The organism is Paracoccus luteus, assembly GCF_004522155.1.
GTDB lineage: Bacteria > Pseudomonadota > Alphaproteobacteria > Rhodobacterales > Rhodobacteraceae > Paracoccus > Paracoccus luteus.
Window position 1 is genome coordinate 1 of record NZ_SDEA01000014.1, and the last position, 55,327, is coordinate 55,327.

Genomic DNA, 55,327 nt, shown 5'->3' on the forward strand with positions numbered 1-55,327 from the left:
TGGCGCTGCTGCCCGACCGGCCTGCCCGCATCCTGGTCTGCGGCGGCGGGCGCCACAATGCGGCGCTGATGGCGGCGCTGGCGGCGCGTTGCGGAACCGGGGTCGCGCCGGTCGAAACCCTGGGCCTGGACGGCGACATGATCGAGGCGCAGTGCTTTGCCTGGCTGGCGGCGCGGGTGGTGCGGGGACTGCCCACTTCGGCCCCCGGCACGACCGGCGCGGCGCGCCCCGTGTGCGGCGGGCGCATCAGCCCGCCCTGACGCCGCGCACAGGTCCGGGGCCGGTCAAAGGCCAAGTGGCGGGAACGAAAGCCGGAAAGGCGACGTTATGGCCACGATGCGCGGCACGATCGCCGCGCGCTGAAAACCGGAGGACTATCCATGAAAGCCCTGCTTCTCGCCGCAACCTCGTCGCTGGCGCTGACCGGCTTTGCCGTTGCCCAGACCGCGACCGGCACGACTGACACCGCCACCCCCCCGGCGACCACGATGGAACAGGCCGGCGACAATGCCGCCAACGCCGTCGGCGACGCCGCCGCCGCCACCGGCGACGTGATGGAAGGCGCCGCCGACCGTGCCGAGGGTGCAGTGGACGCCGCGGGCAACGTGGTTGACGAATCGGTGACCACGTCGCCCGCCGACGCCGCCGAAGACAGCGCCGACCGGGCCGAGGATGCGGCCGATTCCGCCGAGGATGCCGCGGACGCCGCCACCACCGCGGGCAGCACGACGATGACCACCACGGAAACCGCGCCGGCGACCTCGACCACGACCACGGCGCCGATGACGTCGACCAGCACGGACACGGCGACGACCACCACGACGACGGACGCCACCACCGCCGCCCCGGCCGACGCTGTTGTCGTCGCCCCCGACGTGAACGCCCCGGTGATGAGCGCGGACAACCCCGGCATGCTGGGTTCGTGGATCATGAACCGCCGCATCTGGACGACCAACCAGCCGTCCAGCACCGCTTGGGCCGACACGGAACTGACCGAGCGTCCGGCGGACTGGGCCGACATCGCCAAGGTGGATGACCTCGTGGTGGACGCCGACGGCAACCTGCAGGGCTATATCGCCGACATCGGCGGCTTCCTGGGGATCGGCGCCAAGCAGGTGCTGCTGGGCAAGGACGCGCTGCACTTTGTCCAGGTCGGCGACGACGCGTTCTTCGCCACCAACTTCACCAAGGAAGAGCTTGAGGCGCTGCCCGACTTCGACGCCACGACGGTGATGCGCTAAGCCTTCCGCCCTCGCGGGCGACCAGGCCGGAATGCAGGGAAAGGGCGCCGCTTTGGCGCCCTTTTCGTTGATCGGCGGAACCCTGCCACCTGTCGCGGGTTTGAAAGCGAGGCCTGAGTCACCGGCGGGCGCTCTGACAAGAAAATCACCGAAAGGGTAATCTCATGATCAAGCAACTGCTCGGAACGGCGGCCGTGCTGTCCTTTGTCGCAGGCGGTGCGCTGGCGCAGACCGCGACAGACGCGACGCCGCCCGCGACCGACCCGGCTGCGACGGCTGCGGACAGCACCGCGCCCGCTGCCCAGCCTTCGGACACCACGGCGGACGCGAACGCGACGGACGCCGCCGCAGGCACCGATGCCGCAACGACCGATGCGACCGCCACCGGAACGGCCACGGCGACCATGCCCGCAACCGATGCCACCGCCCCTGACGCCGCGCCGGCGACGGACGCGACGGCAGGCGCCGCCTCGACCGCGGTTCCGATGGCGGGCGGCGGCCAGGTCGTGGTCGAGCAGGCCGAGCCGGTCGTGAACGTGGACGTGCCCACGCCTCAGGTCACGGTGAACCAGCCGGCCCCGCAGGTCACGGTGGAACAGCCCGAACCGACCGTCACCGTCACCCAGGCCGCCCCCGAGGTGACTGTGCAGCAATGCGCGCCCACGATCACCGTGACGCAGGCTGAACCCACGGTCTCGGTGAACATCCCGCAGCCCGTCGTGTCGGTCGCGATGGCCGACCCCGAGGTGATGGTGGGCGAGACCTCGCCGGTCGTCACGGTTGAGACGCCCGAGCCGGTCGTGACCTTCGTCCAGCCCGAGCCGCGGGTCGTCGTCCAGGGCGCCGAGGCGCAGGTCAACGTGACCGAAGCCGAGCCGACCGTGAACGTGACCAAGGCCACCGAGGCCCAGGTCGAGATCACCCAGAACCAGGCCGCAGTCACGGTCGATCAGGGCGGCGAGGCGCAGGTGACCGTCGCCGAGGCCCCCGAGCCGAACGTGCAGGTCGAACAGGCCGGCGAGGCGCAGGTCCAGATCCAGCAGGGCGAGCCGACCGTGAACGTCACCGGCGCGGATGCCGCCGCGACCGGCACCGTGGCTGCGACCGGAACGGCGGTAGCCGTTGCCCCGGTCATGGCGACGGACATCGCGCTGCGCGAAGGCTATAGCGCCGTCGATCCGGTCGAGGTTACGAACCAGGGCTTGGACGGGCTGCAGGTCTTTGCGTCGAATGGCAGCGACTATGACGAGATCGGCGAGATCGACTCGTTCATCCCGGAAACCAACACCGCGATCGTTGCGGTGGGCGGCTTCCTGGGGATCGGCGAACGCCAGGTCGCCTATCCGCTGGACCAGATCTCGTTCCAGCGCACCGCCGCAGGCGACCTCGAGGCGTATGTCGGCACGCCCGCCGACCAGATCCAGAACCTGCCGCCCTATACCGCGAACTGACGGGCAGGGGCGGACGATCCGCCTATACCGCGACTGAAAGGAACCCCGCCCCGCGCGGGGTTTCTCCTTTTTCGGGCCTATCTGCCGCTTGCCTTCCGATTGGCGCTTGACCTCATCCGCGCGGCTTCGTAAATGCCCGGCACCCCAGAGGCGATCTGGGTGTGGTCGCTGCGCGGTTGTAGCTCAGTTGGTTAGAGTACCGGCCTGTCACGCCGGGGGTCGCGGGTTCGAGCCCCGTCAACCGCGCCACCACCACCGATCGCCCCGGGCCGATGCGCGGTTGTAGCTCAGTTGGTTAGAGTACCGGCCTGTCACGCCGGGGGTCGCGGGTTCGAGCCCCGTCAACCGCGCCACCACCACCGATCGCCCCGGGCCGATGCGCGGTTGTAGCTCAGTTGGTTAGAGTACCGGCCTGTCACGCCGGGGGTCGCGGGTTCGAGCCCCGTCAACCGCGCCACCACCACCGATCGCCCCGGGCCGATGCGCGGTTGTAGCTCAGTTGGTTAGAGTACCGGCCTGTCACGCCGGGGGTCGCGGGTTCGAGCCCCGTCAACCGCGCCATCATCCCTTCCGAAAAGCCCAGCCCCGCCGATGGTTTCGCCATCGTGCCGCTAGCCCTTTTCAACGCCCCTCGATTCCCTATGCTGGCCGCGATGCGAGGCAGGGGACGACAGATGGCGCGCGGAATCGACTATGGCGGGATGATGCACCGCGCGATGCAGGGGCTGATCGCCGATGTCCTGCAGGGCGTGGCCGATGGTGGCCTGCCCGGAGAGCATCATTTCTTCATCACCTTCGACACCCGCGACGAGGGGGTGCAGATGGCCGACTGGCTGCGCGAGCGTTACCCCGAGGAGATGACCATCGTCATCCAGCACTGGTTCGAGAACCTGACCGTCACCCACGAGGCGTTCACCGTCACGCTGAACTTCGGCAATGCGCCCGAACCGCTCTACATCCCGTTCGACTCGGTCCGCACCTTCGTCGATCCTTCGGTCGAGTTCGGCCTGCGGTTCGAAACGCAGGACGGCGACGAGGACGAGGACGAGGACGACGAGGATGACGCCGATGACGCGGCCCCGGACGCGCCGCAGGGCGGGGCCGAGGTCGTCAGCCTGGACAAGTGGCGCAAATAGCCGCCGGCGGCCCCCGCGGGCCTTGGGCGCGCCGCGATCCCGGACCTGCCGCATCGGCAGGTCTTTTGCGTCCGGCCACCGCATACCACGGCATACCGATTGCGAATCCGCCGGTCCGGCCCTAGAACCCCGGCGCAACGCGCACAGCGGCCAGCCTGCGAGGGAACCATGACCAAAACCACCCGCACCGAAACCGACAGCTTTGGCCCGCTTGAGGTGCCGTCCGACAAATACTGGGGCGCGCAGACCCAGCGGTCGATCCAGAACTTTCCCATCGGCTGGGAACGCCAGCCCACGGCCATCGTGCGCGCGCTGGGCGTCGTCAAGCAGGCGGCGGCGCAGGTTAACATGGCCACCGGCAGCCTGGACCACGGCATCGGCCGCGCGATGGTGCAGGCCGCGTCGGAAGTGGTCGAGGGCAAGTTCGACGACAACTTTCCGCTGGTCGTCTGGCAGACGGGGTCCGGCACCCAGTCGAACATGAACGCCAACGAGGTCATCAGTAACCGCGCCATCGAGATTCTGGGCGGCGAGATGGGCTCGAAAAAACCCGTCCACCCGAACGACCACGTCAACATGGGCCAGTCGTCCAACGACACCTTCCCGACCGCGATGCACGTCGCCATCGGCATGGTCGCCCGCGACGTGCTGCTGCCGGGGCTGGAAAAGCTGGCCGCTGCGCTGGAGGCCAAGTGCTGTGAGTTCAAGGACATCATCAAGATCGGCCGGACGCACACGCAGGACGCGACACCCCTGACCCTTGGGCAGGAGTTTTCCGGCTACGCCCATCAGGTCCGCATGGGGATCGGGCGGGTCAAGCTGTGCCTGCCGCAGATCTATGAGCTGGCGCAGGGCGGCACCGCCGTCGGCACCGGGCTGAACACGAAAAAGGGCTGGGACACGGCCATCGCCGCCGAGATCGCGAAGATCACCGGCCTGCCCTTCGTGACCGCGCCGAACAAGTTCGAGGCGCTGGCCGCGCATGACGCGATAGTGTTCTTTTCCGGCGCGCTGAAAACCGTGGCCGTGTCGCTGTTCAAGATCGCCAACGATTTGCGGCTGCTGGGGTCCGGCCCCCGTTCGGGCCTGGGGGAACTGATCCTGCCGGAAAACGAGCCGGGGTCGTCGATCATGCCGGGCAAGGTGAACCCGACGCAGGCCGAGGCGCTGACGATGGTCTGCGCCCATGTCATGGGCAACGACGCCGCCGTGGGCTTTGCCGGCAGCCAGGGGCATTTCGAGCTGAACGTCTATAACCCGATGATGTCCTATAACGTGCTGCAATCCATGCAGCTGCTGGGCGACGCGGCGGGCAGCTTTACCGACAACATGGTCGTCGGCACGCAAGCCAACATCCCGCGCATCGACAAGCTGATGAAGGAATCGCTGATGCTGGTGACGGCCCTGGCGCCGACCATCGGCTATGACGCCGCCACCAAGGTCGCCAAGACCGCCCACAAGAACGGCACCACCCTGCGCGAGGAAGCCGTCGCGCTGGGCTATGTGGACGAGGAAACCTTTGACCGGGTCGTGCGCCCGGAACTGATGATCGGACCCGAGGACTGAAGATGCGCATCGTTCCCCAGCTGATGTTCGAGGGCCGCGTGGACGAGGCGCTGGATCTGTGGCGCCGCGCCTTTCCGGCGATGACCGTCATTCCCGGCACCCCGGTCGAGGTCGAGATCGCGGGCCAGCCCCTGCGCCTGCTGGACAGCGCCATCCCGCATGGCTTCGGGCTGACGCCCTCGTTCTCGCTGACCGTGACCTGCGCGGACGAAAGCGAGCTGCGCGCGCTGGCCGATGTCCTGGGCAAGGGTGGCGAGGTGCTGATGCCGCTGGGGGCCTATGACTTTGCGCCCTGCTTTGTGTGGCTGGTCGATGCGGTCGGCGTCAGCTGGCAGCTGATCGTCAGGCCCTGAACGGCGTGGGCCGCGTGGTCAACCTGCGGCAGGCGCGCAAGGCCGCCGCCCGCGCGGCCGACCGCAAGGCGGGCGACGAGAATGCCGCCCGCTTTGGCCGGACCCGGGCGGAAAAGTCGGCGGACGCCGATGCGGCGGACCGCGCCGCGCGCCATCTGGACGCGCACCGCCGTGACGGTGAAGGCGCCGATGAATGACCGGCTGGACCTGCCGCCGCTGACCCCGCCGGTCAAGCGGTCGATCACCATCGACGGCCATGCGACCAGCGTCAGCCTGGAAGATGCGTTCTGGCGCGGACTGTCGGCGCTGGCGCGCCGGCAGGGCACGACGCCCGCGCGACTGATCGCGCAGATCGATCACGGCCGCCCCGCCGCTGTGGGGCTGGCGACCGCGATCCGGCTGGTCGTGCTGGCGCAGGCGCAACTTGCGCGCGGACCTGACGGCGAATAGAACCCGCCGCAATCGGCGGCGCGGCCGCCCAGTGCAGGCAAGACGGGGTTCATCATGGCAGGCCATTCCAAATGGGCCAACATCCAGCATCGCAAGGGCAAGCAGGACAAGCTGCGCGCCAAGCTGTTTTCCAAGCTGTCCAAGGAAATCACCGTCGCCGCCAAGATGGGCGACCCGGACCCCGACAAGAACCCGCGCCTGCGCCTTGCGGTGAAAGAGGCGCGGGCCAGTTCTGTCCCCAAGGACGTGATCGACCGCGCGATCAAGAAATCGCAGGGCGGCGACGCCGACAGCTATGAGGAAATCCGCTATGAGGGCTATGGCCCCGGCGGCGTGGCCATCATGGTCGAGGCGATGACCGACAACCGCAACCGCACCGCGTCGAACGTGCGGTCCTATTTCACCAAGAACGGCGGCGACCTGGGGCAGACCGGATCGGTCGCCTTCATGTTCGACCGGGTGGGCGAGATCGTCTATCCCGCCGGCGCGGGCGACGCCGACACGGTGATGATGGCCGCGCTTGAGGCCGGGGCCGACGACGTCGAATCGGACGACGAGGGGCACTGGATCTATTGCGCCGACAGCGCGCTGGGCGACGTGGCGGCGGCGCTGGAATCGGCATTGGGCGAATACCAGTCCGCCAAGCTGATCTGGAAGCCGCAGGCCCCCGCCGAGGTCGGCGACATGGAGGCCGCGCAAAAGCTGATGAAGCTGATCGACACGCTTGAGGACGACGACGACGTCCAGACCGTGACCGGCAACTTTGACCTCAGCGAGGATGTGGCGGCGCAACTGTGACGCCATCGTTCCTGACGGGCCTTGTGACGGGCCTGTCGCTGATCGTCGCCATCGGGGCGCAGAACGCGTTCGTGCTGAAACAGGGGCTGCTGCGGCAGCATGTGTTCGCCGTCTGCGCGTTCTGCGCCGTGTCCGATGCGGCGCTGATCGCGGCGGGTGTCGCGGGGGCGGGGGCCATCGCCGAACGCGCGCCGTGGTTTCTGGCCGCGATGCGCTGGGGCGGGGCGGCGTTCCTGACATGGTACGGGCTGCGCGCGCTGGTGTCGGCCTGGCGCGGCGGGCAGGGGCTGCACGCGGCGGGGGCGGCCGTGCCGTCGCTGGCCGCGACGCTGGCCACCATCGCGGCGCTGACCTGGCTGAACCCGCATGTCTATCTGGACACGGTCGTCCTGCTGGGCGCGGTGTCGGCCAGCCAGCCCGACCGCCTGAGTTTCGCCTTGGGCGCGATGAGCGGGTCGTTCCTGTTCTTTTTCTCGCTGGGATACGGCGCGCGGCTGCTGGTGCCGGTGTTCGCGCGGCCCGCCGCGTGGCGGGTGCTGGACGTGCTGATCGGGGCGGTGATGCTGGCGATCGCCGCCGGGCTGGTGCTGGGCGGCTAGGCGGCCGCCAGTTCGTCGATGACGCGGCGCCAGACCTCGGCCGGTTGCGCGCCCGGCACGACATGGCGGTTGCCGATGATGAAGGTGGGCACGGCGCGCACGCCGCGTTCGCGGGAATGCGCCTCGGCCGCGGCCACCGTCTGGCGGTCGGCGTCGCTGTCCAGCAGCCGCGCGACCACCGCGCGGTCCATGCCGGCCGCGGCGGCGATGTCGGCCAGCACGGCGGCGTCGCCGATGTCGCGCCCCTCTCGCCAGTGCGCGGCCAGCAGCAGACCCATCACGCGGGTCTGCGCCGCCTCGATCCCGGCCCAGTGCAGCAGACGGTGGGCGTCGGCGGTCGAAGGCTCGCGCGCGATGGCGGGCAGGTTCAGCGCCAGCCCCAGCCGTTCCGCCGCCTGCATCAGCGGACGATGCGCGGCGACGATCCCCGCCTCGTCCCGGAACTTGCCGCGCAGGTATTCGCCGCGGTCCATGCCCTGCGGGGGCAGGTCCGGGTTCAGCCGGAACGGACGCCACACGATGGCGAAGGGGTGGTTGGGGCGGCTTTCCAGCGCGTGATCCAGTTCGGCCTTGCCGATCAGGCACCACGGGCAGACCGGGTCCGCAAAGATGTCGAGCGATATGGCCACGCGGTCCGTCCTGTTCGCCTTGCGGGCAAGGCCCGGGATGGACAACGGCCCACGTTGCCGCAGGCCGTGGGAATCGTTGATGATCAGCGGATCAAAGCAGCTGAAGATCCGACGCCGAGGCGCGGCCGTCACGGCCCGACTGCAGTTCGTATTGAATCTTCTGGTTGTCGTTCAGGCCGGTCAGCCCCGCACGTTCGACGGCGGAGATATGGACGAACACGTCCTTGCCGCCATCATCGGGCGCGATGAACCCATAGCCTTTGGTGGAATTGAACCATTTGACGGTGCCGGTCGCCATGACCTTACTCTCCTTCAAGTCCTCGGACCGCGAGATTGCCGTCCGAGCCGTGCAGCCCTTTCGCAGTCCGGCTGCCCCGTGAAGGGAGGCGGTAGAAAGACATGCTCACGCAAACGAGAGGATGCCCGAATCGGAACCGAACGCAAGACCAGTTTCAGCCAAAAGGATGACGTTGCGTCAACCTTTCGGCGGAAAATGACCGATGCGCCGCGGCGGGGTGCGTTTCAGCGCAGGTCGGGCGGTGTCGCCTCGGCCGCCAGCGCCGTCACCGCATCCGCCAGCGACGCCGATTCCGTACCCTGCTTGTCCAGCCGACGGATCGAGACGCTGCGGCCCTCGACCTCTTTCATGCCGATGGCCATGATGACCGGCACCTTGCCCAGCGAATGTTCGCGCACCTTGTAGTTGATCTTCTCGTTGCGCAGGTCTGCCTCGGCGCGGATGCCGGCGGCGGTCAGCGCGGCGACCACCTCGGCCACATAAGAGTCGGCGTCCGACACGATCGAGGCCACCACCACCTGCCGTGGCGCCAGCCACAGCGGCAGCTTGCCGGCAAAGTTCTCGATCAGCATGCCGATGAACCGCTCGAAGCTGCCCAGCACGGCGCGGTGCAGCATGACGGGGCGGTGCTTCTGCCCGTCGTCACCGACATATTCCGCATCCAGCCGTTCCGGCAGGTTCGGGTCCACCTGCAACGTGCCGCATTGCCAGTCGCGGCCGATGGCGTCGGTCAGCACGAATTCCAGCTTGGGACCATAAAACGCGCCTTCGCCCTCAAAGATCTCATAGCTGTGGCCGGCGGCGGTCACGGCGTTGGCAAGCGCCGCCTCGGCGTGATCCCAGCTTTCGTCCGTTCCGATGCGCTTTTCGGGGCGCGTGGACAGCTTGATGCGCCATTTGTCAAACCCGAGGTCGGCGTAGACGCCCGACAGGAACTCGATGAACCGGCGGGATTCGGCCTCGATCTGCGCCTCGGTGCAGAAGATATGCGCATCGTCCTGGGTAAAGCCGCGCACGCGCATGATACCGTGCAGCGCGCCGGACGGCTCATAACGGTTGCACGACCCGAACTCGGCCATCCGCAGCGGCAGGTCGCGATAGGATTTCAGGCCGACGTTGAACACCTGCACATGGCACGGGCAGTTCATCGGTTTCAGCGCGTTGACGGTCTTTTCGCGGGCGTGTTCCTCGTCCACCTCGACGATGAACATGTTTTCCTGATAGTTTTCCCAGTGGCCCGACTGCTCCCACAGCTTGCGCGAGACGACCTGCGGGGTGTTCACCTCGACATAGCCACTGCTCCGCTGCTGGCGGCGCATATAGTCCTGCAGCGTGGTGTAGATGGTCCAGCCGTTCGGGTGCCAGAAGACCTGGCCCGGCGCCTCTTCCTGCATGTGGAACAGGTCCATCTCGCGGCCCAGCTTGCGGTGGTCGCGCTTTGCGGCCTCCTCCAGCATGGTCATGTGGGCCTTCAGCTCGTCGCGGTTGCGGAAGGCGACGCCATAGATGCGCTGCAGCATCGGCCGCGTGTTGTCCCCCAGCCAATAGGCGCCCGCGACATGCGTCAGCCGGAAGGCATCGGCCGGCAGTTGTCCCGTCGATTGCAGATGCGGGCCGCGGCACAGATCCTGCCAGTCGCCGTGCCAATACATGCGCAGGGGCTGGCCTTCCGGGATGCGGTTCACCAGCTCGACCTTGAACGGCTCGCCCGCGGCCTCGTAGTGCGCAATCGCGCGGTCGCGGTCCCAGACCTCGGTCCGCACGGGCTCGCGGGCGGCGATGACCTGCTTCATCTTCGCCTCGATTGCGCCGAGGTCTTCGGGGGTGAAGGGTTCCGCGCGGTCGAAGTCATAGAACCAGCCATAGTCGCGGACCGGGCCGATGGTGACCTTCACGTCCGGCCAGATTTCCTGAACCGCGCGGGCCATGACATGGGCAAGGTCGTGGCGGATCAGTTCCAGCGCGGGCGCGGCGTCCTTCATCGTGTTGATGGCGATGCGGCCCGAGGTCTGGATGGGCCAGGCGAGATCGATGTGGTCGCCGTCCAGCGTCGCGCTGATCGCGTTCTTGGCAAGACTGGGCGCGATCGAGGCCGCAACCTCGGCCGCCGTGGTTCCCGCGGGATAATCGCGCGCGTTGCCATCGGGAAAAATCAGGGAAATCTGCTCGGCCATGTCTGGCTCCTCGTCGGTCTGGCGCCCACGGAACGCCCGGTTGCGGGTATGTGCCGGCGGTTTGGCGCGGCGCGGCGGGCGTGTCAATGCGGCCGGGGCGCGTGGCGGGCCGCCGATGCGGGGGTTTCACACCCCCCATCGTCGTATACGACGATCCCGTGGGATATTTGGGCCACGATGAAACACAACGGAGGGATGCGATGATCCATGTCACCCGCGCCGGGCGCAGGCTGGGATATGACCTGCTGCAGGGGAAGGGACCGGGCGTCGTGTTCCTGCACGGGTTCCGTTCGGACCGGCAGGGGACCAAGGCGCTGGATCTGCAGGATTGGTGCAGCGCCACCGGGCGCGCGATGCTGCGGTTCGACCTGGCCGGACACGGAGAGTCGGGTGGCGCGGTCGAGGACTTCGGCATCGCGGACTGGCTGGACGACGCGCGGGACGCCATCGACGCGCTGGCGCCGGGGCCGCAGATCCTCGTCGGCTCGTCGTTGGGCGGGTGGCTCGCGCTGCTGCTGGCGCGGGACCGGCCGGACCGCTGGGCGCGGCTGGTCACGATTGCCGCCGCGCCCGATTTCACCACGCGGATGCAGCAGGCGTTCACTGACGATGACCATGCGGCGCTTGCGCGGCGGGGATTCGTGACCCGGCCCAGCGACTATGGCGAGGACTACGTGTTCTCGCGCGTGCTGTTCGAGCAGGGGGCGCAAAGCCGGGTGTTCGCGGGGCCGCTGCACCTGCCGATGCCGGTGCGCTTTCTGCAGGGCACGGCGGATGCGGACGTGCCCATGTCCGACGCGGTCGCGCTGATCGGGCATGCGACCGGGCCGGACATCCGCCTGACGCTGGTCAAGGACGCCGATCACCGCTTTTCGGGGCCGGGGGAACTGGCGATGATCCGGGCCGCGGTGGCCGATGTCGGCGGGGCGGCGTGATCAGGTGAACCTGACCTGGAAATGGTCGCCCATGTCGGGCTCGGCCCCGGTCAGGCGGGCCTTGGCGACCTGATAAAGAAAGGCAAGGCCGCTGTCGGTGGCCCAGACCTCGGCCTCGGTCAGGGTCAGTTTCAAAAGGCGGATGTCGTCATCGCGCTTGCCATCCTCGAACCAGCTGGCGGCGACGGTGTTCCACAACTCGTCCAGCTTGGCCGCGTCGTTCGACAGCGACAGCTGCCCCTCGATGCGGGCATAAAGCTTGCCCGAGCCGTCGCCGACGGCGTGGACCGCCTGCTGCGGGCCGTCACGCAACGCCTTTTCGATGTGCACGCCCTCGGCCGTGATGAACCACAGCGCGCCCTGGTCGGGGTCGGCATAATGCGACATCGGGACCAGCCGCCAGTCGGGCGCGCAGCCCAGCATGCCGGCGTTGATGCCGTCCAGCCGCTGCCAGAACGTCGCGCGGTCGTCGGCGGTGGGGGTGGTTCCGGCCATCTCGTCTCTCCCGGCCGCGGGATGCGGCGTGCGGGGGATGAACCCGGCAACCGTGGCCGGGTTCCGGGCGGCGCGCCGGTCAGACCGCGATCTTGGCGTCGTCCTCGGGGCCGAGGGGGCTGGTGTCGCCCACCACCTGACCGCCGCGCTTGCGCTTGGTGCGCGCCGCGAGGTCGCTGCCGGAGTGTTCGTCCATGAAGTCCAGCACAAGCGGGCGGATGTTCAGGCGCCAGCTTTTCCCGGCGAAGATGCCGTAATGGCCCGCGCCGGGCTCCAGATGCTGCGCCTTTTTCGAATCCGGCACGCCGGTGCACAGCGCCAGCGCCGCGACGCACTGGCCGGGGGCCGAGATGTCGTCGTTCGCGCCCTCGACCGTCATCACCGCCACGTCGCGGATCTTGCCCAGATCGACCGGCTGTCCGTTCACGGTGAATCTGTTCTGCGCGATCTCGAGGTTCTGGAAGATGCGCGCGACCGTGGACAGATAGAACTCGGCCGTCATGTCCATGACCGCCAGGTATTCGTCATAGAACTTGTTGTGCTTGTCGCCCTCGGACGCCTCGCCGCGGGCCTCGGCGACGATCTTGTCCATGAACGCCTTGACGTGGGTTTCGGAGTTCATCGCGATGAAGGACGACAGCTGCGCCAGCCCCGGATAGACCATCCGCCCTGCGCCCCGGTATTTGAACCCGACCTGCTGGATGGCCAGATGTTCCAGCTGGCCCATCGTGACGCGGTTGCCGAAATCCGTGACCTCGGTCGCGGCGGCGTCGGGGTCGATGGGCCCGCCGATCAGCGTCAGGCTGCGCGGCTGGGCCGAGGGATCCTGTTCGGCCAGCATCGCGGTCGCGGCCAGCGCCAGCGGCGCGGGCTGGCAGACCGCGACGACATGCAGGTCCGGCCCCAGATAGCGCATGAAATCGACGAGATAGGCGGTGTAATCCTCGACGTCGAACTTGCCCTTGCTGACGGGGATGTCGCGGGCGTTGTGCCAGTCCGTCACCCAGACGTCGCAATCCTGCAGCAGCGACGTCACGGTGGACCGCAGCAGCGTCGCGTAATGCCCCGACATCGGCGCCACCAGCAGCACGCGCCGCGCCATCGGTTCGCGCCGGGCCACGCGGAAATGGACCAGATCCCCGAACGGCCGCCTGACCGCGGGTTCGACATAGACAAGGTGGTCCTGACCTTCGGCGCCGGGGACTGGGGGGATTTCCCAGTCGGGCTTGATGACCATGCGGGCAAAGCTGCGTTCGGTGACGCGGCCCCACGCGCTCATCAGCTTGAACATCGGATGGGGGAACAGCGCGAACACCGGATAGGACGCGATGGCGCGGGCGCTGGCGCCCATCCATTCGTTCGTGTTCCGTACGGTTTCCATCGCGTCATAGGACACGATGCCGCGCAGACCCTTGTATGCCATTGATGATACCCCGTGAGTGCCGCGACTGCACATCCGCTTTACGATGCTGACAGGGCGCGCATAATGGAATGCGAGCCTAGGGAGGATTTTCGGCGATGGCAAGAAAACCTGACGAGAACGGTGCGTCGACCGACGATCCCCTGGCCTCGGGGGCCGAGATTTCCGCCCCTTCCGAACTACGCCGCAGCGCAGAAAAAACCAGCGACGCCGCGGGCTTGGAGGGGCAGGGCGCCGACCGGAGCGGGGCCGGGCGCCCGGACCGGGCGAAAGCGGGATCGGACGGGCCGGGCGACCCGGACGATGCGGTGAGCGAATCACCTGCCGCGGGCGAAGGTGCCGACGGCGCGGCGCGCCGCGCGTCGGGCGCAGGTCCGGCCGCGGACACGGCGCAAGGCGGTGCGTCGGACGCAGAGCCAGCGGCGGCAGACGACACGGCGCCGGACGCGGGCGACGGCGGCGACGACGCGGACGACCCGAACGACGGGGCGGTTGCGTCTGCGGACCCCGCCGGCCAGCGCGCGCACGCCGCCGCCGTCCGCGCGTCGGCCGCGCGGGGAACAGCGGCGCGGGCCCGGACCAAGGACCGGACCGACGATCCGCGCACCGGAACCCGCAAGCCGCCAAAGCCGCCTGCCGGCAAGGCAGCCGCCGACGCCGCCAAGGCATCCGACGCGCCCGCATCGGACGAGTCGCTGGCCGAGGACGCGCCCCCCCGCGCGACCCCCGCCGCGGATCGCCCCGCGTCGGCGATCGACCGCCATCCCGAAGCCCGGACCGAGGCTGTCGCCGCCGAAACCCCGCGCTATCCGGCCCCGCGCGCGGATGACGCGACAGCGGACGGCGACCCCCAGCCGCTGGACGAGGCGAACCCGCTGACCGCCCCGTTGCTGCCTGCCAAGCTGGCCGAGAACATCGAGCGGATCGAGGTGCTGGGTCAGCGGCTGGTGCGGGCGCTGGCGCAGCGCACGCCCACCTCGCCGGCGGTCGAGGCGCCGGGGCCGGAACTTTACGCCTCGGCGGTGCAGGGCTGGATGAAGCTTGCGTCCGAACAGCCCGCCCGCATCATCGAGAACCAGGTCCGTTTCTGGGGCGACACGCTGCGCCATGTGGCGCAAGCCCAGCAGGCCTTCGCGCTGAACGGTTTTGCCGCGCCGCCCGACGACGCGCCCGATGATCGCCGCTTTTCCAATCCGCTGTGGCGGACCAATCCGTTCTACAGCTTTGTGCGGCGGCAATATCTGATCAACGCCGAGGCGCTGCGTAACGCCATCGCCGACTTGGAGATCGAGGCCGCCGTCGACCGCCGCCGCATCGACTGGTTCACGCGTCAGATCATCGACATGCTGTCGCCCACGAACTTTCTGGCGACGAACCCCGACGCGCTGGAAAAGGCCATCCAGACCGAGGGCGAGAGCCTTGTGAAGGGCCTGGAAAACCTTGTCGCCGACGTCGAGGCGGGCGGCGGGCAGCTGGTCGTGTCGCTGGCCGACCGCAACGCGTTCCGCGTCGGCGAGAACATCGGCACCACCCCCGGCGAGGTCGTCCACCGCACCCGTTTGTTCGAGCTGATCCAGTACACGCCCACGACCGAGCAGGTCCACAAGACCCCGCTGGTGATGTTCCCGCCGTGGATCAACAAGTTCTATATCCTCGACCTCAAGCCGCAGAACAGCCTGCTGCGCTGGCTTGTCGAACAGGGGCACACGCTGTTCGTGGTGTCGTGGAAGAACCCGGACGAGAACTATGCCAACACCGGCATGGACGACTATGTGTCGGCCTATCTCGAGATCACCGACAAGATCTTGGAACTGACCGGCGAGCCGAAGCTGGACGCGATCGGCTATTGCATCGCGGGGACCACGCTGGCCCTGACGCTGTCGGTGCTGAAGCAGCGCGGCGACGACCGGATCAACTCGGCCACGTTCTTCACGGCGCTGACCGATTTCTCGGACCAGGGAGAGTTCACCACCTTCCTGCAGGACGATTTCGTCGGCGGGATCGAGGAGGAGGTGGCGCGCAGGGGCTATCTGTCGGCCAAGCTGATGCAGCGGACCTTCAGCTTTCTGCGGGCCAACGACCTGGTCTGGGGACCGGCGATCCGCAGCTATATGCTGGGCGAGTCGCCGCCCGCGTTCGACCTGCTGTTCTGGAACGGCGACGGCACGAACCTGCCCGCGCGGATGGTGACGGAATATCTGCGCGGCCTGTGCCAGCGCAACGGGCTGGCGACCGGGGGCTATCCGGTGCTGGACGCCACCGCGCATCTGCGCGACGTCACCGTGCCGCTGTGCGCGATCGCCTGCGAAGCCGACCATATCGCGCCGTGGAAACACAGCTGGGCCGGCATCGCCCAGATGGGATCGCCCGACCGGACCTTTATCCTGACCCAGTCCGGCCATATCGCCGGCATCATCAACCCGCCCGGAAAGGTGAAATACGGCCACTATGTCTCGGACGCGGGGTTCGGCGGCACGCCCAACGACTGGCGCGAAAAGGCCCAGCATCACGAGGGCAGCTGGTGGCCGCGGTGGGGCGAATGGCTGGCCGAACGGGCAGGGCCGATGGTTCCGGCCCGCACCCCGGCGAACTCGCTGGGCGCCGCGCCGGGCACCTATGTCCATGAAACGGTCTGAGGTCCGGCAAAGCGCCGGTCCGGAATGCTGCACTGCAGCATGACCCTCTTGCAATGCTGCGTTGCAGCAACTATAACTGTGTCATGATGATTGACCGGGGCAGCGCGCCGCTGCTTCCGCAGAGGAGACGACCGATGGCCAAGACCCCCGACTTTACCAAGACCTTCCAAGACATGATGCAGAAGATGCCCGTCGACACCTCGTCGATGACCGATGCGTTCAAGTCGCAGACCGCCTTGGGCGAGCGCATGACCCGCGTCGCCCTGGACGCCGCCGAGCGTTCGACCGAGATCTCGGCCGCCTGGGCCAAGGACACGCTGGCCCGCATGGGCGAGCTGACCACCAAGAAAGAGCAGCCGGCCGACTATGCCAAGGCGATGAGCGACTTTGCGTCCGCCGCCGCCGAACTGGCCGCCGAGCACATGGCTGCCTATGCCGAAGTCGCCAAGAAGGTGCAGATGGACACCGTCGACCTGCTGATGAACGCGGGCAAGGAAGCCGGCGCCGACATGCAGCGCATGGCCGAAAAGACCACGCGCGACGTGCAGGAAGCCACCCGCCAGGCCACCGACGCCACCCGTCAGGCCACCGACGCGGCCAAGAACATGATCAACAAGGGCTGATCGGCCCTTGTGATCGTCGCGGGGCTGGACGACAGCCCCGAGGTTCCGCCCCGCGGCCCCACGGCCGCGGGGTTTTCGTTTGCCTTTCGCCATGCTGCGCCGCATCATGCTGCGTATGCAACACACCCGGTCAGCCATGCCCGCCGATGCGCCCGCCAAGCCCCTGCTGGTCAAGCGTTATGCCAGCCGCAGGCTGTATAACACCGAAAGCAGCGACTATGTCACGCTGGAGGAGATCGCCCGCGTGATCCGCGAAGGGCGCGAGGTCCGCATCGTCGATCTGAAATCCGGCGACGACCTGACCCGGCAATATCTGCTGCAGATCATCGCGGAACACGAAAGCCGGGGCGAAAGCGTCCTGCCCGTGGACGTGCTGACCGACCTGGTGCGCAGCTATACCGCGCAGGCCCAGTCGGTCGTGCCGCAGTTCCTTGCCGCCAGCTTCGAGATGCTGCGCGACGGTCAGTCCAAGATGCTGGAACAGTTTTCGGCGTTGCAGCATCCGATCGCCTCGATGCCCGGCTTTGCCGAGATGCAGCGCCAGCAGCAGAAGTTCCTGCGCGCGATGATGGCCGGCTGGGGCGCACACGGCGCAAGCGGCCCCCAGCGCGAGGAGGACGTGCCCGCCGCGCCGTCCTCCGACGCGCTCCCGGCCGCCCCCCGGCCGGGGTCCGCCGCCCAGCCCGACACGGCGAAACCCGCCGCCGGGGACGCATCGATGGACGACATCCGCCGGCAACTGGCCGAACTGCAGGCGCGCATCGCCCGCCTGTAAATCCGCCGCCGCCCGCCCTTGCGCCCTGCGCGCGCGCAAGCTAAATCCCCCGGGCACGGACGGTTGGCCGAGTGGTCGAAGGCGCACGCCTGGAAAGTGTGTAGGCGGGGAACCGTCTCGAGGGTTCGAATCCCTCACCGTCCGCCACATTCAGATACTGAATCCGTCCAGGGGCCCCGATTGGGGCCTTTTTTCTTTTTGTTTCAAAGGGCGTTGGCCGGGCCATCCGCCCTTCGGAGACTGGACGCTTGACGCAGAACGGGTCTCCGAATGGCCTGCGTCTCTCTTTGAACGCCCCTCAACGGCCGCGGGACGGTGCGAAACATCCTCGTATTTCCAATGGGTTGTCAGGTTCATGGGGTCGCCCCGTTCGCGAGATAATCCGGTGACGGAGACCAACACGAAGGCGCAGGGCGGTCAGAAGGACGGCTCAGTGGCGGCCTATCCCCAAGTCCGGCGGAAGCGTCCGAAGCGAGCCAAGACCCTGCCAGAAGTCTCTGATGACAAACAGACTTCGCGCCCATAGCCTGGCGCAATGTCGAACGGGCCTTGGACGGATGCAGAGAACGACCTGATCGTCGCGGATTACTTCGCGATGCTGGCCGACGACATCTCCGCGCGCCGCTACAGCAAGGCCGAGCATCGCCGGGCGCTCCTGCCGCTACTGAACAACCGGTCCGAGGGGTCCGTCGAGTTCAAGCACCAGAACATCAGCGCGGTTCTGAAGGGGCTCGGCGAAGACTGGGTCCCCGGCTACAAGCCTGCGTTCAATTTCCAGATGACCTTGGTGGATGCCGTGGCGCGATGGCTGGCGCTGAACCCGGCCTGGCTCGGGCGCCAACCTGGGCTGCAACCCGGTGCTGGCCTGCGCGAGGCAGCGCAGATCTGGATCGGACCGCCGCCGACGCTGTCGAACCAGCCGCCGCCGCAGGAACTGGACCAGATGCTGCACATCGCCCGCAAGTTCGACGTGGCGGGCCGAGACGAGCGCAACCGGGCCCTCGGCCGCGCGGGAGAGGAACGTGTGCTGGCGCATGAACGGGCGTCTCTTCGCTCGGCAGGACGGGACGATCTGGCGCGCAAGGTACGCTGGGTGTCGGAGGAGGATGGCGATGGCGTGGGCTACGACATCGCGAGTTTCGCCCCGGACGGTCTCGCCCGGCTGATCGAGGTCAAGACGACGAACGGATGGGAGCGCACGCCCTTCCACATCACCCGCAACGAACTGGCCGTGGCCGAGGAGCGCAGGTCGGAATGGCGTCTGTTCCGGCTCTGGAACTTCTCACGCGAGCCGAAGGCGTTCGAGTTGCATCCGCCGCTGGACGCGCATGTCTCCCTGACCGCGACGACGTTTCAGGCGAGCTTTCACTGAGGATCAGTCGAACACCTGCCCCGGCTGTTCGTGCCATGGCAGTGCCGCGACATCGGACAGTTTCAAAAGGGTCACGGCGGGCACCTCGCGCTTGTAGACCAGTCGCTTGAGGACCCCCGGCGCGAGATAGGCAAGCCGCAGCTGTCGGCTGACATGGCGTTCGGCCAGCCCCACGGCTTTCGCCAGATCGGTGACCGTATTGAACTCACCAGCCTCCATGCGCCGCCGCCAGCCCCAAGCCCGGCCTATGGCGCGCAGGATATGCGGATCCTGCGTCCGGTCTTCACTGGGCATATAGGTGGCGGGCGGCATGATCTTCGGCCGCCCGTTCTGCTTGCGGAGCTTGAGCGGCACGAAGATCTGGATGGACTCGTCGGGTTTCATCATTCCGCCGCCACCTTCTTTCGTGGCGCCATCATGTCGCGCATGACGCCCGAGACGCCGTCGGTCCGGACATCGATCACCAGCCCCTCAGACGTCACGGTGACCCGGCGCACCAGCAACTGCACGATCCGGGTCTGCTCTGCAGGGAACAGCTGGCCCCAGACGTCATCGAACGTCTGCAGCGCGGAGATCACGTCGGCCTCGGCGAAGGCGTGACCCTCGCGCGCCAAGTGGGCAATGACCTGTGCCGTGATCGACGGCGCGCGCATCACCCGCCGCAACTCGGTCACCACAGCCGCTTCCACGAGGTCGGCAGGAAGGCGGCGCGGGATGCCCGCGTCGCTGGGTTCGCGATTCTTGATGACGTCCATCGAGACGTAGTACCGGTATCGCCGCGCGCCCTTCTTCGTGCTGCTCGGGGTCATGGCGGCGCCCGTGGCCGTAAAGATCAGACCCTTGAGCAATGCAGGCGCCTGTGCGCGGGTGTTGTTGGCGCGCTTTCGCGGGTTCTGCCGCAAGATGGCATGGACCTGATCCCACAGCTGCTCGTCGATGATGGCCTGATGTTCGCCGGGATAGGCCTTGCCCTTGTGGACGGCGTCGCCGCGATAGACGCGGTTCATCAGCACTCTGTAGAGATATCCCTTGTCGACCAACGTGCCCTGCTTGTTGCGGAGCCCTTTGCGGCGCAGTTCACGGGCCAGCACGGTCGCTGATCCGACCTCGACGAACCTCTCGAAGATGCCCCGCACGGTGGCAGCCTCGTCTTCATTCACCACGAGCTTGCGGTCCTTCACATCGTACCCGAGCGGGACATATCCGCCCATCCACATGCCCTTCATGCGGGAGGCGCGAACCTTGTCGCGGATGCGCTCTGCCGTGACCTCGCGCTCGAACTGCGCGAAGCTGAGCAGGATGTTCAGCGTCAGCCGCCCCATGGACGTGGTGGTGTTGAAGGACTGCGTCACCGAGACAAACGTCACGCCGTTGCGGTCGAAGACCTCGACCAGCTTCGAGAAGTCCATCAGCGACCGCGACAGGCGGTCGATCTTGTAGACGACCACCACATCGATCAGGCCGTCCTCGATGTCGGCCAAAAGCTGCTTGAGGCCGGGCCGTTCCAGCGTCCCGCCCGAGATCCCGCCGTCGTCATACTGATCGCGGACCAGCACCCAGCCCTCGGAGCGCTGGCTGGCGATATACGCCTCGCAGGCCTCTCGCTGTGCGTGCAGGCTGTTGAACTCCTGCTCCAGCCCTTCCTCGGAGGACTTGCGCGTGTAGATGGCGCAGCGCTGGCGGCGGACGGGATTTGCGCGCTGATCCATCAATCATTCCCCCGCTTGCGTTCGCGCAACCCGAAGAAGCGGTAGCCATTCCAGCGCGTCCCGGTGATTGCCCGCGCGATCGCGGACAAGGATTTGTAGGGGCGCCCCTGCCACTCGAACCCGTCCCGCAAGACCGTGATCGTGTGCTCGACCCCGTTCCATTCGCGGATCAGCCTCGTGCCGACCACGGGATTGCGAGGATCGGCGATCTGGCTCTTGCGTGTCAGGGTGCCGCCGACCTCATCGGCCAGCAGGTCCAGCATGCGTCGGGTTTCGCGATCAGGACCGCCATACGTCAGCTCTTGGATGCGGTAGGCCAACCGGCTCTCGAGGAACGCTCGGCTGTTGTTCGGCGCTGCCGAGGCAAAGATCGTCTGCCACTCTGACTTCAGCTGGGTGACGGACATGGACTTCAGCGCTGCTAGGCGCGCGGGGATGGGATCGGGCTTCGTCATGCATTTCTCCGGTGAGTTGGAGTTGCATGACGGCATTGGTCGTCGGGATAGTGTAGGCAACGTTCTCCAGTATTGTCAGATACTTCACGCCTATCCTGCCCGAGCAGCCGAACCAGCCCGAGCGCCAGCAGGCCACACAGTTCGGCGCGGCGTTCGGCGGCGGTCATCTGGTCGGGAGGTAGCGGATTGGGGCGGTTCATGTCTCGGTGGCCGTGTTTGATGGTGTGCTACCGATCAAAAGCCACCCAGCCGTCCGAGGTGGGACATCTCAGCGGAACGGGATGCGGAAATGCGAACAGGGAGAGAACATCAGGGCTTGCCGATCACGGATTTGTCCATGATTATCGCAGGTTGAATCAATCGAGAGCAGTAGTTCATTGAGGTGAGTTCATGGCGCGCAAAGCATCCCCGATCGGTCCGCATGTTCTGGCGCTGATCGAGGATGCGCGCGTCGACCTCGCCCGAGCTGCCCTTGCCGTGCGCGAGGGAGACAATGAGCCGGAATTCAAGCTGCCCGAGGACGTTCCCGACCTCGCCGACGAAGAAGCGGTCGAGGCGTTTCGGCAAGCACTTGTCGAGACGCTGTCAGATTTCGACCGCGATGAGCTGCGACCTGCGGAGCAACGATCACGAAGGATCCGGGCCCTCGCCGAGAAAAAGGGCGTCACCTCGCTCACCACCATTGTCGAGCAACAACTCGATGAGACACGGTCGCAGGAGTTTCACCGGCAGCCAGATGAGCTCTGCAGAAGCATCTGGGCATATCTCCATGAACGCGAAACCTTCGAGGATGCGGAGAGCTTTCACTTCGCCCGACAGTTCCGCGACCACGGCAAGCTCTACGACGCCTTCGAGGTCGAACTGGAGAACCAGGTAGCCCTCGACGCGGCGGCCATCGACGAAAAGGCGCTGGCGTCCAAGATCAAGGGCATGCTCGAGCTGAAGCCCGAGATATCCTGCACGGTCAAGGCGCTCGATCTGCCTGCCACCGATACGCACCCTGCGTCCATCATGCTGATCGTCCGGCACGGTGGCCCGCTTTCGAGCGTCTACGATCACCGGCAAGACGGAAGGCGGGGAACCATCTACTACCGACCGCCGAACGAGGCGACGTTGATCTACACGCCTTCAATGCGGCAGATCGAGGTCTGCGCGGACAGCCCCGTGGTGCGCCAGACGGTCAGCGACTCCTTCGCCGAAGTTGCGCTAGGTCACGACATCTCCCAGAAACCGCTGACCTGGAAGCGCTATAATCTTTCGCGCTTCCGCTCTTCGCTTCTTCTGCAGCCCCCTGAGATCGAAGGGTACGCGTTCGAGTTCGCGCGCGTCATCGAAGCCGAGATCCGGCTGGGAACCTGGCGCCGCAAGCTTCAGCTCAAGGTGACGGTCGACGATGACATCCAGGAGGTTGCCGACCGATATCTCGGGGCGCGGAACATCTTTCGGCGCGCCGAAGCGTTCAGCCGGATCACCATCGCGGTGGCCTACAACCTGATCGGCGATGACAAGCAGCGGACGCTCAATATCACGATTGCGGGCACGAAGAGCTGCAACCTGCAGAGCAAGCCCGATCCGGAGGAACGCAGCCTCGGCTTCGCGCTGCTCAAGGAATGGGGAATCCTGAGCGCGTTCAGGCAAATCGCGCATGATGACCTTCGCGCGATATTTCCCCAGCTTGTTCAACTCCACGACCGCATCGAGGACGAGGTCAGCGGAAGTTATCTGCTGGAACTCGGGCTTGACCCGAAGCGTCTCATCGAAGGCGGCCTGCTTGAGCGCCGCGACCGTCAGGACGTGGTTCTCATCGAGGACGACGAGGTCGACGGGGAAGGCGCCGTCAAGCCGTCGGCAACCGAAGGCATGATCCAGGCTGTCGGTCCTTTCGGCGAAGATGTCGGTAAGCGCCCCGCGTCGGATGTCGAGATGTTCGCGATCAACGCTCAGTGGCTTCACGAGACGCTCATGCGCCTAATGAAGCCGCTGCTGAGCAAGCGGGCGGCCCAGATCCTGGACCCGGACCTGACCCTCGTCGGCGCCATCCAGATCGATGAGGCAGATGTGCCCGTCTATTTCGCCCGGCGGCTCAATGATCCCAAAGCTGCGCAGAGACTGGATCTGATGTTGCGCGCGCGGGGCACCGCTGGGGTGGGCATCGTCTTCGCCGCGAGCGAGGAGATGCCGTCACATCTTGGGCCTAACGTCGTCATGCCGCTGCTGTCTCATCTCGCATCGGCGGACGAGGAAATGCTGTTCGCGCGCGACGGAATAGAACTCGCGTACCGAGACGGTCTTTCACTCGCACGCGGGGGCGTGTCGCCGCGGGTGGTTCGGACAGGCAAGCAGTCCGGCACGCTGTTCATTCCTGGCAGGGAGCCGCTTCACCTCGCTGGGAACGATCAACTTACAATCTTCGAGCGCCTTGTGGTCGCAGCCGCGAAAGGCAGTCCCGACGTTCAGGTAAAGGCGCTGATGGAAGGCTTTGAGTCCAGAAGCCCCCAGCAGGCGTTCCGGAAGGAGACCTGGGACAGCATCCGGGACGTCTATATCGGCAAGGGTGCGAAGAACGGATATTGGCGACTGCTACTCACTGCGCAGCCAACCGAAGCCGTGACCGAGCCAGCCGAGGAAGCGACCGTCTAACAGCGGTCTAACATGCGGCGGGAGACGGTCTAACAAGCCGCTGATTACTGGAAGGGCTCCACATAGAGGAGCACTTCCATGCCGACTCCCTTCCCCCCGCGCCAGGCAGCCCAGACGAGCTGGTCCGGCGTCGCGAAGACCAAGCCCACCACCCACGACTCGGAATGGCGCTGTACGCGCTGTGACAAGCTGCTCGGCGTCTGTCGGGACGGCCGCATGCACCTGCGCTTCGCGCGGGGGCACGAGTATCTCGTGGGCTTTCCGGTTCAGGCCACCTGCCGCGGCTGCGGCACGCTGAACAACGCGACCGCACCCGCGCGCTGACGCGCGCATTCACCCAACCCCCTGAAATCGCAGAGACGCGCGACGTCCTGACCTGGCCACGAGAAGGCGCCGGACGCCTGGCCGCAAGGCAGGCGTCCGATGTCCTTCGCGTGGCACGAGATCCGTGATCACCTCATGCATTCATCCTCCAACCTTCACTTTCAGCGCAGTTTCGACGCCATCCGGCGTGCGCAGGCCGCCCTCGCGCCGTTCCGCGATCCGGCGGCCCTGCTGGACGGGCTGCACCGCACGCCCGGCGATCAGGGCCAGAAGAACGTGATCCTCTCCGCGCTCGTCAGGGCGGCGCAGGGCGACGGGCCCGCGTCCGACTGCGCTCTGACGCTGCTGTTGCTGGCACTCTGGCCCGGCCTCGACGCCATCCGCCGCCGGTCGATCTGGCGCAGGATCGGCACCGCCGACGAGATCGCGTCCGACGTGCTGGCGCGCACCACCGAGGCGGTCCGCGGCCTCGACCTCGGGCGCGTCAACTGGATCGCGGCGACGGTGCTGCGGAATGTCGAGCGCGACATGATCCGCGTGCGCCAGCGCGACCAGGCACGCGAACATCTCGCCAGCAGCGCCGATCCCGACGAGGTGGTGGACAGCGGCGACAGCGGGATCGGCGCGGCCGGGTACGCGCGACTGAACGGCGCCGTGCGGAAGCTGTTCGGCGATGACGCGCTGCTGGTGATCCGCGTGGCGGTCGAGGGCTTCTCCCAGGCGGAAGTCGCCGTGGAACTGGGGCTCACCGAGGCCGCCGCCCGCAAGCGGTACCAGCGCGCCATGCGCCGGCTGCACGACGCCCTCGAGGAAATCCCCTGAGCCGATGTCCCGATCCGGTCCCGCCGGTGGCTTTTCCCATTCGAGCGCCGCGAGCGCCTTCCCTCCAACCGAAAGCAGACACGCATGAACCGCACTGCCGATCTGTCGCTCGAGGATTTCAGGCGTCTTCCGGGGCTCTATCGCCGCTGGGAGCTGACCGAGGTCTGCGAGCCCAACCGCAACTATCAGATCGAGGACGCCGGCACCCACGCCGACGGGACGCCGCTGCTGGCGATCTACGTCGCCGAGCCCGCGCCCGACGTCCGCGAGGCCGCGTGATGCGCCTCCTCGATCACATCATCTCACGGAGAACCGCCATGCCGGACCAGCCGGACGATATCACCCGTCTTCGCGCCGCGAGCTACGCCCTCGAAGACCTCCCCGAAACCATCTCCCTTCCGCAGCGCGCCGGTGACGAGCCGCGCGAGCCGCTGCCGGTCGTCGAGGCGACCGTCGACGAGATCGCCTTCGCGATCGTGGAAGCGGAGCGCGAGAGCACGGCCGCCTACCGCCGCGCCGATGCGTTGAAGCGGCTCTATAAGCTCGCCCGCGAGGCGGGGTGCATCGGCGCCGACCGCGCCGCTACGGCGGTGATGAAGAAGGAGGGCCAGTGATGGCCCTTCCCATCATCGGCGCCGACGAACGGCTCGCGCAACGCAAGGGCATCAAGGGCGTCATCTTCGGCCGGTCCGGCATCGGCAAGACCAGTCTGCTCTGGACGCTGAATGCCTCGACCACGCTCTTCCTTGATCTAGAGGCTGGCGATCTGGCGGTCGAGGGGCTGGAGATCGACACGCTCCGGCCCCGCACCTGGAAGGAATGCCGGGATTTCGCGGTGTTCATCGGCGGGCCGAACCCGGCGCTGCGCGAGGACCAGCCCTACAGTCAGGCGCATTTCGACGAGGTCTGCGGGCGCTACGGCGATCCCACGGTGATCGGGCAGTACGAGACCGTCTTCATCGACTCGATCACCGTGGCCGGGCGGCTCTGCTTCCAGTGGTGCCGCGGCCAGCCCGAGGCGTTCTCCGAGAAGACCGGCAAGCCCGACATCCGTGGCGCCTACGGGCTGCATGGCCGCGAGATGATCGGCTGGCTGACCCACCTGCAGCACACGCGCGGCAAGCATGTCTGGTTCGTCGGGATCCTCGACGAGCGGCTCGACGACTTCAATCGCAAGGTCTTCCAGCCGCAGATCGACGGCAGCAAGACCGGGCTCGAGCTGCCGGGCATCGTGGATCAAGTCATCACAATGGCCGACATCCCGGATCCCGGCGGCCAGCCTCAGCGCGCGTTCGTGTGCCAGACGCTGAACCCATGGGGCTATCCGGCCAAGGACCGTTCCGGCCGCCTCGACAGGGTCGAGGCCCCGCATCTCGGCCGGCTGATGGAGAAGATCCAGCGCCCCGCGGCACCGGCCTCCGAACGCCTGACCTGGCCGCCGGTGACCCCGGCCGATCCCGCCGCCGCGCAGGAGCCCGGCCATGGCTGAGCGCCTCTCGCCACCCCCGGTGTCCCGATCCGGTCGCCGGGGTGGCTTTTCCCCTCTGACGCCGCCGCGCGTCCCATCCTCCAACTGAAAGGAGCCGCGCAATGTCCGGACCTTGGAACGACTTCAACTCCGCGCAATCCAACACAAACGTCATCCCGAAAGGCACGCTCGCCAAGGTGCGCCTGACGCTCCGCCCCGGCGGCTTCGACGACCCCTCGCAGGGCTGGACCGGCGGCTGGGCGCGCCGCGCCGCCACCGGCGCCGTCTACCTGGACGCCGAATATACCGTGCTCGAAGGGCCCTACGCCCGGCGGAAGGTCTGGTCGCTGATCGGCCTCTACAGCCCGAAGGGCCCGGACTGGGCGAACATGGGGCGCGGGTTGATCCGCGGCATCCTCAACTCGGCGCGCGGCGTGTCCGACAAGGACAACTCGCCCGAGGCGCAGGCCCGCCGCCGGATCAACGGCTTCGGCGATCTCGACGGCGTCGAGTTCGTCGCCCGCATCGACATCGGCACCGACACAAACGGCGAGGACAAGAACGAGATTCGCGCCGCGGTCACGCCCGACCATCGCGACTACGCCGCGTTGATGGGCGCGGTCGCGCCGCAGTTCGCCGCCGCCCCGGCGCAGGGCCATGCCCCGCAGCAGCCCACCACGGCCACCCAGCCCAGTCAGCCCGCGTCGGCCCCCGGCGCCGCCGGTCGGCCGAGCTGGGCGCAGTAAGGGGGAGAGCGGCCATGCGCCTGCGCCCCCGCCAGAAGACCTTCGTCGAGCGCAGCGTGGCTGCGCTCGCTTCCCGCGGCAACACGCTGGGCGTGGCGCCGACCGGTGCGGGCAAGACCATCATGCTCTCGGCGGTCACCGGCGAGATGATCGCAGACGGCGCGAAGGCCTGCGTGCTGGCGCATCGCGACGAGCTGACCGCGCAGAACCGCTCCAAGTTCCAGCGCGTGGTGCCGGGCGTCGCCACATCGGTCATCGACGCCACGGAGAAGTCTTGGGGCGGCCAGGTCGCCTTTGCGATGGTTCCGACGCTGGCGCGGGCCTCGAACCTGGCCGACATGCCGCGCCTCGACCTGCTGGTCGTCGACGAGGCGCACCATGCCGTCGCCGACAGCTACCGCCGCATCATCGACCGCGTGCGGGAGGCCAATCCCGACGCCCGCATCTTCGGGGTCACGGCCACGCCGAACCGGGGCGACAGGAAGGGCCTGCGCGAGGTCTTCGACAATGTCGCCGACCAGATTCGGCTGGGCGAGCTGATCGCCTCGGGCCACCTCGTGCCGCCGCGCACCTTCGTCATCGACGTGGGCGTGCAGGACGAACTGCGCTCGGTCCGCAAGACCATGTCGGATTTCGACATGGCGGAGGTGGCGGGCATTATGGATCGCGCCCCCGTCACCGACGAGGTGATCCGCCACTGGAAGGAAAAGGCGGGCGACCGGCAGACTGTGGTGTTCTGCTCCACCGTCGCCCATGCCGAGCACGTCACCGACGCCTTCAGGGCGGCGGGCGTTTCCGCCGCGCTGATCCACGGCGATCTGGCGGCCGAGACCCGCAAGGCGATCCTCGCCGACTACGCGGCGGGCAACATCCGCGTCGTCGTCAACGTGGCGGTGCTGACGGAGGGCTGGGACCACCCGCCCACCTCCTGCGTCGTGCTGCTGCGGCCCAGCTCCTACAAGTCCACCATGATCCAGATGGTCGGGCGCGGCCTGCGCACCGTCGACCCCGAGGAACATCCCGGCATCGTGAAGACCGACTGCGTCGTTCTGGATTTCGGCACCTCGAGCCTGATCCACGGCACGCTGGAGCAGGATGTCGATCTCGACGGCAAGGCCGAGGCTGGTGACGCCCCGACCAAGACCTGCCCTGCCTGCGAGGCGGAGATCCCGCTGGCCGCCACCGAATGCCCGCTCTGCGGCGAAGCGTTCCCTCGGGAGGACGAAGAGGCCGGTGAAGGTGGCGGTGCCACGCCGCTCTCGGGCTTCATGATGACCGAGATCGACCTTCTCAAGCGGTCCAGCTTCGCGTGGGTCGACCTTTACGGCACGGACGACGCGCTGATGGCCACGGGCTTCGCCGCCTGGGGCGGCATCTTCTGGCTGGATGGGGTCTGGTACGCCATCGGCGGGGCGAAGGGCGAGCGCCCCCACCTGTTGGGTGTCGGTGAGCGCACTGTCTGCCTCGCGCAGGCCGACGACTGGCTGAACACCCATGAGACCGACGAAAGCGCCTTCAAGACCCGGTCCTGGCTGCGCCAGCCGCCGACCGAAAAGCAGCTGCAGTACCTGCCGCCCGAGTGCCGCCATGACTTCGGCCTGACGCGCTACCGCGCCTCGGCGCTGATGACCTTCGGCTTCAACAAGCGCGCCATCCGCCAGCTGATCGACACGGCGGCCTCTCCCGAACGGAGGGCGGCATGACCCATGTCCACATCCACCCCCATCTCGGCCGAGGACCGGCGGCGACTGTGGCATCCGCGTGGAACGCTCTGTGCTGTCTGCCGGCAACCCACCCGTGGTTTTGGCTGGTTCGATCCGCACCGGTCGAAGCGACCCCGGCCCTCGGTCTGGTTCTGCTCGATGCCCTGCCAGTCCTTCTGGACGCGCTTGGCCAGGGAGCGTTTCGCCATGGTTGACCTGACCGAGGAAGAGCGCGCCGCGATCACCGCCACCATCAAGCGCGTGGCGCTGCTGATGGACGAGATCGGCTGGGCCACCCCGCTTGCCGATCTGACCGAGGCGCAGGTGCGCGCGCTGATCGAGGAGGCCGTCGAGGGCTTCCGCGAGGCCATGTCCGAAATCGCCCGGGCGCAGACGCCGGAGGTGCCGTTTTGACCAAGCTCTGCACAAAGTGCGGCGTCGAAAAGGACGTCTGCGAGTTCGGCCGCCGACGGCTCGGCCCCGATGGGCGGCAGTCCTGGTGCCGGGATTGCCGCCGGGAATACCAGCGTGCCTATGCGCAGAACTTCCGCGATCCCGAAAAACACCGGGAGGCGCAGCGCCGCTATCGGCTGCGCCACGCTGAAAAGAACAAGGCGCACAGCATCGTCAGGAGCGCTGTCAAGGCGTGCCGGATCATCGTGCCGGTCTGGTGTCAGCGCTGCGGCTGCGTGACCGATCTCGAAGCGCATCATCACGACTATTCCGAGCCGCTCGCGGTCCAATGGCTCTGCTCGACCTGCCACGGGCTTGCCCACCGCAGCTACGAGGGGGACCAGCATGCTGGACTATAACCGCCGTCCCAGCTTCGCTCATCGGGTCAACGCCGTCGTCGACCAGGCGCTCACCACCGATCAGGCAACCCGGCCGCCCCGCGACTATCTCGGCGGCTCCCGCCTCGGCCATGCCTGTGAGCGCGCGCTGCAGTTCGAGTTCACGGCGACGCCGAAGGACGAGGGTCAGGACTTCTCGGGCCAATCGCTGCGGATCTTCGCCATCGGCCACGCGCTCGAGGATCTGGCCGTCGCCTGGCTGCGCGGCGCGGGCTTCGACCTCTACACCCGCAAGGGCAACCGGCCCGATGGCGGCCAGTTCGGGTTCTCCGTCGCGGGCGGGCGCATCCGCGGACATGTCGACGGTATCATCGCCGCCGGGCCCGAGGGTTTCGGTCTTGCCGTTCCCGCCCTCTGGGAATGCAAGACTATGAACGCGAAGAACTGGCGCGCTTGCGTCAAGGACGGCGTGACGAAGTCGAAGCCGGTCTATGCAGCCCAGATCGCGGTCTATCAGGCCTACATGGAAACCAGCGTGCCCGGCATCAGCGCCGCGCCCGCAGTGTTCACCGCGATCAACAAGGACACGGCCGAGCTTCACCATGAGCAGGTCGCCTTCGACGCCGATCTCGCGCAGCGCATGTCCGACCGGGGCGTGCGGATCCTTCAGGCGACCGATGCGGGCGAGCGTCTGCCACGCGTCGCCGCCACGCCCGACTTCTTCGAATGCCGTTTCTGCCCCTGGTCCGAGCGCTGCTGGAGGCTTCCCGCATGAGCGACGACGGCATCCTGCACTTCAACCCGTGGATGGACTTCAACGACGGACCGCCGTCCGAGAACCCGTTCGGCTGCGACCCCGACCCCGAGCAGATCGCCGTCTTCCTCGATACCGTGTTCAGCTGGTGCGAGGGGCTGATCCCGCTCCGCGGCTTCGTGGACAAGGGTCAGGGTCGGGACGGCAAGCCGCACAATATCTGGATCCCCGCCGACGACACCGCGCCGGGAAAGCTCGCGACCTTCGCCGCATGGGCGAACCGCGAGGGGGCGGCGGTCTATGTCATCCCCGGCACGGTCGCCGAGCAGGGCCAGGCCCGCGCCGCCGACGTGCTGCAGATGCAGGCTATCGTCGTCGATCTCGACGCGGGCGATATCCCGGCCAAGCTGGACCATGTCACCCGCCACCTCGGCGCGCCCACGCTGATCATCGAGAGCGGCGGGCGCACGCCCGAGGGCGCGGCGAAGCTCCATGTCTGGTGGCAACTGACCGAACCCGCCGAGGGCGAGGATCTGGCCACCCTCTGTCGCCTGCGCGGCGAGATCGCCGTGAAGGTCGGCGGCGACACGCATTTCCGCTCGGCGCACCAGCCGATACGGGTGCCCGGCACGGTCTATCACAAGCACGGCCATCAACGCCTTGTGCAGATCCGCGAACATCGCGACGTCGAGGTCGACCTTGCGGATTTCGCCGAAAAGGTCGCCGATATGCCGCCGCTGCCAGGCGTGGGCTTCGCCAGCGACGCTGCCGCGCCGACCGCGAAGCCCGGCGTCGACGCGGTGCTCACCACGCCGGTGCGGGAGGGCGCGGTGGACGACTGGTCCCGTTTCCAGGGGGCCAGCGCCGCCATCGGCCACTACATACGCCTCGTCCACGACGGCCGCCTCGATCCCTTCGCGGGCTGGGAGGCGATCTGCGGCTACAACGCCGCCATGCTGCGCCCATCCTGGCCGCTCGATCGGCTGCAGGCCGAGTCCGAGCGCCTCTGGGCGCTGCATGTGAAGCGCAACGGCCCTCCGCTCCTGCGCGCAGCCCATGCCGATGCCCCGACCAGCCTGCTGCCCACCTTCACCCTCGGCGCGCTGCTCGACGACACGAGCCCGATGCCAGACGACGTCATCGGCCCCCGTGTGCTGACGCCGGGCGGGCTGCTGGTGCTGGGCGGCGCGCCCAAGGTCGGCAAGAGCGACTTCCTGATCTGCTGGCTCGTGCACATGGCCGCTGGCGTGCCGTTCCTCGGCTTCACGCCGCCCCGGCCGCTGCGCGTGTTCTATCTGCAGGCCGAGATCCAGTATCACTATCTGCGCGAGCGCATGCAGCAGATCGCGCTGCCCGCCGCCGTGATCGCCGCCGCGCGCGACACCTTCATCGCCACCCCGAAACTGAAGCTGCTGCTCGACGCGGAAGGCGTCGCCCGCGTGGCCGAGGCGATCCGGGCCGCATTCCCCGACGCGCCGCCCGACATCATCGTCATCGACCCGATCCGCAACCTCTTCGATGGCGGACCTGAGGGGGGCGGCGAGAACGACAACACCGCCATGATGTTCTTCCTGAAGGACCGGGTGGAGCTCCTGCGCGAGGCGGTCAATCCGGATGCGGGCGTCATCCTCGCTCACCACACCCGCAAGGCCACCAAGCACCAGGTCAAGGACGATCCCTTCCTCGCGCTCTCCGGCGCCAGCGCGCTGCGGGGTTTCTACACCTCCGGGCTGCTCATGCACCGGCCCGACGAGGACAGCAGTGTCCGCAGGCTGGAAATCGAGTTGCGCAATGGCCCCGCACTGCCGGGCAAGCTGATCGACAAGGTGAAGGGCGAATGGGTCGAGCTGAACCCGCTGAACGAGCGCCTGGTGCGCAAGGAGGTCGGCGCCAAGCTCGATGCCGAGCGGCTGCGCAAGCACGATGTCATCCTCGGCATGCTGCTGGACGAGGCGGCGAGCGAGCGCCTCTACACCGCGATGCAGTTCGCGGAGACCTTCGAGAACCGGGGCGGTCTGGGCAGCAAGCACACGATCCGCGAGCGGCTCAGCGTGCTGGCGACCAAGGGCTTCGTGAAGTTCCTGCGCGACCCCTCGGGATTCGGCTTCCCCGTCACCCGGTCGCGGTTCGGCTATCTCTGCGTCGAGGGCATGCAGTTCGGCGCGCCCGTCGAGGAGATCGATCCGGCCACCGGCGAGGTCACCACAACCGCCCGTCCGGTCCTGCCCAGCCACTTCAAATGCCCCCAATCCGGGCTCTGCCTGCAGGTCGAAAACCCCGCCGTCTGGGTCTACCCGGAGGGGCTGGAGGACGACCTAACTCATATGAGTGAGGCCTGACTCATATGACAGCGCCAACTGTGCACTCAACGAAATCAACGGGTTACGCGCAAATAAGAGTTAGGTCCCTGACTCATGCCCGAAGACTTCATGAAGTCTTATTCCGCAATGATTTCAGCCACTTGTCCTCCCCGGAACAGTTAGGTGTCAAACCCCCATACTACGTATGGGAGGGCCACCCCACAGGGTTGGCCACTCCTCCCATACGTCTGGGCCAGCCGCGCGCGCCGCCGTGACGCTCTCTTGTGCTTCCCGATCCGACGACGGCGGCCCCGTACCGCCAAGCACCAGACCGCCGTCGTCTTCCACCACCACAGGCCACCGGCAAAGGAGACCCATCATGGCTCAGCCGACTCTGATCCCCAATTGCGACGGCGCAAGGTTTGAATCGCTGCCGCTCGACGCCCCCCGCAACCGCTGCATCCTCGCGCTCGACCTCGGCACCTCGACCGGCTGGGCAATCCGCGGCCATGACGGCCTGATCACCAGCGGCACGGTCTCTCTGCGCCCCGGCCGCTTCGACGGGGGCGGTATGCGCTACCTTCGCTTCACCAACTGGCTGACCGAGATCGACCGGCTGTCCGGGCCCGTCGCCGCCATCTGGTTCGAGGAAGTCCGCCGCCACGCGGGCACCGACGCGAGCCACATCTACGGCGGGCTCATGGCCACGCTGACCGCATGGGCCGAGCTGCGCGGCGTGCCCTACGAGGGCGTTCCGGTCGGCACGATCAAGCGCCACGCCTCGGGCAAGGGCAACGCCGACAAGGCCGCGATGATCGCCGCGGCCCGCGCCCGCGGCTTCAGCCCGGCCGACGACAACGAGGCCGACGCCATCGCCCTGCTGCTCTGGGCGATCGAGACGAAGGGAGGTGTCGCATGAGATGGCACCCCCACGGCTACGGCGGTCGGTGCCGGGATCCCGAGCAGGTCAAGCGCGAGGGTTGGCAGGAACAGGGCGTGCTCGCGGTCTCCGCCGATGACGACCGCCTCACCTGGCCCGAGCGTGAACTGGTCCGCCAGCTCGGCGAGAAGCTCTACGGCCCGCGCCCTGCCGACAGGGAGGCGCGCTATGGCTGATCGCGAATGGACCGCCGACTGCGTCGCCGACCATTTCGAGGAGGCGTTCCGCACCCTGCGCAAGCTGCCGCCGGTGAAGGCGCAGGGCTACTTCAACACATGGCCCGACATCGTGCGGACCAGCCGCGAGATCGCAGCGATGGAACCCCAGCCGATGCGGGTCTGGCCCTCGGCCGCCGCGATCACCCGGCTCGAGCAGACCTTCGACTGGGTGCTCTGGATCGAGGAGGCGGAGCGCAAGCTCGTCTGGTCCCGCGCGGCCCGTGTGCCGTGGAAGCAGATCAGCGGAGAGCTCGGCTGCGACCGCACGACGGCGTGGCGTCGCTGGCAACTGGCGCTGACGAAGATCGCTGCGCGGCTGAATGCGCAGTGACTCCAATGTGTTGCAACACTTTTTCCTTCGACATCTGCAACATGATCGTGCTATTCCGAAGGCAAGATGGGGAGAGTGCGCTGGAAAGCTCGCTCTCCCCTTTGCGTTGACGGGGGCCACCTGGACCCCGGTATCCAGCGAGGGTCCGGCCGGGATCCATCCCACGGCAGTTTCCGGTTCCTTCCTGGGCGTTTTCGTATGCTGGCGGGCGAAGCGCGGGACATCGCCAGCGACAGGGCCGGATTTTTGGGAAGCCACCCGGAAGCCGGAGCCGCCTGACCGCGCACGAAACCCAATAAACGCTGGCCTTCCGACCGGACACCGCTGGTGGCCGCTGGACCCCGTGTGGAGTCCGGCCCGGCATCCGGAGTCCGGAAGCCACCGGCATCCACCCGACCGAGGAACCTTACCCATCATGACGCTGAGCTTCGCACCGGACGCGATCGAGACGTGGCCGCTGTCGCGGCTGCAGCCTTACGCGAAGAACGCGAAGGCGCATGGGCCGGACCAGGTCGCCAAGATCGCCGCCAGCATGGCCGAGTTCGGCTGGACCGTGCCCTGCCTCGTCGGCGATGACGGCGAACTGATAGCGGGCCATGGCCGGGTGCTGGCCGCGACGCAGCTCGGGCTGACCGAAGCGCCGGTGATCGTGCTCGGGCACCGGACGGTGCGCACGCCCTACATGCGCGAGATCATGGACCGGCTGTCGGCCGGCGACACGATGCAGCGGATCGTGTTCATGAAGGCCGCGCAGGTCGGGGCGACCGAGGCGGGCAACAACTGGATCGGCTTTGCGATCCACCAGGCACCGGGCCCGATGCTTGCGGTCCAGCCGACGGTGGAACTTGCCAAGCGCAACTCACGCCAGCGGATCGACCCGCTGATCGACGAGAGCCCCGAGCTGCGGGAGCGGGTCAAACCGGCCCGGTCGCGAGATGCGGGCAATACGATGCTGTCGAAGGAGTTCGCGGGTGGCATCCTGATCATGACCGGGGCCAATTCGGCGGTCGGGCTGCGGTCCACCCCGGCGCGGTACATCTTCCTCGACGAGGTCGATGCCTATCCCGCCTCGGCCGACGAGGAAGGCGATCCGGTCACGTTGGCCGAGGCACGGTCGCTGACCTTCGCCCATCGGCGCAAGGTGCTGCTGGTGTCGACGCCCACCATCCGGGGGCTGAGCCGGATCGAACGGGAATACGAGGTGAGCGACCAGCGCCGGTACTTCGTGCCGTGCCCGCATTGCGGCGCGATGTAATGGCTGAAGTTCGACCGGCTGCGCTGGCAGAAGGGTAAGCCGGAAACGGCGGAATATCACTGCGAGGGCTGCGACGCGGCAATCACGGAACACCACAAGACGGCGATGCTGGAAAGCGGCGAGTGGCGGGCGACCGCCACGGCCGCCGATCCGACCACGGTCGGGTATCACCTCTCGGCGCTCTATTCGCCGATCGGCTGGCTGAGCTGGGAGCGGATCGTTCGGGCGTGGGACGCAGCTCAGGGGTCGGACGAGGCGATCAAGGCGTTCCGCAACACCATCCTAGGCGAGACATGGGTCGAGACCGGGGAAGCGCCCGACTGGCGGCAGCAGGAGACCAACAGCGCGCCATCCCCGCGAACAGGCACGGAAGCTGTTTCCGAGTCGGGATTTCCATTGATCGGGAAAATGGAAGCACTCGCCCATCCGCAGGGCCTTCGATGGGGGCCTCTGCAAATGTTGACCAGGTGTTGACAAGAATTTCAAAAGCAAAAACCCGACGGTTTAAGTCGGGATCCAACATTTTGATATCTTTGATTTGTTTGGTGCGGGGGCGCGCTACCTACGAGACCGACACTCGATCCAAGCGGCCATCTGACCGACCGTATATAGCCGCCTGAAAGCACCTGAGGCGTCCGATCAATCGTGTTGAAATCTCCGCACGAAACGCGGAAATCCCAACATGACTTATACAGGATCGCAGTTGGCAAGCTGACTTGGATAGTGGTCTAGATGGGACGCCAGCCGAATACCCCATCTGAACAACCAGGCAGCATTGCGTTCATCAGGGCGGTTTGCAGCATCTGTCGCTGATCCGCCTCGGGGATAGCCAGCAAATCCGCAGGCCCGAAAATCGCACGATGGGTCACGAAACCGCTGAGAAGGCTAAGCGCGAAATGCGCCCGTCCCGGATCCGCATGGCCAAACGCCCTGCTTAGAGGCAGGGCTAGTGACGTGCCAAAGAATTGCGCAATGATCGCCCGCGCCTCGCTGCAGAGGCTGGACTGTGTCAGTAAATGAAGCGGCCTGACATCTTCTACCTTGCGCGGATCACGCAGGAAGGCCAGATCGCAGATCCGGTTGATCATGGTCGCGCCATCGGGGCCCCCTGCGGCGATGTCATCGAGGGGCGCAAGCGCCAGCAAGGCCTGACGGAATATCTCGGCCTTCGACCCGAAGGCGCGATGGACATAGGCCACATCGACCCCAGCCGCGGCGGCGATGTCGCGCAGGCTGGTGTCGGAATAGGGCATCCGCGCGAAAAGCAGCATCGCCGATGCAAGAATGCGTTCTTTCCCGGTTGCCTGCCCCGGCATGCGGTCGGTCGAGTTGGCTGAGTTGAGCGTCCTTGGCATGGGTGGCTTGTGTTCGTCCGGTGGCTTCGACGCGAAGAAACTGAAAATGCTGCCCCGGAGCAGAGGTGCGGCAAGGTGCAGCCCACACCGGGTCGTGTTGTTTAGCTGGTTTTTCAACAGCAAACAACCAGCAGCCGCTTTTGCGCGACAATACAGGGTTTTACCCTGTCATTGAGCGTTGACAACAGGGGAGCGTAGGGCGAAAACCGCATCGGGACATGCGCGAAGCATCCATCAGCACAGCAATCAGAGGCAGATCATGGCAAAGCCCGGCAGAAACACCATTATTCTGGGCGGCCTGGCCGTTGTCGCCGTGCTTGGCTGGCTGGCCTGGGACCGGCTGCAACCCGCCGGTCTGCCGGCGGGTTTTGCCAGCGCCAATGGCCGGATCGAGGCGACCGAGGTGGATATCGCGGCGCTCACCGGCGGCCGAATCGCCGAAATCACCGCTGCCGAAGGTGACATGGTCAGCGCAGGCGATGTGCTGGTGCAGATGGACGTGGTGCAGCTGAACGCACAAAAACGTCAGGCCGAAGCGCAGCTTGCCCGCGCCGAAATCGGCGTCGAGACAGCAAGGGCGCTGGTCGCTCAGGCCGAGGCACAAGAGCGCGCGGCCCGGGCCGCGGTTGATCAGGCAGGCTCGGTTGCCGATGCCGCGTCGCGCAGGCTTGAACGCTCTGAGCAGCTTGCAAAGACCAGTGCGATCTCGCAGCAGGTGCTGGATGATGACCGCGCCCGGGACGCCCAGGCCCGCGCCGGTGTGGCCTCGGCCGAAGCCAGCCATGCGGCAGCGCTGGCGGGGGTCAGCAGCGCGCAGGCGCAGGTGGTCGATGCAAGTGCGGCCGTCGAGGCGGCAAAGGCGTCGATTGATGCGATCCAGGCCTCTCTGGACGACGCCACGCTGAAAGCGCCGCGCACGGGCCGGATCCAGTATCGCATCGCACAAGAGGGCGAGATTGTCGGCTCTGGCGGGCGGATCCTCAGCCTTGTCGATCTGGGCGATGTCTATATGACGGTTTTTCTGCCGACATCGCAGGTCGGCCGGGTGCAGGTCGGATCAGAGGTGCGCCTTGTCATGGATGCGGCGCGGGAATTCGTGATCCCGGCCACGGTTTCCTATGTTGCCGATGTGGCGCAGTTCACGCCAAAGACGGTCGAGACCGCCGATGAGCGCGAAAAGCTGATGTTCCGCGTCCGTGCCCGCATCGACCCCGAGCTGCTGTCGCGGCATATCGAGGATGTCAAAACCGGCCTGCCGGGCATGGCCTATCTGCGGCTTGATCCGGATGCCGCCTGGCCTGACTTTCTTTCCAATGTCGTGAAATGACCGGCTCAGTTGCCGGGGTCTCCGGCCTGACGCTGCGCTATGGCAAGGTCACGGCGCTTGACAATGTGACGCTGGAGATCCCTGAGGGGCGCATGGTCGGGCTGATCGGGCCAGACGGGGTCGGAAAGTCCAGCCTTCTGTCGCTGCTGGCCGGGGCACGTGTGATCCAGCAGGGCAAGGTCGAGGTTCTGGGCGGCGATATGCGCGATGTGGCGCATCGCAACCGCGTCTGCCCCCGCACCGCCTATATGCCGCAGGGTCTGGGCAAGAACCTCTACCCGACGCTTTCGGTCGAAGAGAACCTTGATTTCTTCGGCTCGCTTTTCGGTCATGACAAGGCCGAACGCGAGCGGCGGATTACCGATCTGCTGGCTGCGACCGGCATGACGCCGTTCCGGTCGCGCCCGGCGTCAAAGCTGTCGGGCGGCATGAAGCAAAAGCTGGGTCTGTGCTGCGCGCTGATCCATGATCCCGATTTCCTGATTCTTGACGAGCCGACCACCGGCGTCGATCCGCTGTCGCGCCGCCAGTTCTGGGATCTGATCGACCGCATCCGCGCGACACGGCCGGGGATGAGCGTGATCACCGCCACCGCCTATATGGAAGAGGCCGCGCGCTTCGACTGGCTGGTTGCGATGAATGCGGGCCGGGTGCTGGCCACCGGCACCACCAACGATCTGCTGTCGCGGACCGGGGCCGACACGCTTGATGCAGCCTTCATCGAGCTTTTGCCCGAAGAAGACCGGGGCGAAGACAGTGCCGTGGTGATCCCGCCGCGGACCACCGATGACAGCGATATCGCCATCGAGGCCGAGGGGCTGACGCAGCGCTTTGGCGATTTCGTGGCGGTCGACAATGTTTCCTTCCGCATCCCCAGGGGTGAGATTTTCGGCTTTCTGGGTTCGAACGGCTGCGGCAAGACGACGACGATGAAGATGCTCACCGGGCTTCTGGAGCCGAGTGAGGGCCGGGCAAAGCTTTTCGGCCATGAGGTCGATGCAAGCGATCTGTCGGTGCGCCGCCGGGTCGGGTTCATGTCGCAGGCCTTCTCGCTCTATTCCGAGCTGACGGTGCGTCAGAACCTTGATCTGCACGCGCGGCTTTTCGATATGGCGGCCGAGAAGATCCCCGCCAGGGTTGACGAGATGATCGCCCGGTTCGATCTGGGCGACGTGACCGACAGCCTGCCCGAGGCGTTGCCGCTGGGTATCCGCCAGCGGCTTTCGCTGGCGGTGGCGATGATCCATGCGCCCGAGATCCTGATCCTTGACGAGCCGACCTCGGGGGTGGACCCGGTGGCGCGCAACGGCTTCTGGCGCATTCTGGCGGAACTTTCGCGCAAGGATGGCGTGACGATCTTTGTCTCGACCCATTTCATGAACGAGGCGGAATGGTGCGACCGCATCAGCCTGATGCATGCGGGCAAGGTGCTGGTCTCGGACACCGCCGAGGGGATCACGAAAGCCAAAGGTTGCGCCACGCTGGAAGACGCGTTCATCGCCTATCTTGAAGAGGCGATTGGCGAGACGGCACCCGCCCCCGCCGCTGCGCCCGAGGCCGCGCCCGAGGCCCCCGCAGCCGGGGTGACCCATCACGCGCAGCAATCCGGCTTCAGCCTGCGGCGACTGCTTAGCTATTCGCAGCTGGAAAGCCTGCAATTGCAGCGCGATCCGATCCGGCTGACCATGGCGTTGGTCGGCAGCCTTCTTCTGATGATCGTGGTGGGGCTGGGCATCAACATGGATGTCGAGGATCTGACCTTCGCCGCCCTTGACCGCGACCAGACCACCACCAGCCGCAATTATATCGCCGATATTGCGGGATCGCGCTATTTCATCGAACAGCCGGCCCTGACAAGTTACGACGAGATCGACGCAAGAATGCGCTCGGGCGAGCTGGCGCTGGCGATCGAGATCCCGCCCGGCTTTGCCGCCGATATCGCGGCAGGCAGGGATGTGCAGGTCGGGGCCTGGTTCGACGGCGCCAACCCCAGCCGCGCCAATACGGTGCAGGGCTATGTGCAGGGCATGCATGCCAACTGGATCACACGTCAGGCGCGTCAGCTTTACGGTGACAAGGCGAGCGGCGGCAGTTTCGAACTGGTGACCCGATACCGCTACAACCCCGACGTGCGCAGCCTGAATGCGATGGTCCCGGCGATCATCCCGCTGCTTTTGCTGATGATCCCGGCGATCCTGACCACGCTTTCGGTCGCGCGTGAACGCGAACTGGGCTCGATCATCAATTTCTACGTCACGCCGGTGACGCGGCTGGAATTTCTGCTTGGCAAACAGCTGCCCTATATCGCGCTGGCCATGCTGAATTTCTTCCTGATGATGGCCATGGCGGTCACATTCTTCGCAGTGCCCTTCAACGGCAGTTTTCTGGGCTTTACCCTTTCGGCGCTGATCTATGTCACCGCGACCACGGCGCTTGGTTTTCTGGTGTCGGTCTTCATCGCAAGTCAGGTCGCGGCGCTGTTCGCGACCGCCATGCTGACGATGATCCCGGCGGTCAGCTATTCGGGTTTGATCTACCCGGTCTCTTCGCTGTCGGGTTTTGGCCGGGTTCTGGGCGAGATCTACCCCTCGACCTGGTTTATCACCGCCGCGCGGGGGGCTTTCTCCAAGGCCTTCGGAATGGCGGAACTGGCCGGGCCGATGCTGGCCATGGGCATCGCCATTCCGGTGATTATCGGGCTGGCGGCGGCCTTCCTGGAAAAACAGGCGAAGTGAGGGGCGGATGAACCTGCGCAACACCTTCAATCTGGGCGTCAAGGAATTGCGCGGGCTCTGGCGCGATCCGGTGATGCTGGTGCTGATCGTCTATTCCTTTTCGCTCTCGATCTGGACCTCTGCGAACGTCTCGCCCGAGGCGCTGACGAATGCCGCGATCTCGATCGTGGATGAGGATCAGTCGCATCTCTCCGCCCGCATCACCTCGGCCTTTTATCCGCCCTATTTTGTCGAGCCGCAGATGACCACGACGGCCGAGATGGATCGGCGGATGGATCAGGGGCTGGATACTTTTGCGCTGAACATCCCACCGGATTTCGCGCGCGATGTGCTGGCCGGAAAAAACCCGGCGATCCAGCTGAATATCGACGCGACAAGGATGAGCCAGGCCTTCACCGGCGGCGGCTATATCCAGCAGATCGTGTCCTCCGAGGTTTCGGAATATGTGGCGGGCTACCGGGCCGAGACCGCGCTGCCGGTCGATCTGGCGCTCCGCGCGCGGTATAATCCCTCGCTGGATCCGAAGTGGTTCGGCGCGATTTCCGCCGTGATCCGGTCGATCACCATGCTGTCGCTGGTGCTGACCGGCGCGGCGCTGATCCGCGAAAAGGAACATGGCACGGTCGAGCACCTGCTGGTCATGCCCGTCACCCCGACCGAGATCATGTTTTCCAAGATCTGGTCGATGGGGCTGGTGGTGCTGCTGGGGTCGATCTTTTCGCTAAGTGTTGTGGTGCAGGCGCTGATGGCGGTTCCGGTGCAGGGCTCGGTCGTGCTGTTTCTTGCGGGCGCGGTGCTGATGGTTTTCGCCATGACGGGGCTTGGAATTTTCCTTGCCACCATCGCCGGGTCGATGCCGCAATTCGCGCTTTTGCTGATGATGGCGCTTTTGCCGCTGCAGGTGCTGTCAGGCGCGATGACGCCGCGGGAATCCATGCCAGAGATCATCCAGACCATCATGCTTGCAGCCCCCAACACGCATTTCATCATCCTCTCGCAGGGCATCTTGTTCCGAGGTGCGGGGCTTGACGTGGTCTGGCCCCAGTTCGCGGCGCTGGCGGCGATCGGGGTGGCGCTGTTCTGGGTGGCACTGATACGATTCAAGAAATTCCTGCGGTAAGGCATATGTTGGGCCGCCTGCTTCTGATCCTGACGCTTGCGCTTGCAGGCTGCGCTGCGCGTCCGGGGCCGGAAGTTCTGGCCCCCGATGCCGGTGCCCTGCCCGAGGGCGCCCGCCTTGTCCGGGTGCTGACCATGACCACCCGCGCGCCCGAGGCAAATCTGCCGGGGGCCTTTGGCGACTCTCGCTCCATCCGGCCAAGCTGGCTGGAATACGAGGTCTCGGTGCCGCCTGGCCATCGGCCGGGAAAGATTGAATGGCCGGATCGCAATGGCAGCAGCGCCGACCGGAATTTCGTGATGCGCAGCCGGCAGACGCTTAGCCGTGACGCCTTTGCAAAGCGTCTCTCGCGCGAGGGGGTCGGGCTTTATGTCCACGGCTTCAACACCCGCTTTCATGAGGCCTTGTTCCGTACCGCGCAGCTTTCGGTCGATGCGCATATCGAGGAAAAGCCCGTCCTTTTTACATGGCCCTCGGCAGGCGATCCGGGCGCCTATCTGGCTGATCGTGACGCGTCTGACTTTTCCCGCGCGGCGCTTGCCGATCTGCTGCGGCTTTTGACAAAGGGTCGGTCCGCTTCCGACGCGGTGCCGGTGCTGGCTCACAGCATGGGCGCGCGGCTGACGATGGAGACGCTGGTGCAACTGCGTCTTGCCGGGCGGGACGATGTGCTGGACCGGATCGAGGTCATCCTTGCCGCCCCGGATATTGATATCGATCTTTTCCGCGCCCAGATGGTCAGCCTTGGGCCGATGAAGCATCCCATCACGGTGCTCGTCTCCTCGGACGATCTGGCGCTGAAACTGTCGTCGCGGCTTTCGGCACGTCGGATACGGCTTGGGCTTGTCGATGTGCGTGATCCGGCGGTCCAGCGCCTGGCGGTCGCGACCGGAATACGGATCGTGGATATTACCGATATTCCGACCGATGATCCCGCCCACAGCCGCTATGTCGGCCTGCTTTCCGGCGAGGCCGGGGCTGTGGTTGAAAGCACCCTTTTCGGTGAGGTACGCTTGGCTGGGGCCTTTGTCTTCAATCAGGTCGGTGGTGTCTTCACTGGCATCGGTGATGTGCTGGCGGATTGAGGCCGCGGCCTTGGCCCGGCGTTGGTGCCAGCGGCATTGGCCGGGTCATGGCCTCGACGTCGCGCCGTTTTGCCGGTAATCGTCCATGATGATCAGGGCAGGGACAGGGGATTCCGTGTCCGCCGCCGGACGCCGATGCTTTGCCTGTTCAGTCCGGGGGCGGCTGTTTCGGCGGTTTGACGGCGCTTTACGACATGTCGTCGGCATCGGGCCTTGGGCGCAATGCCTATGTTCAAGAAAAATCTTGAACTCTTTGATTTCGATCAACACTCGTTGATAGTTCTGTGCTAACTTCCGCCGGTAAATTGGAGACGCGACATGGTCCTTACTCCCAAATCAGATGGCTCGGGTGCAACCGGCGATGAAAGCCTTGGCATCGAGGCTTTTCAGGCCGTTGACCGCATACGAGAGGCGCTCTCGGGACAGCTCAGCGGCGGGGTCTCGCCCGGCTCGCTGATGATGGCCCATGTCGACTGGGCCTTTCACCTGGCGCAGGCACCGGGCAAGCAGATGGAACTGGGCGTCAAGGCGGGCCGCAAATGGCAGCGTCTCATGGCGCATCTGATGGCCTCGGCGATGGATCCGCAGGCCGCGCCGGTCATCACGCCCTTGCCGGGCGACCGCCGTTTCGCCGGTGAAGCCTGGGCGAAACCGCCCTTCAGCTGGATGTCGCAGGCTTTCCTGCTGCAGCAGCAATGGCTGCATAACGTCACCCATGAGGTTCCAGGCGTGACGAAGCACCACGAGGATGTGGTGTCTTTTGCCGCGAAACAGATCCTTGATGTCTGTGCGCCTTCGAACAACCCTTTTACCAATCCCGAGGTTGTGGCACGGACCTGGGCTACCGGAGGCATGAACCTTGTGAAGGGCTGGCAGAACTGGCTGCAGGACGTCGTCCGCCAGATCCGGCAGGAGCCGCCAGAGGGTGTCGAGGCCTTTACACCGGGTCGCGATGTGGCGGTGACGCCGGGCAAGGTAATCTTCCGCAACCACCTGATCGAACTGATCCAGTATACGCCCACGACAGAAACCGTGCACCCCGAGCCGGTGCTGATCGTTCCGGCCTGGATCATGAAATACTATATCCTCGACCTCAGCCCGGAGAATTCACTGATCCGCTGGCTGGTGGCGCAGGGCCACACGGTTTTCGCCATTTCCTGGCGCAATCCGGGTGCAGAGGATCGTGATCTGACGCTGGAGGATTATCGCCGGCTGGGCGTGATGGCCGCGTTGGATGAGATCACCCGTCTAATGCCCGATCAGAAAATCCACGCCACCGGCTATTGTCTGGGTGGCACTTTGCTGTCGATCGCTGCGGCTGCCATGGCGGGGAAGGGGGACGCGCGTCTCGCCTCGCTGACGCTGCTTGCCGCGCAGGTCGATTTCGCCGAACCGGGCGAGCTCGCGTTGTTCATCGACCCAAGCCAGCTGCATCTTCTTGAAAGCATGATGTGGAACCGCGGCTATCTCTCTGCCGATCAGATGGCGGGGGCGTTTCAGCTTTTGCGCTCGAATGACCTCATCTGGTCCCGGATGGTGCGCGATTACATGATGGGCGAGCGGACGGCGATGAATGATCTCATGGCCTGGAATGCCGACAGCACCCGGATGCCCTATCGGATGCATGCCGAATATCTGCGCAGGCTTTATCTGAATAATGAGCTTTCTTCGGGACGCTTCACCGCCGGGGGCAAGACAGTTCTGTTGCAGAACATCCGGGTGCCGATCTTTGCCGTCGGGACCGAGCGCGATCATGTCGCACCCTGGAAGTCGGTCTACAAAATCCACCAGTTCACCGATTGCGAGGTGACTTTCGCGCTGACGTCGGGCGGGCATAATGCGGGGATCGTCTCTCCTCCCGGTCACCCGCGCCGCCGCTACCGGCTGGCGACCCGCGCCCATGACGACGCGCTTTTGCCGCCGGAGACCTGGGTCGAGGCCAATCCTGCAACCGAGGGTTCGTGGTGGACGCCCTGGCAGGCCTGGCTTGCCGCGCGTTCGGGTGCCCCCGCCGCGCCGCCCGCAATGGGCAACGCGCTGGCAGATGCGCCCGGCACATATGTTTTCCAGAGGTGACAAGATGACCGGCACTCTGACCAACTATCTGTTTCACCAGATGAAAATCGGCGACCGCGCCAGTCTTGTCCGCCACGTCGGCCCCAAGGATATTGAATTGTTCGCCGCTGTTTCCGGCGACGCCAACCCCGCGCATCTGGATGCCGGTTTCGCCGCCCATGGGCCGTTTGGCCATGTCGTGGTGCACGGCATGTGGACTGCGGCGCTGATTTCGGCGGTGCTGGGCACCCGCCTGCCGGGGCCGGGGACGATCTATCTCGACCAGCAGATCCGCTTTAACAAGCCGGTTTCGCCAGGCGATACCATCACCGCCGAAGTTGAAGTGGCCGAGCTGATCGAGGGCAAGAACCGTGTCCGCCTGACGACCACCGCCCGCAATCAGCGGGGCGAGGTGGTGCTTTCGGGCGAGGCGCTGGTGCTGGCCCCGGTCGAGCAGGTGACCTGGGTGCCGGGTGACCTTCCCGAGGCGGTGGTCTTGCCGAAGGGGCGCTGGCAGGGCTTTGTCGAAGAGGCCCGCGCATTGCCCCCGGTGCGGGCGGCGGTGGTGCATCCCTGTTCGAAATCCGCGATCCTTGGCGCGATCGAGGTGCGCGACGAAGGCCTGCTTGACCCGATCCTGATCGGTCCCGGCGCAAAGATTCGCGCGGCGGCCGCCGAGGCCGGGGTCTCGCTTGACGGCTTCCGGATCGAGGAGACAGAGCACAGCCATGCAGCGGCGGCGCGGGCGGTGGAACTGGCGGCCTGTGGCAACGTCCAGGTGCTGGTCAAGGGCAGCCTGCATTCCGATGAACTGCTTGCGGCGGTGGTTTCGAAAAGCGGCGGCCTGCGCACCGAACGCCGGATCAGCCATGTCTATGCGATGGATGTGCCCGCCTATCGCAAGCCGGTGATCGTCACCGATGCCGCGATCAATATCGCACCGACATTAGAGCATAAGCGCGACATCTGCCAGAATGCCGTCGATCTGATGCGGCTTCTGGGGCGCGATCAGCCGAAGGTCGCGGTGCTGGCGGCGGTCGAGACGGTGAACGCGACGATGCCCGCCACGCTGGATGCCGCCGCGCTGACGGTGATGGCGGCTCGAGGCCAGATCACGGGCGCGCTGGTTGACGGGCCGCTGGCCTTCGACAATGCGATCAGCCCCGAGGCGGTGGCGACGAAGGGCATCGTCTCGCAGGTGGCGGGCGAGGCCGATATTCTTCTGGTGCCGGATCTCGAGGCCGGGAACATGCTTGCCAAACAGCTGATCTATTTCGCGGGCGCCACGGCCGCGGGGCTGGTTCTGGGCGCACGGGTGCCAATCGTTCTGACAAGCCGGGCGGATCCTTTATCGGCCCGCATCGCCTCGGCTGCGCTGGCCAAGATGGTCGCGGTCCGCAAAGCGGAGGGGAAGGCGTGACCCGCGATCTGATCCTGACATTCAACACCGGATCCTCGACTATCAAGCTGGGGTTTTACGCACTGGAGGCCGCCGCGCCGCGCCCGCTGGCGTCGGGCGTGATCGATTTCCGCGATGAGCCTTTCGAAGTGCGCCTGACGCGCGAGGGCAAGACCTTTTCAGGCCCGATCACAGCGGATCCCGGCGATCTGACAGCCGTGCTGAACCAGGCTTTTGCCTGGCTGGCCGGGCATTTCAATCTTTCGCGCCTTGCGGTGATCGGCCATCGGGTTGTGCATGGCGGCGATGTCTTCACAGGACCAGCCCGGATCACCGATCAGGTGATCGCGCAGATCGACGCGCTGGCGCGGCTTGCGCCGCTGCATCAGCCGCAAAGCCTTGCGCTGATCCGGGCGATGCGGGGGCTTTACCCCGATGTGCCACAGACAGCCTCTTTCGACACGGCGTTTCATGCCACCAACCCGCCCCTGATCCGCCGCTTTGCCCTGCCGCGCGCGCTTTATGATCAGGGGATCAAGCGCTATGGCTTTCATGGTCTCTCCTACCGCTATATCGCCGGGCAACTGGGCGATCTGGCCACCGATGCAAAGGTGGTCGCCGCACATCTGGGCAGCGGCGCAAGCCTTTGTGCGATCCGGGGCGGCAAGAGCATCGACAGCTCGATGGGGTTTTCGACGCTGGACGGCATCCCGATGGCGACGCGTTCGGGTGCGCTGGACCCCGGCGTGATCCTGCATCTGATGGGCGAAATGGGGCAAAGCCTGAAACAGGTCGAGACCATGCTCTATCGTGAAAGCGGCCTTCTGGGCGTGTCGGGTTTCGAGGCTGACAGCCGCGAGCTGATGGCCAGCACGCGCCCAGAGGCTGCCGAGGCGATCGACCTCTTTTGCCTGCGCATCGCGGGCGAGGTGGCACGGTTGGCGACCAGCATGGGCGGGATCGATGCGCTGGTCTTCACGGCAGGAATCGGCGAGCATCAGCCCGGTATCCGCGCCCGTGTCGCCGCGCGGCTGGCCTGGCTTGGGGCAGAGCTTGACCCCGATGCCAATGAAGCAGGGTCGCGCAGGATCAGCACCGCCGCCAGCCGGGTGCAGCTTCTTGTCATTCCGACCGATGAGGAAAGCATCATCGCCCAGGAGGCCGTCAGCGAAGAGGCAGCGACATGATTGATCTGAAAGGCAAACGCGGCCTCGTGGTTGGCGTGGCGAATGAGGCCAGCATCGCCGCCGGTTGCGCCAGGGCCTTTCGCGCGGCGGGGGCAGAGCTGGCGCTGACCTTTCTTAATGAAAAGGCCCGGCCATGGGTCGAACCCGTGGCGCAGGAAGTGGGTGCGCCGCTGTTCCTTCCTTGCGATGTGCGTGAACCCGGCCAGTTGGAAGCCGTGTTTGACCGCATTACCGCTGAATGGGGGCGGCTTGATTTTCTGCTTCATGCCATCGCCTTCGCCCCGCGCGAGGATCTGCACACCAGCGTTGTCAACGCTTCGGCCGAAGGTTTTGCGACGGCGATGGATATCTCTTGCCACTCCTTCCTGCGCATGGCGCGGCTGGCGCGGCCTTTGATGCAGGCGGGTGGTTCGCTGATCACGGTCAGCTTTTACGGCGCGGATCGGGTGGTCGAGAATTACAACCTCATGGGTCCGGTAAAGGCCGCGCTGGAGGCTTCGGTCCGCTATGCGGCGGCCGATCTGGCGGGCGAAGGGATTCGTGCCTTTTCGCTTTCAACCGGTCCGGTCAAGACCCGCGCCGCCTCGGGGATCGACCGGTTCGATGCGCTGATGGATAAGATTCGCGCCCGTACGCCTGCGGGAAAACTGGTAAGCATCGAAGAGATCGGTACGCTGGCGGCCTTTCTGGCAACCGAGGCCGCAAGTCCCATGAGCGGATCGGTGGTCTATGCCGATAACGGATTTCACACCACCGCCTGAGGCAGGCGCGGGGCCCCGCCCTTGACCGGAAGGCGGATCCGGGGCAAAGCGGAATCAACATCAGTTGACAGCATTCTGACAGGCGCCGCCGCGTGACCTTCTTTACGGTTCATCCCTTCCATTCCTTCAATCTTGCCGTGGTCTTGCTGATCGCGGGCAAGATCCTGACCCTGAACATTGATCTTCTGCGCCGCTATTCGATCCCCGAGCCGGTGGCGGGCGGCTTTCTCTGTATCGCGGTAACGGGGCTCCTCTGGGCGCTGTTCGATCTGAAGGTCTCATTCGAGGTGGGGATCTGTGATTTCCTGCTGCTGGTGTTCTTTGCCGGTATCGGGCTGAAATCCGATATCCGCACGCTGCTTGCGGGGGGCAGGCCGTTGGTGATCCTGTTGATCCTTGCGACCAGCTTCATCCTTTTGCAGAACTTCGCGGGGATGGGGCTGGCGAGGCTCTTTGGAATGGAGCCGAAGGCCGGGCTGATGGTCGGCTCGGTTTCGCTGACCGGCGGCGTTGGCACCACGCTGGCCTGGGCACCGATATTCGCCGAAAAGCTGGGGATCACGAATGCGCTGGAACTGGGGGTCGCGGCCAATACTGTCGGGCTAATCGCGGCCTGTGTGATCGGCGGGCCGATTGCGGCGCTCCTGATCCGGCGGGGCGGGCTGAAGGCGGAAAACAAGCGCGATCTGGACATCGGCGTTCCGAATGAGGGGCGCGCGGTCCGGATGGATTACTTCTGCATCCTCTGGTCGATCCTGGCGCTGAATGTCACCGTGCTGATCGGGCTGGCGCTGCATGAGGCGATCACGGCGGCCGGCGTCACGCTTCCAGCCTTTGTCAGCTGCCTTGTCGCGGGGATCGTGCTGCGCAACCTTTTGCCGCTGGCCCCGAGGCGGTTAGTGCGGCGGATCTGGCCTGGGGTCGATGATGCGCTGGCGCTGATCTCGGATCTGTCACTCGGGCTTTTCCTGATCATGGCGCTGATGGGCCTGCAGGTCTGGGAGCTGAACGGCGTCCTTCTGTTCATTACCGCCGCCCTTGTGATGCAGATCCTGCTGACGGTCGGATTCACGATTTGGGTCGTGTTCCCCGCGATGGGGCGCGATTATGAGGCGGCGGTGATCTCGGCCGGGTTTGGCGGTATCACGCTCGGCTCAACCGCCACCGCCATCGCCAGTATGACCGCCGTGGCGCAGCAACATGGCGCGGCGCACCGGGCCTTTGTGATCGTGCCGCTGGTCTGCGGCTTTTTCATCGATATCGTCAACGCGCTGATCATCTCGGCGCTGGTCGGCTAGGGTGTGTTGACGTTCACCGGAGTCGGATGACGGTTGCGGCGAGAGCAATGAAGGCGCTGAAACTTTCATCAGTCTTGCAGCAGCGCATGGCGATGCCTCTGTATTCCTTGAGCCTGCCGAAGAGGTTCTCGATCAGGTGCCGCCACTTGCAGGTTTCGCGGTCGAATTCGGCGGGGAAGCGGCGGTTGGACTTTGGCGGAATGACCGGCTCGATCCCTGCACCGGTTAGCGCCTCGCGCAGCCAATCGGCATCGAACGCCCGGTCGGCAAGAAGTTGGCCACACGTCAGGCCATCGATCAGCGCCCCTGTGCCGCGCAGATCATGGGCCTGTCCCGGCAGCAGCCGAAAGTCGGTCAGGTTGCCGACCGCATCGGCCAAAGCCATGATCTTGGTTGTTATCCCTCCGCGAGAGCGCCCGATGGCCTGGCTTTGCGTCCCCCTTTTGCGCCCTGTCCGTGGCGGTGAACCTTGACGATGCTGCCGTCGATCATGGCGTATCCAAAATCGGCATCTTCAGCCAGGGCTCGGAACATGCGGTAGAACGCATCGGCCTTTACCCATCGCCGGAACCGCTTGAACACTGAGTTCCACTTGCCGAAATCCGCCGGCAAGTCGCGCCATGGACAACCGGTCCGGACTATCCAGAGACCCGTTCTGCGGAGCCGCCTTTGTGTTCCGAGCGAAGCGGGCGGATCGGATCAAGCTCTTGATCTGGGATCAGACCGGGATAGTGCTGGTTCACAAGCGGCTCGAGGGCGGCAAGTTCGTCTGGCCACAGGTGCGCGACGGGGTCATGCGCCAGACGCTGATCAACGATGATCTCGACGCCTTCACCCGGATCCCGGCAATGTACGGCAATTCCATCGCGCAGCTGGAGTCGGACGTGGTCTGGGGCATCATTACCTCGAACCCGGCCATGGCCGACGGCAACGCGCTGTTCCACACCACGCACAAGAACCTCGCGGGCACCGGCGCGGCGCTGGCGGTCGATGCGGTGGGCGCGGCGCGGGCGGCGATGGCCAAGCAGACGGGCCTCGACAAGAAGACGGTGCTGAACGTCCGGCCCGCCTTCCTGATCGTGCCCGCCTCGTTGGAACTGAAGGCCGAGCAGCTGGTCGCGCAGAACCTCGTGCCCGCCGCGACGTCCAGCGTGGTGCCGCAGTCGATCCGCACACTGGCGCCGATCAGCGAGCCCCGGCTCGACGCGGCCAGCGAGACCGCCTGGTATCTCGCGGCCAGCCCGAACCAGATCGACACCATCGAGTACGCCTATCTCGAGGGTCAGCAGGGCGCCTACATCGAGACGCGCAACGGCTTCGACGTCGACGGCGTCGAGATCAAGTGCCGCCTCGACTTCGGCGCCAAGGCGATCGACTGGCGCGGTCTCTACAAGAACCCGGGCGCGTAACGCACCCATCCTGAACCCTGACACACGGGCGGTCCTGACGGGCCGCCCTTCGTCTTTCCACGAGGATCACGTCCATGAAAAACTTCGTCCAGCCCGGCAACACCATCACCCTGACCGCGCCCTATGCCGTCGCCTCCGGCGATGGTCTGCTCGTCGGCTCCATCTTCGGCATCGCCGCCGGAGCGGCCGCCCTCGGCGAGCCCGTCGAGACCTCGCTCGTCGGCGTGTTCGACATCACCAAGGTCGGCTCCCAGGCCTGGACCGTCGGCGCCAAGATCTATTGGGACGACACCAACAAGCGCTGCACCACGGTTGCCACCGACAACACCCTCATCGGCGTGGCCGTCGAGGCGGTGGCGAGCGGCGCGAGCGATACCATCGGCCGGGTACGGCTGAACGCGGCCTTCTGATGAGCGCCTTCGCCGCCGCCGTCGGTGCGCTCTTCGCCGATCCGAACATCGGCCGGGACGCGGTCTACATCGCCGACGGCGGCACGCCCGTCCTGGTGCGCGTCGTCGCCCGGCGTGCCGATGCGGTCACCGACTTCGGCGATGCGCGGCTCTGGTCCGAGACCACGCGGATCGACCTGCGCGTCGCCGAGGTGGCGAACCCGCGTCCCGGCGATAGGATCGAGATCGATGGGGACGCCTTCCTCATTCAGGGCGAGCCCGTCCGCGACCGCGAGCGGCTCGTCTGGACCGTGGATCTGAGGCCCGCGTGAAACTGAAGCTCGACATCGATCCCGACATCGTCGCGATGATGGCGGCTGAGGTCGCCGCGGGCGAACGCGCCGTGACCGCCGCCATGCGCGAGGCCGGGACCGGGCTGAAGTCGGCGTGGCGGTTGCAGATCACCGGCGCGGGGCTCGGCACACGGCTCGCCAATTCGATCCGGAGCCAGACCTTCCCGAGGTCGGGCGAGAGCCTGGACGCCGCAGCTCTGGTCTGGTCCAAGGCGCCGGTCATCGTCGGCGCGCATGACGCCGGGCCGCTGATCCGCTCGAAAAACGGGTTCTGGCTGGCGATCCCGCTGCCCGCCGCGGGCAAGTCCCTGCGCGGCGGCCGGATCACTCCTGGCGAGTGGGAACGGCGACGCGGGCTGCGGCTGCGCTTCGTCTATCGCCGCACCGGTCCGAGCCTGCTGGTGGCCGAGGGGCGGCTGAACACGAAGGGCCAGGCGGTGGTGTCGCGCTCGAAGACCGGACGCGGCAAGGTCACCGCGCCGATCTTCCTGCTGGTCCCGCAGGTGAAGCTGCCCAAGCGGCTGGATCTGGCGCGGGATGCGGAGAGAGCGGTGGACAGCGTGCCGGGGCTGATCGTGGCGAACTGGGTCGAGGGGCGGATCGGCTAATGGCAGGACCTCCGGCGGGCGGACAACGACCTGCATCGGCGCTACAGTAATTTGGCAGGATCGGGGGCACAGAAATGCTAAACGGCTTTGGCGCCGAACGGATCATGGCCATGAACGCTACAGTCTGGGCGCGGCATGCGAATCCCTGGAGTGGCTGGTCGCGGGTTTCGATCCTGCCCCTGCTTGCCGTTGCCGTCTGGAGTCGCGTCTGGATTGGTTGGTGGGCGCTGCTTCCAATAGGCGCAGTGCTGATCTGGACATGGTTGAACCCGCGCCTGTTCCCACCTCCGGCGTCCACCAACAACTGGATGTCGAAGGGTGTCCTAGGCGAGCGCATCTGGCTGCTGCGGGGCAAGGACGCGGCGCTCGCGCATCATGTCCCGGTGGTCAGAGCCCTGACGATTGCGACGTCGACAGGCGCAGTGTTTCTGGTCGTCGGGCTTGCGGCGTTGAATCTGTCCCTGACGATGACTGGCGTTGCTATCGCAATGCTGTCGAAGCTTTGGCTCCTGGACAGGATGGTCTGGGTCTACTCCGAGATCGAGGAAGATCGCTCTCTCCTACACCCGGATGACCGGAAGGCTCATCCCAAAAACCCAGACAGCCCGTAAACCATGCCCACTCCCCGCGAAACCATCCTCGCCGCGCTGCACGCGCGGCTCTTGGCGCTGCCCGCCACCGCCCTGCGCGGTGAGGTGCTGCCCGAGCGCGTCCCGGCCGAAGGCCTGCTGATCCTGCGCGACGGCGAGCCAGGCGAGCCGGAGGTCACGCTCTCGCCACTACGCTACCACTACCAGCACCGCGCCGAGATCGAGGCTGTCGTTCAGTGCGCTGCGCCACGACGAGGTTCCTGCGATCCTGCAGCGGGGCGAGCGCGTGCTGTCGCGGCGCGAGGCGCAGAGCTACGGCGCAGGCGGAGGCGTCAACATAACCATCATGGCGCGTGACGCCGAGAGCTTTGGACCTGCACCGCTTCTGTTCCGGTCAGGTGCTCATGTTAAGCGGCCCTCTGCTCGAAGGCCACGGGTGATTTCCAGCCGAGGGCTGAGTGTTTGCGGCGCGGGTTGTAGAAGCCATTGATGTATTCGAAGAGGGCGATCTCGACGTCGCGTCGGGTGTGCCATTCGCGCCTCCAGACCAGTTCGGCCTTCAGGGACTTGAAGAAGCTCTCGACGGCCGAGTTATCATAGCAGTTGCCCTTGCCGCTCATTGATACCTTGAACCCGTTTTTGCGGAGAAGTTTCTGGTAGTCATGGGCGCAGTATTGCGCGCCGCGATCCGTGTGATGAATACAGCCTGGTGGCGGGCGGCGCAGGGCAACAGCCATGTTCAGCGCCCTGATCGCCAGATCCTGTTTCATCCTGTTGCTGATAGCCCAGCCAATCACGCGCCTCGAGAACAGGTCGATGATGACGGCCAGATAAACCCAGCCCTCACGCGTCCAGATGTAGGTGATGTCGCCCGCCCACTTCTGGTTCGGGGCACTCGCCGAAAAGTCCTGTTGCAAGAGGTTCGGCGCGATGTTGAAGGCGTGATCGCTGTCGGTGGTGCGCTTGAACTTGCGGCTGCGGATGATGCGGATGCCGTTCTGGCGCATCAGACGGCCTACCCGACGCTGTCCGACCCGCAGGCCCAGCTCGTTCAACTCTTCGGTCATCCGCGGCCTGCCGTAGCTGCCCAGGCTCAGCCGATGCTGTTCGCGGATATGCGCCAGGATCACCATGTCGCGCCGCTGACGGATGGACGGGGGCCTGCGCAGCCACGCGCGCAACCCGCGATCCGTTACGCCCATCATGCGACAGAGATGGCTGCGCGAAAGGCTGCCCCGATAGCTGGCAATGAACTGAAACCTCACGGCTTTTGAGCCGCGAAGAACTGAGCCGCCTTTTTTAATACTTCCCTCTCCTCGCGCAATATACGGTTCTCTTTCCGCAGCCGTTCATTCTCGCGCAGAAGATCGGCGTCCCGGTCAGGCACCTTCGCCTCATCGGAAATCGCCCGTATCCACTTGCCGAGCGTCGAAAGCCCAACCCCAAGATCAGACGCAACCTGACGTCTCGTCAGGCCGCTGGTGAGCGCGATGCGAACCGCATCCCGCTTGAACTCGTCGCCGTGTGTCGCTGCCATATCCTGTCTCCTTTGGTGAGAGCATCGCTCTCAGAAGACCGGAACGAAACCGGGGCAGGTCCAGAGGGCGCGCGGCTCGACAGCTTGCGGATCACGTCCTCAACCGAGGGCGCGGTGATCCCGCGGCTCTATGGGCGCATGCGCATGGGCGGCAACATCATCTGGGCGACGGATTTCCGCGAGGAGACGAAGACCACCACGCAGGGCGGCGGCAAGGGCGGCGGGGGCGGCAAGGTCAAGACGACCGAGTATCTCTACTACGCCTCCTTCGCGGTCGCGCTCTGCGAGGGCCCGATCACCGGCATCGGCCGCATCTGGGCCGACGGCAAGCCGATGGACCTCTCCGGCGTCACCTGGCGCTGGTATCCGGGCGACGAAACCCAGACGGCGGACCCGTTAATCGCGGCCAGGATGGGAGCGGCCAACACGCCCGCCTATCGCGGCACGGCCTATGTCGTCTTCGAGGAGCTGGCGCTCTCGACCTACGGCAACCGCCTGCCGCAGCTCTCCTTCGAGGTGTTTCGGCCGCTCGCCGACGCCGACACCGCCGAGGGGCTGACCCGCGCCGTCACCTTGATCCCGGCCTCGGGCGAGTTCACCTACGCGACGCAGGCGATCCGCAAGACCGACGGCGGCGCGACAGTGCCCGAGAACCTGAACGCGCTGGCAGACTCCACCGACATGGTGGAGGCGCTCGACCGGCTGCAGGCGA

Annotated in this window: 57 protein-coding genes, 5 tRNA genes and 4 pseudogenes (1 of these 66 cut by a window edge); 54 read left to right on the plus strand and 12 right to left on the minus strand. The window is 66.1% G+C overall.

The genetic code is table 11. The annotated features are described in order from the left end of the window. The 14 genes from EPA64_RS13900 to EPA64_RS13965 all read left to right on the plus strand — a co-directional run. Positions 1-260: anhydro-N-acetylmuramic acid kinase (locus EPA64_RS13900; protein WP_181953519.1), on the plus strand; the 260-nt coding region annotated here is incomplete at its 5' end. Between the two features lie 120 nt (positions 261-380). Then, positions 381-1,241: a PRC-barrel domain-containing protein gene (locus EPA64_RS13905; RefSeq protein ID WP_134726930.1), complete on the plus strand. Its 861-nt coding sequence runs from the start codon at positions 381-383 to the stop codon at positions 1,239-1,241. Between the two features lie 164 nt (positions 1,242-1,405). Beyond that, on the plus strand, positions 1,406-2,692 hold the full coding sequence (locus tag EPA64_RS13910) for a hypothetical protein (RefSeq protein WP_134726931.1): 1,287 nt from the start codon (positions 1,406-1,408) through the stop codon (positions 2,690-2,692). 172 nt (positions 2,693-2,864) lie between these two features. Next, positions 2,865-2,941 (plus strand) — tRNA-Asp (locus EPA64_RS13915). A gap of 27 nt (positions 2,942-2,968) precedes the next feature. After that, positions 2,969-3,045: transfer RNA gene (locus EPA64_RS13920), tRNA-Asp, on the plus strand. Between the two features lie 27 nt (positions 3,046-3,072). Further along, a tRNA-Asp gene (locus EPA64_RS13925) sits at positions 3,073-3,149 on the plus strand. A gap of 27 nt (positions 3,150-3,176) precedes the next feature. After that, a tRNA-Asp gene (locus EPA64_RS13930) sits at positions 3,177-3,253 on the plus strand. A gap of 113 nt (positions 3,254-3,366) precedes the next feature. Then, complete coding sequence (locus tag EPA64_RS13935) at positions 3,367-3,828, plus strand: SspB family protein (protein WP_134726932.1); 462 nt, start codon at positions 3,367-3,369, stop codon at positions 3,826-3,828. Between the two features lie 168 nt (positions 3,829-3,996). Next, positions 3,997-5,394: a class II fumarate hydratase gene (gene fumC / locus EPA64_RS13940; protein ID WP_134726933.1), complete on the plus strand. Its 1,398-nt coding sequence runs from the start codon at positions 3,997-3,999 to the stop codon at positions 5,392-5,394. Positions 5,395-5,396: 2 nt separating this feature from the next. Then, positions 5,397-5,747, plus strand: coding sequence for a VOC family protein (locus EPA64_RS13945; RefSeq protein WP_134726934.1), 351 nt, complete (start codon positions 5,397-5,399; stop codon positions 5,745-5,747). Positions 5,748-5,752: 5 nt separating this feature from the next. Then, complete coding sequence (locus EPA64_RS13950) at positions 5,753-5,944, plus strand: DUF4169 family protein (RefSeq protein WP_134726935.1); 192 nt, start codon at positions 5,753-5,755, stop codon at positions 5,942-5,944. After that, entirely contained in the window at positions 5,937-6,197 is a 261-nt protein-coding gene (locus EPA64_RS13955; protein WP_134726936.1) for a ribbon-helix-helix domain-containing protein, read from the plus strand. Before EPA64_RS13950 ends, EPA64_RS13955 begins: the two co-directional genes overlap by 8 nt. 54 nt (positions 6,198-6,251) lie before the next feature. Continuing rightward, the gene (locus tag EPA64_RS13960; protein ID WP_134726937.1) at positions 6,252-6,995 is read left to right on the plus strand and encodes a YebC/PmpR family DNA-binding transcriptional regulator; all 744 of its coding nucleotides are present in this window, start codon (positions 6,252-6,254) and stop codon (positions 6,993-6,995) included. Next, the gene (locus EPA64_RS13965; protein ID WP_134726938.1) at positions 6,992-7,594 is read left to right on the plus strand and encodes a LysE/ArgO family amino acid transporter; all 603 of its coding nucleotides are present in this window, start codon (positions 6,992-6,994) and stop codon (positions 7,592-7,594) included. The genes EPA64_RS13960 and EPA64_RS13965 overlap by 4 nt, the downstream gene beginning before the upstream one ends. On the opposite strand, the gene EPA64_RS13970 is transcribed toward EPA64_RS13965, so the two are convergent. The 3 genes from EPA64_RS13970 to thrS all read right to left on the minus strand — a co-directional run bounded on the left by EPA64_RS13970 (position 7,591) and on the right by thrS (position 10,695). Beyond that, positions 7,591-8,223 (minus strand): DsbA family oxidoreductase, encoded by a 633-nt coding sequence (locus EPA64_RS13970; protein ID WP_246026773.1) that lies wholly within the window; start codon positions 8,221-8,223, stop codon positions 7,591-7,593. The genes EPA64_RS13965 and EPA64_RS13970 overlap by 4 nt on opposite strands. Before the next feature lie 91 nt (positions 8,224-8,314). Beyond that, on the minus strand, positions 8,315-8,521 hold the full coding sequence (locus EPA64_RS13975) for a cold-shock protein (RefSeq protein ID WP_134726939.1): 207 nt from the start codon (positions 8,519-8,521) through the stop codon (positions 8,315-8,317). Positions 8,522-8,745: 224 nt separating this feature from the next. Continuing rightward, a complete protein-coding gene (gene thrS, locus EPA64_RS13980) occupies positions 8,746-10,695 on the minus strand; it encodes a threonine--tRNA ligase (protein ID WP_134726940.1) in 1,950 nt (649 codons plus the stop codon). Positions 10,696-10,895: 200 nt separating this feature from the next. Here thrS and EPA64_RS13985 point away from each other — a divergent pair, with 200 nt between their 5' ends. Beyond that, positions 10,896-11,630 (plus strand): alpha/beta fold hydrolase, encoded by a 735-nt coding sequence (locus EPA64_RS13985; protein ID WP_134726941.1) that lies wholly within the window; start codon positions 10,896-10,898, stop codon positions 11,628-11,630. On the opposite strand, the gene EPA64_RS13990 is transcribed toward EPA64_RS13985, so the two are convergent. Together EPA64_RS13990 and phaZ are read right to left on the minus strand one after the other, a co-directional pair. Then, complete coding sequence (locus EPA64_RS13990) at positions 11,631-12,125, minus strand: pyridoxamine 5'-phosphate oxidase family protein (RefSeq protein ID WP_134726942.1); 495 nt, start codon at positions 12,123-12,125, stop codon at positions 11,631-11,633. Positions 12,126-12,204: 79 nt separating this feature from the next. Next, a complete protein-coding gene (phaZ, locus tag EPA64_RS13995) occupies positions 12,205-13,548 on the minus strand; it encodes a polyhydroxyalkanoate depolymerase (protein ID WP_134726943.1) in 1,344 nt (447 codons plus the stop codon). A 95-nt stretch (positions 13,549-13,643) separates the two neighbouring features. On the opposite strand from phaZ, the gene phaC reads away from it, so the two are divergent. The 5 genes from phaC (at position 13,644) to EPA64_RS14020 (ending at position 18,951) form a co-directional block, all read left to right on the plus strand. Next, positions 13,644-16,181, plus strand: a complete 2,538-nt coding sequence (phaC, locus tag EPA64_RS14000; RefSeq protein ID WP_134726944.1) for a class I poly(R)-hydroxyalkanoic acid synthase — start codon at positions 13,644-13,646, stop codon at positions 16,179-16,181. A gap of 134 nt (positions 16,182-16,315) precedes the next feature. Beyond that, the gene (locus EPA64_RS14005) at positions 16,316-16,804 is read left to right on the plus strand and encodes a Phasin (RefSeq protein WP_134726945.1); all 489 of its coding nucleotides are present in this window, start codon (positions 16,316-16,318) and stop codon (positions 16,802-16,804) included. A 106-nt stretch (positions 16,805-16,910) separates the two neighbouring features. Then, positions 16,911-17,579 (plus strand): polyhydroxyalkanoate synthesis repressor PhaR, encoded by a 669-nt coding sequence (gene phaR, locus EPA64_RS14010; RefSeq protein ID WP_246026774.1) that lies wholly within the window; start codon positions 16,911-16,913, stop codon positions 17,577-17,579. A 57-nt stretch (positions 17,580-17,636) separates the two neighbouring features. Further along, positions 17,637-17,726 (plus strand) — tRNA-Ser (locus EPA64_RS14015). A gap of 388 nt (positions 17,727-18,114) precedes the next feature. Continuing rightward, on the plus strand, positions 18,115-18,951 hold the full coding sequence (locus EPA64_RS14020) for a protein NO VEIN domain-containing protein (RefSeq protein WP_134726946.1): 837 nt from the start codon (positions 18,115-18,117) through the stop codon (positions 18,949-18,951). A 3-nt stretch (positions 18,952-18,954) separates the two neighbouring features. Here the strand turns inward: EPA64_RS14020 and EPA64_RS14025 are convergent, their stop codons facing one another. From EPA64_RS14025 to EPA64_RS14035, 3 genes are read right to left on the minus strand one after another with little or no spacing between them, the layout of a single operon-like run. Next, positions 18,955-19,338 (minus strand): hypothetical protein, encoded by a 384-nt coding sequence (locus tag EPA64_RS14025; RefSeq protein WP_134726947.1) that lies wholly within the window; start codon positions 19,336-19,338, stop codon positions 18,955-18,957. After that, complete coding sequence (locus tag EPA64_RS14030) at positions 19,335-20,660, minus strand: recombinase family protein (protein ID WP_134726948.1); 1,326 nt, start codon at positions 20,658-20,660, stop codon at positions 19,335-19,337. Before EPA64_RS14030 ends, EPA64_RS14025 begins: the two co-directional genes overlap by 4 nt. Beyond that, positions 20,660-21,115 (minus strand): DUF2924 domain-containing protein, encoded by a 456-nt coding sequence (locus tag EPA64_RS14035; RefSeq protein WP_134726949.1) that lies wholly within the window; start codon positions 21,113-21,115, stop codon positions 20,660-20,662. The genes EPA64_RS14030 and EPA64_RS14035 overlap by 1 nt, the downstream gene beginning before the upstream one ends. A gap of 390 nt (positions 21,116-21,505) precedes the next feature. On the opposite strand from EPA64_RS14035, the gene EPA64_RS14045 reads away from it, so the two are divergent. The 17 genes and pseudogenes from EPA64_RS14045 to EPA64_RS14120 form a co-directional block, all read left to right on the plus strand. Then, on the plus strand, positions 21,506-23,755 hold the full coding sequence (locus EPA64_RS14045) for a hypothetical protein (protein ID WP_134726950.1): 2,250 nt from the start codon (positions 21,506-21,508) through the stop codon (positions 23,753-23,755). Positions 23,756-23,833: 78 nt separating this feature from the next. Then, positions 23,834-24,079 carry a hypothetical protein gene (locus EPA64_RS14050; protein ID WP_134726951.1) on the plus strand — a complete coding sequence of 82 codons (246 nt, stop codon included), beginning with the start codon at positions 23,834-23,836 and terminating at the stop codon, positions 24,077-24,079. Positions 24,080-24,178: 99 nt separating this feature from the next. Beyond that, complete coding sequence (locus EPA64_RS14055) at positions 24,179-24,901, plus strand: RNA polymerase sigma factor (RefSeq protein WP_134726952.1); 723 nt, start codon at positions 24,179-24,181, stop codon at positions 24,899-24,901. An 84-nt stretch (positions 24,902-24,985) separates the two neighbouring features. Then, positions 24,986-25,180 carry a hypothetical protein gene (locus tag EPA64_RS14060; RefSeq protein WP_090734972.1) on the plus strand — a complete coding sequence of 65 codons (195 nt, stop codon included), beginning with the start codon at positions 24,986-24,988 and terminating at the stop codon, positions 25,178-25,180. A gap of 38 nt (positions 25,181-25,218) precedes the next feature. After that, complete coding sequence (locus EPA64_RS14065) at positions 25,219-25,515, plus strand: hypothetical protein (RefSeq protein ID WP_167626677.1); 297 nt, start codon at positions 25,219-25,221, stop codon at positions 25,513-25,515. Then, positions 25,515-26,390 carry an ATP-binding protein gene (locus EPA64_RS14070; RefSeq protein ID WP_134726954.1) on the plus strand — a complete coding sequence of 292 codons (876 nt, stop codon included), beginning with the start codon at positions 25,515-25,517 and terminating at the stop codon, positions 26,388-26,390. The genes EPA64_RS14065 and EPA64_RS14070 overlap by 1 nt, the downstream gene beginning before the upstream one ends. A 101-nt stretch (positions 26,391-26,491) precedes the next feature. Then, a complete protein-coding gene (locus tag EPA64_RS14075) occupies positions 26,492-27,115 on the plus strand; it encodes a hypothetical protein (RefSeq protein ID WP_134726955.1) in 624 nt (207 codons plus the stop codon). Between the two features lie 14 nt (positions 27,116-27,129). Next, positions 27,130-28,818 carry a DEAD/DEAH box helicase gene (locus EPA64_RS14080; protein ID WP_134726956.1) on the plus strand — a complete coding sequence of 563 codons (1,689 nt, stop codon included), beginning with the start codon at positions 27,130-27,132 and terminating at the stop codon, positions 28,816-28,818. A 207-nt stretch (positions 28,819-29,025) separates the two neighbouring features. Further along, on the plus strand, positions 29,026-29,232 hold the full coding sequence (locus EPA64_RS14085; RefSeq protein ID WP_134726957.1) for a DUF6511 domain-containing protein: 207 nt from the start codon (positions 29,026-29,028) through the stop codon (positions 29,230-29,232). After that, a complete protein-coding gene (locus EPA64_RS14090) occupies positions 29,229-29,630 on the plus strand; it encodes a hypothetical protein (protein ID WP_134726958.1) in 402 nt (133 codons plus the stop codon). Before EPA64_RS14085 ends, EPA64_RS14090 begins: the two co-directional genes overlap by 4 nt. Further along, complete coding sequence (locus EPA64_RS14095; protein ID WP_134726959.1) at positions 29,617-30,384, plus strand: PD-(D/E)XK nuclease family protein; 768 nt, start codon at positions 29,617-29,619, stop codon at positions 30,382-30,384. Before EPA64_RS14090 ends, EPA64_RS14095 begins: the two co-directional genes overlap by 14 nt. Next, complete coding sequence (locus tag EPA64_RS14100) at positions 30,381-32,702, plus strand: AAA family ATPase (RefSeq protein ID WP_246026775.1); 2,322 nt, start codon at positions 30,381-30,383, stop codon at positions 32,700-32,702. Before EPA64_RS14095 ends, EPA64_RS14100 begins: the two co-directional genes overlap by 4 nt. Before the next feature lie 340 nt (positions 32,703-33,042). Next, positions 33,043-33,582, plus strand: a complete 540-nt coding sequence (locus EPA64_RS14105) for a hypothetical protein (RefSeq protein ID WP_246026776.1) — start codon at positions 33,043-33,045, stop codon at positions 33,580-33,582. Beyond that, entirely contained in the window at positions 33,579-33,779 is a 201-nt protein-coding gene (locus EPA64_RS14110) for a hypothetical protein (protein WP_134726961.1), read from the plus strand. The genes EPA64_RS14105 and EPA64_RS14110 overlap by 4 nt, the downstream gene beginning before the upstream one ends. Next, positions 33,772-34,152, plus strand: a complete 381-nt coding sequence (locus EPA64_RS14115; protein ID WP_018303644.1) for a DUF6362 family protein — start codon at positions 33,772-33,774, stop codon at positions 34,150-34,152. The genes EPA64_RS14110 and EPA64_RS14115 overlap by 8 nt, the downstream gene beginning before the upstream one ends. Before the next feature lie 415 nt (positions 34,153-34,567). After that, a pseudogene (locus EPA64_RS16515) lies at positions 34,568-34,819 on the plus strand (ParB/Srx family N-terminal domain-containing protein); the annotation flags it as partial. Then, positions 34,811-35,737: pseudogene (locus EPA64_RS14120) on the plus strand (terminase gpA endonuclease subunit); the annotation flags it as partial. The pseudogenes EPA64_RS16515 and EPA64_RS14120, both read left to right, overlap by 9 nt. Before the next feature lie 398 nt (positions 35,738-36,135). Here EPA64_RS14120 and EPA64_RS14125 read toward each other — a convergent pair. Further along, complete coding sequence (locus EPA64_RS14125; protein WP_134726962.1) at positions 36,136-36,879, minus strand: TetR/AcrR family transcriptional regulator; 744 nt, start codon at positions 36,877-36,879, stop codon at positions 36,136-36,138. 142 nt (positions 36,880-37,021) lie between these two features. On the opposite strand from EPA64_RS14125, the gene EPA64_RS14130 reads away from it, so the two are divergent. From EPA64_RS14130 to EPA64_RS14145, 4 genes are read left to right on the plus strand one after another with little or no spacing between them, the layout of a single operon-like run. Then, on the plus strand, positions 37,022-38,089 hold the full coding sequence (locus tag EPA64_RS14130; protein WP_036707939.1) for an HlyD family secretion protein: 1,068 nt from the start codon (positions 37,022-37,024) through the stop codon (positions 38,087-38,089). After that, a complete protein-coding gene (gene rbbA / locus EPA64_RS14135) occupies positions 38,086-40,824 on the plus strand; it encodes a ribosome-associated ATPase/putative transporter RbbA (RefSeq protein WP_134726963.1) in 2,739 nt (912 codons plus the stop codon). The genes EPA64_RS14130 and rbbA overlap by 4 nt, the downstream gene beginning before the upstream one ends. A 7-nt stretch (positions 40,825-40,831) precedes the next feature. Then, a complete protein-coding gene (locus EPA64_RS14140) occupies positions 40,832-41,944 on the plus strand; it encodes an ABC transporter permease (RefSeq protein WP_134726964.1) in 1,113 nt (370 codons plus the stop codon). Between the two features lie 5 nt (positions 41,945-41,949). Further along, positions 41,950-43,029, plus strand: coding sequence for an alpha/beta hydrolase (locus EPA64_RS14145; protein WP_089389380.1), 1,080 nt, complete (start codon positions 41,950-41,952; stop codon positions 43,027-43,029). A gap of 45 nt (positions 43,030-43,074) precedes the next feature. On the opposite strand, the gene EPA64_RS16360 is transcribed toward EPA64_RS14145, so the two are convergent. Continuing rightward, positions 43,075-43,299, minus strand: coding sequence for a hypothetical protein (locus EPA64_RS16360; protein ID WP_167626678.1), 225 nt, complete (start codon positions 43,297-43,299; stop codon positions 43,075-43,077). Positions 43,300-43,347: 48 nt separating this feature from the next. On the opposite strand from EPA64_RS16360, the gene EPA64_RS14150 reads away from it, so the two are divergent. The 5 genes from EPA64_RS14150 (at position 43,348) to gltS (ending at position 49,729) form a co-directional block, all read left to right on the plus strand. Then, a complete protein-coding gene (locus EPA64_RS14150) occupies positions 43,348-45,105 on the plus strand; it encodes a PHA/PHB synthase family protein (protein ID WP_089389381.1) in 1,758 nt (585 codons plus the stop codon). Between the two features lie 4 nt (positions 45,106-45,109). Then, a complete protein-coding gene (locus tag EPA64_RS14155) occupies positions 45,110-46,504 on the plus strand; it encodes a bifunctional enoyl-CoA hydratase/phosphate acetyltransferase (RefSeq protein ID WP_089389382.1) in 1,395 nt (464 codons plus the stop codon). After that, a complete protein-coding gene (locus EPA64_RS14160; protein ID WP_035745643.1) occupies positions 46,501-47,670 on the plus strand; it encodes an acetate/propionate family kinase in 1,170 nt (389 codons plus the stop codon). The genes EPA64_RS14155 and EPA64_RS14160 overlap by 4 nt, the downstream gene beginning before the upstream one ends. After that, positions 47,667-48,431 (plus strand): enoyl-ACP reductase FabI, encoded by a 765-nt coding sequence (fabI, locus tag EPA64_RS14165; RefSeq protein WP_035745640.1) that lies wholly within the window; start codon positions 47,667-47,669, stop codon positions 48,429-48,431. Before EPA64_RS14160 ends, fabI begins: the two co-directional genes overlap by 4 nt. Before the next feature lie 92 nt (positions 48,432-48,523). Next, entirely contained in the window at positions 48,524-49,729 is a 1,206-nt protein-coding gene (gene gltS, locus EPA64_RS14170; RefSeq protein ID WP_134726965.1) for a sodium/glutamate symporter, read from the plus strand. 13 nt (positions 49,730-49,742) lie between these two features. Here the strand turns inward: gltS and EPA64_RS14175 are convergent, their stop codons facing one another. Next, positions 49,743-50,228, minus strand: a complete 486-nt coding sequence (locus tag EPA64_RS14175) for an IS5 family transposase (RefSeq protein ID WP_131023395.1) — start codon at positions 50,226-50,228, stop codon at positions 49,743-49,745. Between EPA64_RS14175 and EPA64_RS16955 the strand changes: the two genes are divergently transcribed. The 7 genes and pseudogenes from EPA64_RS16955 to EPA64_RS16825 form a co-directional block, all read left to right on the plus strand. Continuing rightward, the gene (locus EPA64_RS16955; RefSeq protein ID WP_255435433.1) at positions 50,186-50,314 is read left to right on the plus strand and encodes a hypothetical protein; all 129 of its coding nucleotides are present in this window, start codon (positions 50,186-50,188) and stop codon (positions 50,312-50,314) included. The genes EPA64_RS14175 and EPA64_RS16955 overlap by 43 nt on opposite strands. A gap of 35 nt (positions 50,315-50,349) precedes the next feature. Beyond that, positions 50,350-51,138, plus strand: coding sequence for an IS66 family insertion sequence element accessory protein TnpB (gene tnpB / locus EPA64_RS14185; RefSeq protein WP_081962565.1), 789 nt, complete (start codon positions 50,350-50,352; stop codon positions 51,136-51,138). Positions 51,139-51,212: 74 nt separating this feature from the next. After that, a complete protein-coding gene (locus EPA64_RS14190; protein ID WP_036707950.1) occupies positions 51,213-51,548 on the plus strand; it encodes a DUF2190 family protein in 336 nt (111 codons plus the stop codon). Then, positions 51,548-51,859, plus strand: coding sequence for a head-tail joining protein (locus EPA64_RS14195; protein WP_036707952.1), 312 nt, complete (start codon positions 51,548-51,550; stop codon positions 51,857-51,859). The genes EPA64_RS14190 and EPA64_RS14195 overlap by 1 nt, the downstream gene beginning before the upstream one ends. Next, positions 51,856-52,488, plus strand: coding sequence for a DUF6441 family protein (locus EPA64_RS14200; protein ID WP_089389384.1), 633 nt, complete (start codon positions 51,856-51,858; stop codon positions 52,486-52,488). Before EPA64_RS14195 ends, EPA64_RS14200 begins: the two co-directional genes overlap by 4 nt. A 104-nt stretch (positions 52,489-52,592) precedes the next feature. Then, positions 52,593-53,099, plus strand: a complete 507-nt coding sequence (locus EPA64_RS14205) for a DUF6653 family protein (protein ID WP_036707965.1) — start codon at positions 52,593-52,595, stop codon at positions 53,097-53,099. A 3-nt stretch (positions 53,100-53,102) separates the two neighbouring features. Further along, a pseudogene (locus tag EPA64_RS16825) lies at positions 53,103-53,324 on the plus strand (acyl-CoA transferase); the annotation flags it as partial. Between the two features lie 161 nt (positions 53,325-53,485). Here EPA64_RS16825 and EPA64_RS14215 read toward each other — a convergent pair. Next, positions 53,486-54,615 (minus strand): IS3 family transposase gene (locus EPA64_RS14215; protein ID WP_370454610.1). Its coding sequence is split into 2 segments (ribosomal slippage): positions 53,486-54,369 and positions 54,369-54,615, totalling 1,131 coding nucleotides; the frame shifts between segments, so codons are not numbered across the junction. Positions 54,616-54,678: 63 nt separating this feature from the next. Between EPA64_RS14215 and EPA64_RS14220 the strand changes: the two are divergent. Continuing rightward, positions 54,679-55,327 (plus strand): annotated as a pseudogene (locus EPA64_RS14220) (baseplate multidomain protein megatron) (its annotated part continues 3,205 nt past the right edge of the window); the annotation flags it as partial.

What these genes read in the sequence shown, in the direction of transcription:
- EPA64_RS13905 (WP_134726930.1), top strand. Translation starts at nt 381, where the DNA reads ATGAAAGCCCTGCTTCTCGCCGCAACCTCGTCGCTGGCGCTGACCGGC.
- EPA64_RS13910 (WP_134726931.1), top strand. Translation starts at nt 1,406, where the DNA reads ATGATCAAGCAACTGCTCGGAACGGCGGCCGTGCTGTCCTTTGTCGCA.
- EPA64_RS13935 (WP_134726932.1), top strand. Translation starts at nt 3,367, where the DNA reads ATGGCGCGCGGAATCGACTATGGCGGGATGATGCACCGCGCGATGCAG.
- fumC (WP_134726933.1), top strand. Translation starts at nt 3,997, where the DNA reads ATGACCAAAACCACCCGCACCGAAACCGACAGCTTTGGCCCGCTTGAG.
- EPA64_RS13945 (WP_134726934.1), top strand. Translation starts at nt 5,397, where the DNA reads ATGCGCATCGTTCCCCAGCTGATGTTCGAGGGCCGCGTGGACGAGGCG.
- EPA64_RS13955 (WP_134726936.1), top strand. Translation starts at nt 5,937, where the DNA reads ATGAATGACCGGCTGGACCTGCCGCCGCTGACCCCGCCGGTCAAGCGG.
- EPA64_RS13960 (WP_134726937.1), top strand. Translation starts at nt 6,252, where the DNA reads ATGGCAGGCCATTCCAAATGGGCCAACATCCAGCATCGCAAGGGCAAG.
- EPA64_RS13975 (WP_134726939.1), bottom strand. Translation starts at nt 8,521, where the DNA reads ATGGCGACCGGCACCGTCAAATGGTTCAATTCCACCAAAGGCTATGGG.
- thrS (WP_134726940.1), bottom strand. Translation starts at nt 10,695, where the DNA reads ATGGCCGAGCAGATTTCCCTGATTTTTCCCGATGGCAACGCGCGCGAT.
- EPA64_RS13985 (WP_134726941.1), top strand. Translation starts at nt 10,896, where the DNA reads ATGATCCATGTCACCCGCGCCGGGCGCAGGCTGGGATATGACCTGCTG.
- EPA64_RS13990 (WP_134726942.1), bottom strand. Translation starts at nt 12,125, where the DNA reads ATGGCCGGAACCACCCCCACCGCCGACGACCGCGCGACGTTCTGGCAG.
- phaZ (WP_134726943.1), bottom strand. Translation starts at nt 13,548, where the DNA reads ATGGCATACAAGGGTCTGCGCGGCATCGTGTCCTATGACGCGATGGAA.
- phaC (WP_134726944.1), top strand. Translation starts at nt 13,644, where the DNA reads ATGGCAAGAAAACCTGACGAGAACGGTGCGTCGACCGACGATCCCCTG.
- EPA64_RS14005 (WP_134726945.1), top strand. Translation starts at nt 16,316, where the DNA reads ATGGCCAAGACCCCCGACTTTACCAAGACCTTCCAAGACATGATGCAG.
- phaR (WP_246026774.1), top strand. Translation starts at nt 16,911, where the DNA reads ATGCTGCGTATGCAACACACCCGGTCAGCCATGCCCGCCGATGCGCCC.
- EPA64_RS14020 (WP_134726946.1), top strand. Translation starts at nt 18,115, where the DNA reads ATGTCGAACGGGCCTTGGACGGATGCAGAGAACGACCTGATCGTCGCG.
- EPA64_RS14025 (WP_134726947.1), bottom strand. Translation starts at nt 19,338, where the DNA reads ATGATGAAACCCGACGAGTCCATCCAGATCTTCGTGCCGCTCAAGCTC.
- EPA64_RS14030 (WP_134726948.1), bottom strand. Translation starts at nt 20,660, where the DNA reads ATGGATCAGCGCGCAAATCCCGTCCGCCGCCAGCGCTGCGCCATCTAC.
- EPA64_RS14035 (WP_134726949.1), bottom strand. Translation starts at nt 21,115, where the DNA reads ATGACGAAGCCCGATCCCATCCCCGCGCGCCTAGCAGCGCTGAAGTCC.
- EPA64_RS14045 (WP_134726950.1), top strand. Translation starts at nt 21,506, where the DNA reads ATGGCGCGCAAAGCATCCCCGATCGGTCCGCATGTTCTGGCGCTGATC.
- EPA64_RS14050 (WP_134726951.1), top strand. Translation starts at nt 23,834, where the DNA reads ATGCCGACTCCCTTCCCCCCGCGCCAGGCAGCCCAGACGAGCTGGTCC.
- EPA64_RS14055 (WP_134726952.1), top strand. Translation starts at nt 24,179, where the DNA reads ATGTCCTTCGCGTGGCACGAGATCCGTGATCACCTCATGCATTCATCC.
- EPA64_RS14060 (WP_090734972.1), top strand. Translation starts at nt 24,986, where the DNA reads ATGAACCGCACTGCCGATCTGTCGCTCGAGGATTTCAGGCGTCTTCCG.
- EPA64_RS14065 (WP_167626677.1), top strand. Translation starts at nt 25,219, where the DNA reads ATGCCGGACCAGCCGGACGATATCACCCGTCTTCGCGCCGCGAGCTAC.
- EPA64_RS14070 (WP_134726954.1), top strand. Translation starts at nt 25,515, where the DNA reads ATGGCCCTTCCCATCATCGGCGCCGACGAACGGCTCGCGCAACGCAAG.
- EPA64_RS14075 (WP_134726955.1), top strand. Translation starts at nt 26,492, where the DNA reads ATGTCCGGACCTTGGAACGACTTCAACTCCGCGCAATCCAACACAAAC.
- EPA64_RS14080 (WP_134726956.1), top strand. Translation starts at nt 27,130, where the DNA reads ATGCGCCTGCGCCCCCGCCAGAAGACCTTCGTCGAGCGCAGCGTGGCT.
- EPA64_RS14085 (WP_134726957.1), top strand. Translation starts at nt 29,026, where the DNA reads ATGGTTGACCTGACCGAGGAAGAGCGCGCCGCGATCACCGCCACCATC.
- EPA64_RS14095 (WP_134726959.1), top strand. Translation starts at nt 29,617, where the DNA reads ATGCTGGACTATAACCGCCGTCCCAGCTTCGCTCATCGGGTCAACGCC.
- EPA64_RS14100 (WP_246026775.1), top strand. Translation starts at nt 30,381, where the DNA reads ATGAGCGACGACGGCATCCTGCACTTCAACCCGTGGATGGACTTCAAC.
- EPA64_RS14105 (WP_246026776.1), top strand. Translation starts at nt 33,043, where the DNA reads ATGGCTCAGCCGACTCTGATCCCCAATTGCGACGGCGCAAGGTTTGAA.
- EPA64_RS14110 (WP_134726961.1), top strand. Translation starts at nt 33,579, where the DNA reads ATGAGATGGCACCCCCACGGCTACGGCGGTCGGTGCCGGGATCCCGAG.
- EPA64_RS14115 (WP_018303644.1), top strand. Translation starts at nt 33,772, where the DNA reads ATGGCTGATCGCGAATGGACCGCCGACTGCGTCGCCGACCATTTCGAG.
- EPA64_RS14130 (WP_036707939.1), top strand. Translation starts at nt 37,022, where the DNA reads ATGGCAAAGCCCGGCAGAAACACCATTATTCTGGGCGGCCTGGCCGTT.
- rbbA (WP_134726963.1), top strand. Translation starts at nt 38,086, where the DNA reads ATGACCGGCTCAGTTGCCGGGGTCTCCGGCCTGACGCTGCGCTATGGC.
- EPA64_RS14140 (WP_134726964.1), top strand. Translation starts at nt 40,832, where the DNA reads ATGAACCTGCGCAACACCTTCAATCTGGGCGTCAAGGAATTGCGCGGG.
- EPA64_RS14145 (WP_089389380.1), top strand. Translation starts at nt 41,950, where the DNA reads ATGTTGGGCCGCCTGCTTCTGATCCTGACGCTTGCGCTTGCAGGCTGC.
- EPA64_RS14150 (WP_089389381.1), top strand. Translation starts at nt 43,348, where the DNA reads ATGGTCCTTACTCCCAAATCAGATGGCTCGGGTGCAACCGGCGATGAA.
- EPA64_RS14155 (WP_089389382.1), top strand. Translation starts at nt 45,110, where the DNA reads ATGACCGGCACTCTGACCAACTATCTGTTTCACCAGATGAAAATCGGC.
- fabI (WP_035745640.1), top strand. Translation starts at nt 47,667, where the DNA reads ATGATTGATCTGAAAGGCAAACGCGGCCTCGTGGTTGGCGTGGCGAAT.
- tnpB (WP_081962565.1), top strand. Translation starts at nt 50,350, where the DNA reads ATGGACAACCGGTCCGGACTATCCAGAGACCCGTTCTGCGGAGCCGCC.
- EPA64_RS14190 (WP_036707950.1), top strand. Translation starts at nt 51,213, where the DNA reads ATGAAAAACTTCGTCCAGCCCGGCAACACCATCACCCTGACCGCGCCC.
- EPA64_RS14195 (WP_036707952.1), top strand. Translation starts at nt 51,548, where the DNA reads ATGAGCGCCTTCGCCGCCGCCGTCGGTGCGCTCTTCGCCGATCCGAAC.
- EPA64_RS14205 (WP_036707965.1), top strand. Translation starts at nt 52,593, where the DNA reads ATGGCCATGAACGCTACAGTCTGGGCGCGGCATGCGAATCCCTGGAGT.